The sequence below is a fragment of the Flavobacterium soyae genome, assembly GCF_021245985.1.
Taxonomy (GTDB): Bacteria; Bacteroidota; Bacteroidia; order Flavobacteriales; family Flavobacteriaceae; genus Flavobacterium; species Flavobacterium soyae.
Genome location: NZ_JAJQXA010000004.1, coordinates 1 through 57,671, shown reverse-complemented (window position 1 = coordinate 57,671; position 57,671 = coordinate 1). Strand labels below are relative to the sequence as shown.

The window sequence follows — 57,671 nt, the reverse complement described above, 5'->3', positions numbered from 1 at the left end:
CAACTAAATTAGAAACAGGATTGGTTCTTAAACGAACGAAAGTTCCCTGCGATTTTTCTTTTACAATATTAATCGATAACGGAATTACGATAAAAAATATCGCAAAAAGTGTCCACGCCGGAACGTTATGCTGAACCGAATTTGGACGTACTTCTTTATTATTAATCTTCGGAATTATTTCTTTGAAAGAAATGAAGCTTTTCTGCTCAAAATCGGTAGTTCCTTCTCCTAACTGATTTTGAAAAGTAGTGTAAATCGATTTGGTTTCAATCTGCGAAATCATTTTGTCGATCGAACTCATGACCGCATTTTTAAAACTCATTTGAACCGCGGGATCAAAATACAGTCTTACTTCTTTTTCTTTTATTATTCGCTGTGGTTGGCTGGCTGCCGTACTATCAGTCATGCCTAAACTGCTGACAATTTTTTCGACATTTTGATCGACTTTGGCTTGTAAATCAGAGCTTAAATTTTTTGGGATTACAATGGCCAATTGAAATTTTCCTTTGTAAACATTTTCTCTGGCAACATCTTCAGTAATTGTTTTATTGTCGATTTGCGTTACAACGCTAAACAGATTGCTTTTTTCTAAATTATCAAAAACGGTTTTGGAAACAGAACCTTTGTCGTTATCCACCAATAAAACGGGAATTTTAGAATCGCTGACGGTTTTAAAAGTGCTGTCCTGAATTAACGTAACGGTAATGACCAAAACCAATGGCATTATAAACAGAATAATCAATCCGCCTAAATCGCGTTTAAGCAGTAAAAATTCTTTTACGATCGACATCCAAATTTTATATAGCATCTCTCAAGTCTTTACCGGTTAATGAAATAAAAACGTCTTCGAGATTTCGGGCATCTTCAACAGAATTGATTAAAGTTGAAGGCGTTCCTTTTGCGTAAATTCGGCCTCGGTCTAAAATGGCAATATTGGTGCAGAAATCTTCGGCTTCAGCCAAATGATGTGAAGTATAAATAATGGATGTTCCGTTTTGGTTCAACACTTTTAGATAATCTATAATGGCATTTTTAGACTGTACGTCGACACCAACGGTTGGTTCATCTAAAAATAAAACTTTTGGTTTATGCAGAATTCCGGCAATTAAATTCACGCGGCGTTTCATTCCGCCCGAAAAAGTTTCAACAGGTTTATCGGCAAATTTTAAAAGGCCTAAAAGATCTAAAGTTTCGATTACTTTATCTTTTAAATCAGAGCCTTTTAAACCGTACATACTTCCAAAATAATGCAGGTTTTCTCTTGCTGTAAGAGTAGGGTATAAGGCATATTCCTGAGGAACAACGCCTATGATTTTTTTAATTTTTGAAGAATGATGCTGATAATCTAAATCATCAATTGTAAAATGTCCTGATGTTGGTTTTACCAATCCGCAGAGCATTGAAATTAAGGTTGTTTTTCCGGCACCGTTTGGGCCAAGTAAACCAAAAATTTCTCCTTCATTTATATCGAGCGAAACATCGTTCAAAGAAAACTGATCGGCATCTTTGTACTTTTTCGAAAGGGATTCTATTTTAATTATGGATTGCAAAATATCTTAGCTGATGGCTTTTTTTAGTTTTTTGAAAAAGATTTCTTCTCTGTTGGCAATGTCCAAAAGTTCATTGGCAATCGTGTTGTAAGCATCTTCTTTGGCACTTCTGTTTTTATAAATTCTTGAAGCTTCAACAGCAAAATCACGCCATGAATCGCCAATTTTTGTCATTTCTTTAGAAAGTTCTTTCAGTTCTTCATTACCTAAAATAACCGAAGCTTCCTGTAAAAAGGCCGCATAAATAAATCGGAAACCACCGCCTCCGGTTCCAATTTCTTCCTGCATACGAACCATTTGCGCCAAATAATGATTGGCTTTTTTGGTTCCGTGTTTTATAGGCCATTTTCTAATTTGCTTAGAAACAAATTTGATGCCGCGAACGCCTACAATTGGCATTGGCGCTAACATATCTCGGCACGTATTTTTAATTCCTTTAATGATCGCGCTTTTTAAATCAACGTCTTTCGGAATTTGAATTGGATAATACATTTGACCGCGCGGTGCAAAAGCTCCTTTGGCAAAACGAACTTTGTCTAATTCCTCGTGTGTTAAAGTGGTTACGGTTTCCATTACAGGATCGCTGATTAAATAATCTTTATCGGTTTTTCCGTAAACGACTAAATTGTGTGCGTTGAAGTGGAAACGATATTCGTCTGGGAAATAACTTAAATTGTAAACGCCGACTTGCAATCCGGTTGGGATATTGTTTTTTAAATTTTCATCCAGAGCTTTGTTTGCATTTACTACAGATGAAAATTTTTGTCTTTTTATTTTTAGGTTTAAACGGGCTGCAACTTTATTGAAAATTTGTCCCGGCAAAGTTCTGTAGCTGATCGCTGGCGCGTAATTAACTTTTATAAAAGGCAAATACACAAAGAAAAGTCCGGAACCGATACCAAAAACCATTGGTTCGCTAATGTTGAGTCCGTTGTTTTTTAACAGATTCGATGCTACTCCATTTTCACAATGAGCAGATTGGTGATGTGTAAAAGTAACTTGCATTAATCTGTTTTAAAGTTTTTTAATTCGGATATTGAGATGTTGAAAGCATCAGCATATTTTTTCAAAATAGAATCGCTTAATTTAGCAAAAATGGCAGGTTTAAAATGTCTTTTTACACGCCATTTCCACATTCCCACGTAGCTTGACAAAATCGTAAGATCCATTTTATTGACTTCCATGTAATATGAAATTGGACTTACTTCGCCATTTAAAACTTGTTGTTTTGCTTCGGCAATACGCTCGTTTATTTCATCGATAGAATTAGAAAGTGCGATTGTTTTTGGTTCCCAGCCAGTGCTTAAGGTTGTGGTATAATTGCCATTTTCATCCGTTGCGTACAAAAGCTCTTTTACGTTGTTTTTTGTTAAATTGCTTGTGTCTTGCGGTACTTTGTCTTTTTCCATATTGCTAATTAATTTATTAGAAACATACAGGCTAATGCTATACATAAACTAATTATTAAAAATCCCAGATTTGCAAAAGCTAAAATTCTGTTTTTCTTTACAAATAAATAAATCATTTCTATTAGTAATCCCAAATAAAACATTTGTGTTATCATAAATAGAATAACAAACATTCCTAAACCGCCATCGACATGTTTATGTCCGCTTTCGTCACAATATTTATGAGGGTCATAAGTAAAATGCCAAAATAAGAAAACGAAACCAAGTAAAACGACCAAAATTCCGATTCGGATTACGAGATGTAAAATGATTTTTTTTAAATTATTCAACCGAAACTGTTTTTTGAATAAACAAGTTAATTTCGCATTCTAAGAGTATTTGGTCTTCGACAGAACTTTGACAGCTCATCGTGCATAAAGTGTAATCGTCGCCAGCGAATTTTGAAACTAAATTTGCTTTGGTAATTATAGTATCACCAACTTTTGGCAGCGAATGAATTTTTACATTTTTTAAGGCACTGATAAATCCAATTACATTTACGTTTTCATTTTCTGTTCCGTCTTCGTCAAAAAAGTATTTTTTCCCAACAATAGACGAACAAGTCTGCGCTGTATTTTCAATTAAACCTGCTTCGATAAAAACATTATTCTGAATGAAAATATTGTCTTCTTTTATCAAAAAAGTGGTTTCTACGAAGTTGGCATCAATATCCAAAATTAAATCAACCATAAGCATTGGCGCCCGGTGCGGTAAATAATTTTGTATGTCGACTCCGGTATTCAAAATATCTATATTATTTGGCTAAAACGGTTTTCATTTGTCCGTTTGCGATTTCTTCATTATTTAATGTTGTCACAATATTCACTAAAGTGATTCCTGCAAATTCCTGCAAAATGGTAACGGCTGACTGAATTGTGTCATTAATTTTTGGCAGTTTTTTAATTTCAATTTCTTTAATAGAACCAATGTAACCCGTTGGTGCCGTTTCGTTTCTTAAAAAAAACTGATATCCCGTATGTAATGCCACTGATTGTGCCATGTGCTCAATTAAACCAGCTTCTAAAAAAGTATTATTGTCAAAAAAAATATTGTTGCTTTTAATATTAAATCCGGAAACCAATGATGTTTCACTATAAGAAAGCATACTGTCTACCATTACAAAAGGAAATTTTTGCGGTAATAAATTTTCGACAGCTTCTTTTTCTAAAAGTATAGCTTCCATTAGCAGACAGTTAAATACGCATATGCGAAAGAGAATCTTCCGCTTTCCGGAACTGATAAAAGAATTTTATCTCCTTTTTTCAAATTCCCTGAATTCATTAATTCTTCAAGAGCTAAATAAATAGAGGCAGAACCAACATTTCCAACTCTGGAAAGATTCATAAACCATTTATCATCACTCATTCCGATTCCTTTTTCTGTTAATCCTTTTTTTAATCCTTCGACAAAAAAGTTAGAAGAAACGTGAGGAATAAAATAATTGACATCTTCAGATTTGATGTTGTTTTTATCCATTGCGTCTTTCATGCTTTCGGCGCCTTTTGTCAGTATAAATTCATCTAATAATTTTACGTCTTGTTTGATAGAAAATACAGATTCGTTCAGCCATTGTTCTGGTGCGTAATCGCTCCATGATTTTATTTCTCCGTTTTCAAGTTTATCACCTCCGGCATACATGCAGGTTTCTAATTCGTATGCATACGAAAAAGCTTCCATCCATTCTATTTTTAGAGAAATTGGCCCTTTTGGTTTATTCTCTAATAAAAAAGCGCCAGCGCCATCAGACAGCATCCAGCGTAAAAAATCTTTTTTGAAAGCAATGATGGGCTGTTCTTCCAGACTTTTTAAATTGTCAGCTTCGTGATTGTATTTTTGGGCGTTTAGCCAGGTAGAAACTTTTTCTGATCCTGTGCAGATTGCATTGTTTGAATTTCCAGAACGTACGGAAAGAAAACCAAATTTAAGAGAGTTCATTCCGGCACAGCAGACTCCTGTTGAAGAGTTTAGTTCTACCGATTTATTTTTCAGCAGACCATGTACCATTGCAGCGTGCGAAGGCAGAAAAATGTCCGGAGTTGAGGTTCCGCATGAAAGTACTTCTAAATCCTGAGGCGTAAAATTTTCATCAAATAACGGCAAAATGGCATTTATGGTTAATTCGGCATTGCTGTGTGTGCTTTTTCCTGTTTTGTCAACAGCGTAATAACGGCTTGTAATTTTATTATTGCGCAAAATAATACGTCTTGCTTTTGAGGCAGTATCGTTGATAAGACCTAAGTAGGCTTCCATTTCATCATTTGAAACAGCTTCGTTAGGCAAATATTTTGCAGCTTTTGTTATATATACTTCAAACATAATCTAAAATTCGCTTCTAAACTCCTTGATAATACTGAGTTTGTCTTTTTATGGTTTTTAACTTAAAAGGGTAGGAAATAAAGTGCAATATATACACTATTGGTGAGATTAACCAAATTGCCAAGAATAAATAAACATTAAATACTTTTAGAAGCTTTTTTCGGTTTTTTTGATTTTTAAAAATCAGGTTTGACCATTTATTGAAAATTTTATTGGCCGTTTTGTCTACTGTAACTAAGTACGGACTAATTTTTACGGCACCAATTTCTACCAATTTTGGCTGTAAATGCTCTAAATTATTCTCGTTAAAGGATGAAAGCATTACTTCACCAAATTTTGGAGATTCGTTTATGTCTTTTTCTGAAACTCCCGGTAGTGGAAAAATACCTAAATATTTTTTCTTAACGCCAGAGAACATCCACTCTACAATTGTAATTACGCTTATTAAATTTCCAACACGATCTACCAGAGCTACATTACCCACTAATTGTGCATTAGCCTCTTTTAGTAAAGCTTTGATTTTTTCCTGCGCCATAATCCACATGTTTCTTGATCCGCTGATGGTTATAACTGGCGTGTTGTTCAGGATTTTTTTGGCGTCATCGCTTTTTAAAAACGAGTTTATTGGAATTGAAGGCGACAAATACCAAACCTGGTAATGGAAAAGTACCAAATCAAATTTTGTATTTAAAACTTCTTCGGGAATGGGTTTTAATGCAGTCGGAATTTGTAAAAACGATTCTGGAAAGGCATCAAAAAAAGCATCTTTACTCCAAGGAAACGGGAAAGGCTTTTCTAATTGTATTTCGTGAAAAGTTACATTTATATTCTCTGAATTCAGAAATGGTTTTGCGATGTTTTGCGCAATGGTTTCTAACTGCCCGGATTGAGAATAATAAATAACAAGAACATTTTTCATTGAGGTTTGTTTGCTTTGGTTGCGAACAAAAATAAGTAAATTTATTTAAACAGATTTTTCCTTGTTGTTGTGAGGTTTTTGGCCCGCGGATTTTACGGATGAAACGGGTTTACACAGGTTTTTTATAATCAGATAAATAAAAAAGGAATCTGCGTAAATTCGTTTCATCTGTAAAATCAGTGCGCTATTTCTTCAAATCATTCCAAAAATCGAAGTAATTAAACCATTGCAAAGGATATTTTTTCAGGATGTTTTCTACGCTTGTTACGTATTCTTTCAGCAATGCTTTTTCGTCACGGTGCTTCACTGCGGCTTCTCTTGCGTATAAATGATAATGTAAATTTGGCTCTTTCATAACATAAACAAACACAACGGGAACTTTTAATCTTGATGCAATTAAAAATGGACCGGCAGGGAAGTTTGCTTCTTTGCCTAAAATGTTTTCAGAAAGTGATTTTGTGCCTTCAAAATAACGGTCGCCTGTAAAACAAACCAATTCGTTATTGGCCAAAGCAGCATTGATCTCAAATATATGAGACAAATCTTCTTTGATAATAATGAATTTTACAGTTGGTTTTTGGGCGATGCTTTCCAAATAATTTTTAATCGCAGAATGTTCTAAATCTGTAGTGACTAAGTTGATTTGAAAATCAAGATCAATGTCGCCTAAGAAATGTTCCGCAATTTCAAAATTTCCAACATGCGCGCTGATTAAAACACCGCCTTTTTTTTCGGCCAGCAGATTTTTTAAAATCTCAATTCCGTCAAATTCGTAAGTGAATTTGTTTCGCATTCCTGCCGAAATAGAAACCTTGTCAATAATAGTCTGTCCAAAAGTGTAATAACTTTTGAAAACCATTTTTTTTGATTTAAAATAGGAATACTGAAGCCTTTCTTTAAAATAATAAAAGATAGCGCGATTGCTTTTCCTTAAAAATAAAAAGTAATAAGAAGCAACAAAATAGAGTAAAACATAAGCAGATTTGACACCCGCTTTTTGAATCAAAAAAACGAATATTCTATAGCCTAAAACAGTTCCTTTTGATTTGCCATCCCATTGACTCATTAAGCTGTTTTGGCTTTTAATTTGGTTTCAATAAGGTCGTAGAAGCTTTGAAAATCAGCAATTCCAACAAAATCAGCCTCGACTAGTTTTACGCCAAAGTTAGCCTCTATTGAAACTACCAAATCAACATAATCCAAACTATCTAAGCCAAGTGTATTTTTTAAATTAGCAGTTGGTTCAATGTCGTCATTGTCTACTTCAAATTCATCAACCAAAAAACCATTAATTCGTGCTATAATCTCTTCTTTATTCATCGTTCAATTTAAACTTTTTAACCACCAACGCCGAGTTGGTTCCTCCGAAACCGAAAGAATTGGACAAAAATATGTCAAATTTTTTGTTTAACGTAGTTTTAACTAAATTTAATTTTGAAGCATCTTCATCTGGGTTGTCTAAATTGATGTTTGGCGCAATGAAATCGTTCAGCATCATTATGATAGAGTAGATAATTTCACTTGCCCCCGCCATCCAGCATTCGTGGCCTGTCATTGATTTTGTAGAACTTATATAAGGATTTTTCTCACCAAAAACTTCAAAAATAGCTTTGGCTTCGTTTGCATCGCCAACGGGAGTTGAGGTAGCATGTGCATTTATGTACTCAATATCTGACGCTTTTAGTTTAGCATCGTCAAGTGCTCGCTGCATTGCTGTAGCCGGACCTTCGACGTTTGGAGTCGAAATATGTCCGCCGTTTGATGAAAATCCGTAACCTGAAACTTCGGCAATAATTGTTGCGCCTCTTGCTATTGCAGATTCGTAACTTTCAAGGATTAGAGTTGCACCGCCGCCACTCGGAATTAATCCGTCACGGCCTGCATCAAAAGGCCTAGAAGCTTTTTCGGGATTACTTTCGCGATTAGAAAAAACGCCTAAACCATCAAAACTGCTCATCGCATATTTGTTGATTTCCTGCGCTCCTCCGGTAATAATAATATCCTGAAAACCACTTTTTATTAAAAAATAAGCTAATCCAATAGAATGTGAACCGCTTGCACAGGCAGCACTTACTGTTAAATTGATGCCGCGAAGTTTAAAAATCGTGGAAAGATTCATCGTAACGGTAGAATTCATCGATTTAAAAATCGCTCCTGAACCAATTAAGGCAGTATCTTTTTTCTCGCGCACAATATCTGTAGCGTCAATAATTGCTTTAGAAACGCTGTCGTTTCCGTACATAATCCCAACTTCGCGAGTGTCAAAAAAAGCATCGTCGATATTCGCATTTTTCAGTGCTTCGATAGTGGCCATATAAGCATATTCGGTTTCTTCACCAATGCTCATACGTTGTCTACGGGTCAATAAATTTTTTAAATCAGCTTTAGGAACCATTCCGGTTAAGGCTGATTGAAAACCAAATTCTTTTCGTTCAGAATCAAACTGAATACCCGATTTTCCGTTATACAATGATTCCTTTACTTCATCTAAAGAAGTTCCGATACAAGAATAAATTCCCATTCCAGTAATTACAACTCTCTTATTCATCGTCTTTCAAAGTAATTTTTTATCCGTTACGTGTAATTTTTTAAACACATAGTCCCGAAACTTCGGGATAGCTTTTGTAAACTCAAAAAAGGCGTTTCACTTATTTTAAATTAACATAGCTTTCTATGTGAAAGAAATGTATTTCTTTTTTGCATTCTTTATTACGCAGAAAATCTATGTTTCTATGTGTTAGAATTTAAGAATATATTCCTCCGTTTATATTAATAATTTCTCCGGTAATATAGCTCGATTTTTTTGAAATCAAAAAGCTTACCAAATCTGCAACTTCTTCGGCTTCACCAAAACGATTTACCGGAATCAGTTTTAATAACTCTTTTTCGTCAAGCGCACTTGTCATGTCTGTTCTAATAAAACCCGGTGCAACTGCGTTTACAGTTATATTACGTTTTGCAACTTCTTGTGCCAATGCTTTTGTCGCAGCAACAATTGCACCTTTTGCAGCCGAATAATTGGTTTGTCCTGCTGTTCCCTTTACGCCAGAAACAGAAACCATATTTACAATTCGGCCGTATTTATTGCGAAGCATTTTTTGAATAAAAAACTGCGTCACATTAAAAAACCCGTTTAAACTTGTGTTTACAACACCGTTCCAGTCTTCGGGAGTCATCCACATAAAAAGACCATCTTTTGTAATTCCGGCATTGTTTACAATAGCTTCAACAATAGCTTCAGGGTTTGATTCCTGCCATTGTGTTAAAACAGTTTGTACTTGTTCAAAATTGGCAACATCAAAACCTAAAATTTCTCCGGTTGCTCCTAATTTTTGTATTTCCTGAAGTGTTTCTTGGGCAGCAGTTTTGTTTGAATGATAATTGATCAAAATATGATAATTAGATTCAACGGCTAATTTTTTACAAACAGCACTTCCAATTCCTCTTGAACCGCCTGTTACTAATACACATTTCATTATATAAATTTTATTTTTTTAGTGGAAATAAATGTTATTTCTTTTTCTTAGTTACTGGTTTGCTCGCTGGTTTTACTGCTGTTTTTGTTTCAGCTTTTGGACTCTCAGCAGCTACACTTATTTCTTTTTTTTCTCTTTCTGCTGTTTGTGAAAATAGTTCAGCGTTTTCAAACCACTGGTTTCCTAATACAGTTCCGTCTGGTTTAAGAAAACCCCATTTTCCTTCGTTTTTTACTCTTGCAACGCCATCAATAAAACCCTTATCCTGCTGTACAAACAGCGCAATAACGAATCCGTTTGAAGTAATTCCGTATTGTGTTGGAATTACCAGTTTTCCAGTTTCATTGATAAATCCCCAATTGTTTTCTTTTACAGGAGCCAAACCGTTTGAACTAAAAACTTCTGCATCGCTGTAAGTAGGTTCAATTACAAATTCTCCTTTTAAATTGATATATCCCCATTTTTTTCCAACTAAAACAGGAGCTAAGTTTTTGGAGAATGCTTTTCCTTTATCATATATAGGCAGAATTACCCAATTTCCTTTTAGATCTATAAAACCAATTTTTCCGTTCTTTTTGGCATAGGTCAAATCCTGTGTTTCAAAATCCCATATTTTTTCGGCACCATCGACCGGAATAAATTTTCCGCCGTTTACAAGTCCAAAAGTTTTATCTTTTCTTGCCCAGGTTGTGCCTTTAAAATAGTTTCCAATTTCTGCGTAAGCGGGTTCAACTAATTCTTTTCCGTCGGTATTTATAATTCCCCAGTTTTTGTTTAACTCAACTCGTGCAAAACCATTTTCAAAAGGTTTGATCTGATCGTATTTTGGTTCTAAAACTACGGTTAGTTTTGAATTGATTAATCCAACTTTATTTCCTTGTCTTATAAAAGCAACGCCGTTAGTAAAATCGAATATTTTTTCGGTAGCAGGCGCTTTTAAAATTTCACCTTTTGTATTAATATAAACCCAGTCCTTATCTTTTTGTACAACTGCGATTCCGCTGTTAAAATCTTTAGCATTATTAAAAGATGCCGGAATTAACCAGCTTCCTTTAGTGTCAATAAATCCCCATTTTCCGTTGTCTTCTACAGCTGCTAAACCTTCAGAAAAACTTTTGGCAGATTTATATTGAGGTTCGATTTTGAAAGATCCGTCTTTGGAAATGTACCCAATTTTTGAATTCTTTTTAACTAATGCTAGTTCTTGACTATTAACAAATTGAATGAAACCTAGCAACAAAAAAATAAATGTTTTTTTCATGATTTTAAGATTCAATATTAATAATATAAAAAATGCTTTTTTATTCCTGGAAGAGTTCAGCATTTTGAAACCATTCGATCAAAATGTCTCCATTTGGTTTCAGAAACCCCCATTTACCGTTACGTTTTACTCTTGCTAATCCGCCAATGAATCCTTTTTCTTCACGCATATAGCTTCCAAAGGCTGCTGAAATTTCATAATCTGCCGGAATAACTACTATTCCGCTTTCATTAATAAATCCCCAGCCATATCCTTTGTTTACAGCAGCAAGTCCGTCGCTAAAAGGCTCTGCATCATAAAACATAGGCTGTACCACACATATTCCTTCTAAATTGGTATAACCCCATTTTTCTCGAATGCGAACAGGTGCTAAATTATTAGAGAATGGTTTTGTTTTGTCAAACAGTGGTTTAAGAACCCATTGTCCTTCAAAATTTATAAATCCCCATTTTACGCCTTTTTTCGCAGCAATTAAATCTTGCGTTCCAAAAGCACCAAATTCAGTAACCCCTTCTATTGCAATAAATTGTCCGTTATGAACCAGTCCATAATCTTTTCCTTTTTTTGCCCAGGTTGTATTGTTGTAATAATCTCCAACTTCGTCATAAATGGCTTCAACAACCTCTTTTCCTTCTGCATCAACAATTCCCCATTTTCCATTTACAGCTGCTCTTCCATAACCTTTATAAAAAGCCCTGATAACATCGTATTTTGGAGCCAGAACAATTTCCAATTTATTATTGATAAGCCCCACTTTATTGGCTTGTCTAAAAAAAGCTATTCCGTAATGAAAATCAAATAATTTATCTGATTCCGGATTACCTTTTAATATTTCACCTTGTTTGTTGATGTAATACCAAACAGATTTTTTTTCTATCGCAGCAATTCCGCTATTGAAATCCCTTGCATTATCAAAAGCTGCAGGAATTACAAAAGTTCCTTTGCTGTCGACATATCCCCATTTTCCATTTTGTTTAACGGCTGCCAATCCATCTGAAAAATCTCGTGCGCTGTCAAATTTTGGTTCAACGGCAAAAGTTCCCTCTTTTGTAATAAGACCAAATTTACCGTCTTTTTTTACTAATGCAAGTTCTTGAGCATTAATTAATTGTATGGAAAATAGAAATAAAAAAAATATTTTTTTCATGTTTTTTAATGTACGATTACAATTTTAGATTAACTATTTATCAAATAATCTTTTACCTTTTGAACAAAAGGATACATTACCTGGTCTTCCTTAAATGTTGGAATTATATTGCGAACATCGTCATACCATTTTTTGGTTACAGACGAAATTTTATCTTTTTGTCCTAAATAATCAATTGCCTGAACAATAGTAATCATTTCGATTGCCAATACTTCAAAAGCATTTTCGATTACTTTTGAGGTAATAACGGCAGCGTTTGTTCCCATACTTACAATGTCCTGATTGTCATTGTTGTTCGGGATACTGTGTACATACATTGGGTTTGAAAGCATTTGGCTTTCGGCAGTTGTTGATGTTGCTGTAAACTGAACTCCCTGCATTCCGAAATTGAAACCTAAAGTTCCTAAATTTACAAACGGAGGCAGTAATTCGTTGATTTTTGAATTCAATAAATAATTCAACTGACGTTCAGCAAGCATCGTTAATTTTGTAATAACAATTTTCAGTTTATCCATTTCCAGGGAAATATAATCTCCGTGGAAATTTCCTCCGTGATAAACATGCTGATTTTTTACGTCGATGATTGGGTTGTCGTTTGCCGAGTTAAATTCGTCTTCTAAAATAGAAGCAACATTATTTATGGTTTCTAAAACCGGCCCCAAAATTTGAGGAACGCATCTTAATGAATAATATTCCTGAACTTTTTCTTTGAAGATTTCTTCGGTATTTTCTCCAGAATATAAATGGTCTTCTCTTTTACGGATTAAAGTACTATCTGAAAGATTCTGACGCATTTTTGCCGCAATTTCCTGCTGCCCTTTATGCCGTTTTGTTTGGTTTAATTCTGCAGAGAAATGATCGTCATAAGCCTGAACCAATTCATTTATGGCGCAAGAAGATTTTAATGACCAGTCTAATAATTTTTTAGCATGATACACATTTACAACGCCAATTCCTGTCATTACAGAAGTTCCGTTGATTAATGCCAGACCTTCTCTAATTTCTACCTGAATTGGTTTTAAACCTTCAATTTCAAAAACTTCAGGAGTTGGTCTTCTTTCTCCTTTATAAAAAACTTCGCCTTCACCAATTAAAACTAAAGCTAAATGTGATAGCTGTACTAAGTCGCCGCTGGCACCAACACCACCGTGTTCAAATATTAAAGGTGTAATATCTCGATTGATAAGTTCAGACATTAAGTTGATTACTGACGGATGTACACCCGAATTTCCTAATGAAAGTGTATTTAATCGAGCCAATATTGCTGCTTTTGCACAAGCTGCATTTAATGGTTTTCCGGTTCCTGAAGAGTGGCTGCGGATTAAATTATATTGAAGCTGAATTTGATCAGACTCTTTAATTCTGTATTGCGCCATTGGGCCAAAGCCTGTGTTTACGCCGTAAATAACTTTATTTCCAGAGAATTCTTTTAAGAAATTAAAGCTTTCGTTTACTCGGTTTAGAACTACATCACTAATTGTAACTTTTTGATTTCCAAAGATTATGGATTCAAACTCTCCTAAACTTAAATATTCATTAATTGTATTCATTAAATCGTTTTTGGTTGTGCTAATTTAATTTTATTTATCAAAATAAATGTAGTTATTTTGATGATGGCAAATGTAGGTTAATAATTGATAATATTTTTATTATGACAAAGGAGTTTGTAGATGTTTTAGTAATAGGCGCCGGACCATCCGGATGTGTATCGGCATCGTATCTTCATAAAAACAATGTTAAGGTGAAAGTTGTTGAAAAACAGAAGTTTCCGAGACTTGTTGTGGGCGAAAGCTTAATTCCGAGAGTAATGGATCATTTTGCTGAGGCAGAATTGTTTGATGCTCTTAATTCGATGAACTTTGAAAAGAAACTTGGAGCCCGTTTTATTAGAGGTGAAGAGATCTGTGTTTTTGATTTCAGTAAAAAATTTGGAGAAGGCTGGGATTGGACCTGGCAGATTCCAAGAGCTGATTTTGATAATACAATGGCTCAGGAAGTGGTTCGCAAAGGCGTTGATCTGGAGTTTGAAACAGAAGTTTTAGAAGTTTCTTTTGAAGGAAAAAATTCAAAAACAATTGTAAAAGATAAAGATGGAAATTTAAAAGAAATCCATGCCAAATTTATTGTCGATTCCAGCGGATACGGTCGTGTTTTGCCAAGACTTTTAGATTTAGATACGCCTTCAAAATTAGACCCGCATTCTTCGATTTTTACACACGTAAAAGATATTAACAGACCAGAAGGTGAGGAAGGAACGCAGATTTCATTTGATATTTTAGAAACTGAAGTCTGGCTTTGGGTAATTCCGTTTTCTAACGGAAATACGAGTTTAGGTGTTGTTGGTCCAACAGACTTTATTAATTCGCTTTCTGAAAATAAAGATAATGCAGAAGCTTTGAAGAACGCTATTCAGCTATCAGATTATTATATTCAGAGATTTAAAGGAACTGAATTTTTATTTGAACCTGTAAAACTAGAGAATTATTCGAGAGCGGTAAAAAGAATGTACGGCGATGGTTTTGCTTTAACAGGAAACAGCTCTGAATTTCTTGATCCTGTTTTTTCGTCTGGAGTAGCTTTTGCAACTGAATCCGGAATGCTGGCAGCAAAATTATACTTAAAAGAATCGCAGGGAATTCCTGTTGACTGGGAAGTTGAATTTACGCAATATATGAAACGCGGTATTTCTGTTTTTACAACTTATGTGCAGGAATGGTATACCGGAAATCTGCAGACTTTGTTTTTCCATCAGCCGGAAAATCCAGAGGTAAAAGAAAAAATATGTGCTGTTTTAGCTGGATATGTCTGGAACGAAGAAAATTCTTTTGTTAAGAAACATGACCATGTAATTAAGAATATGGCGTATTTACTAAACATGCAAAAAGAACAAAGCCCTGAATAATCAGGGCTTTTTTTATTCGAAAAAGCAAGGAATGCCTGCTTGGTAGAATTAAATTCGAATTACGATTATACGTTCTGTAGGAACGTTTGATTAATGTAGTGTGTTGTTTTTGTAAAAACAGGTGTCCCTACAGGACACAATGCAAAACAATAATCTTTTTTCTGCTACCCATGAGATATTCCTACGCAATATTAAATATTTTTATTTGAATGCTTTTTTTACTAAAAGTTTAGATAATGATTTTGCTGTTTTTGCATAACCTTCACCAATTCTAGATTCATTACTGTAATTGTTTCCCCATTGATCTCCAGGAGCTTCTTCACTTGTAATTTCTAATAAAACATTTGATTTATTTGCTGTTTCAACAAATTTTAAATTTGTAGTAACTTTTGCAGGCTGTTTCATAATTCCTGCGTCCCAGCCCGGATAAATCCATACTGTTTGAACGATTAAAGTATAAGGCGTGTTTAATCCTTCCTGAAAACTTACATCTTTATGTTCTTTGGTTAATACCGTATTGGCAATTTCTAAAAACTTAGGCGTCCAGATTTGGTCCTTTGCAGCGATCCATTTCTTTTGCCAGATGTTTCCGTTTCCTTTTGTTTTTTGGTTTAAATCAGCAGTTCTTTCTTCAATATATTGCGCTTCTGATTTTTTTTCTTTCATCATAGTAAAATTACTATAATCAAAGACAGTATTTATTTCTTTTTGATCTTTTAAAAAATCAAAATTTCCCTTTACTACTTCCATGTCCTGAGCAAAAGCAGTTCCTGAAATAATAAATAATGCAAAAATTAGTTTTTTCATTTTTTATGTTATTGGTTAATTACGAGGTTAAAAATAGCTAAAATGATTGTATAAATATTTTTTCTTGTTAAAATAAATTATCAATAAATTGACTTTTGTTTATAACAGAAAGATTTTAATTAAAATCAAAGTAATTGAAACAGAGAATAATAACAATGCTTCAAATTTAATAATTTGTTTTAAAGATAGTCCTGAACGCATGTTTTTACCAAGAATTAGGCTTATCAAAATAGCGGTACTTAAAAACAGAAATATAACTATCGAGTTAAGAATAAACCGGTTAAGGAATAGTAGAAATAATGAATCATTTTTTAATTGATTGTATTTTTCCTCACTTCCTATCCATAAATAAGTACTAAAGAATATTGCAAGTATTCCTAAAATTAGCAGAATTGTGTGGATAATTTTAAAAAAAATATTCTTCATGTTTTCTCCGATATAAAATAGCTTTATAACTATTTCTATTTTTTATTAATATTTGATTTTCGTGCTTTCAAATTTTGATAATATACATTATAATCAAATACTTGTTTTAGCTGATTATTTTTATACAAATAAATATTAGGCTGACCTTTAACTTTTACTATTGAATCTCCAACTTCTACTTCGTCCCAAAAACTATTTATTACAGCATTACTTGAATTACTTGTAAACTTAATCATTGGTGTACAATGTTGCGATGAGTCAATATATTTTTCAATCACAATGCCTGAATATGATTCTTCTTTACTATTCTCAAGTGCTCTTTTATAAAAAGCTTCATTTCCTGAAAGATAATTTGCCCAAAAAGCCATCGCAGTTAGTAAAATCACGAAAAGTAGAAGTTTAAGTACATTTCTTTTTTTTATCATAGAGAGCAAATTTTTCTTTTTTGTAATAGTTGTTCTTATTTAACTTAATCCAAAAACAAATTTTAAAAAACAAATTACGGAACAAAAGGCAGAAACTAAAATAATTCCCCAATGTTTAATTTTATCTAAACGATGCCCTTCTTTTACATAGAATTCATTTAAGCCAATACTTGTGAAATTTATAAAAGCCAAATGCAAGCAAAGCAAAGAACACACAATAAAATAAATTAGATTCCATAAAATTTTAATTTAATCAAAAACAAAAATAAAAAAGGGATCCCAATCAGGATCCCTTTTCACTTCAAAATTACTTATTAAATAAATTACCAGAATTTAACGTACAATGCTACGATAATCAGTAATGTAATTACAATTAAAACGGTAGTTTGTGGTTTTACTTTAAACATTTCAGAGTCTATTTCAAACGCTTTTGGATTTACTTTTGGCCCGGCAAAACTGATTCCGATCATAGCTAACATCGTAAAGAAGAACGATAATCCCATACAAATATGGAAAGGAATTTCGAATGCTCCTTTTCCGTTAGGATAAGCAGTATATAATAATGTCTCGTTTCCAAATAACATTGGAGCATATTCGTTGAATAAAACAGACAAAACAAATCCTAAAATTACTCCAACGATAGCTGCAGTTCCAGTAGTTCTTCTCCAGAACATACCAAGGAAGAACATTGCAAAAACTCCAGGGCTGATGAATCCGGTATATTTTTGAATGTAAGTGAAACCACCAACACCGCCAATTCCAAGAATATCATTCCATGTAAACAATACAGCTAAAAGCATTGCAGCAAAAACGGCAATCCTGCCAATATTTACCTGCTGTCTTTCGCCAGCTTCTTTTTGGATGTATTTTTTATGAATATCTAAAGTATAAATAGTCGAAATACTGTTTACTTTTCCTGCTAATGATGCTACGATTGCAGCAGTTAAAGCAGCAACAGAAAGTCCTTTTAAACCTGTAGGTAAGAAAGTCAATACAGCAGAATAAGCGCCATCTTTTCCTCCAACTAATTGAGGTAAATGTCCGTCTTTATATAAAACGAAAGCAGCAATACCAGGAAGCATTACGATTAACGGCATTAATAATTTTAGCATACCAGCAAATAAAATTCCTGTACGTGCTGTTTGTAAATCTGCACCAAGTGCTCTTTGTGTAATGTATTGATTACATCCCCAATAGTTTAAGTTGATGATCCAGATACCAGCAAGGTAAGACATCAAACCAGGGAAAGTTAAATATTTATCAATTTCAAGCTGAGTTGAAGTCGCTGTAGGTTTCGGGATAATCATTTTAAAGTGCTCCGGAGCTTCTCTCATTAAAACTTTAAAACCTGCAATTGCATTTTCGCCTACGCCAAAATACTGCCCAACAGTTGTAAGTGCAATATAAGAAGTTACCAATCCGCCAATGATTAAAACGGCAACCTGAATAACATCTGTATACGCTACAACTTTCATTCCTCCAAGAGAAATAAACAAGGCAAAAACAGCTAAACCAACCATAATTACGTGAAGATATTCTCCTCCCGCAAGACCGTTAATAGCAACTGCACCTAAATATAGAATAGAAGTTAAGTTTACAAAAACATATAAAAACAACCAGAAAACAGCCATAATCAATGCAGTCGATTCGTTGTAACGTGTTTTTAAGAATTGAGGCATAGTATATATCTTATTTTTAAGATATACAGGAATGAACCAAACAGCTACAATAATTAAGGCAACAGCAGCAAGCCATTCATAAGCAGCAACGGCGATTCCTAAAAAGAAACCTTCACCACTCATTCCGATGAATTGTTCTGCTGAAATGTTTGATGCAATTAATGAAGCTCCAATTGCCCACCAGGTTAAATTTCCTTCTGCAAGAAAATACGCTTTAGCATCGTGTTCGTCTTGTTTACGTTTGCGATAAATGGTGTAACCGTAGACAGATACTACGATAAAATAGATAATAAAAACCGCATAATCTGCGAGAGTGAGGTTCTGGTTCATTGTTAATAGTATTTTAGATAATTGTTTAAGTTAAAATTTGAAATTAATATTTATGTGGTTTAATGTGTTTAAAAATGAAATATGTGTTTTTATTCTGTTATTTTTTTATTAAAAAAGCGAAAGCCAAATTTAAAATAAAAACTTAAAAAACAATCATTTTAAATGTATTATTTACATTTATAAACAGAGAATTCTGTTAAATTTTAAACTACAGAATATTGGAGAGAAATTTTAACCAATTTTTACTGCATTTTTATAATGCACTTCTGCCTGCTGTCTTAAAATTTCGGCACTTTTTTCAGGAGTAATGTCTCTTTGCGATTCTCCCATCATTTCGTAACCCACCATGAATTTTTTTACAGTTGCTGAACGAAGCAATGGCGGATAAAAATGCATATGGAAATGCCACTCCGGGTGATCGAAACCGTCTGTTGGCGCCTGATGAATTCCTGACGAATACGGAAATGAAGTGTTGAATAAATTATCGTATTTGATTGTTAACTGCTTTAAAATTTTGGCGTAAGCCGAAACTTCCTCAGCACTAAAATCAGTGATTTTACTAATCGCTCTTTTGCTTACAATCATTGTTTCGTAAGGCCAGATTGCCCAAAACGGAACTAATGCAACAAAATGTTCATTTTCGATAACTATTCGGCTTCCAACTTTTAATTCGGCCTGAACGTAATCTTCAAGAAGTGTTCTTTTGTTTTTATCGTAATACGATTTTAAGCTGTTATGCGTTTTTTCAACCTGAGTCGGCAATGAAGACTGTGCCCAGATCTGCCCGTGCGGATGCGGGTTGCTGCAGCCCATAACACTTCCTTTATTTTCAAAAATCTGAACGTGGTTGATATATTTAATATTCCCTAAATCAGTATATTCTTTCTGCCATGTTTTTACAATGCTTTCAATATCCGAAACTTCCATTTCCGGCAGCGTAAGATCATGTCTTGGAGAAAAACAAACCACTCTCGAAATTCCCTGTTCTGGTTTTGCTTTAAAAAATGTATGTTTAATATCTTCTTCAAAAATGATTTCGTCCTGTTTTAAAGCAGCAAAATCATTGTCGAAAACAAAGCTGCTTTTGTAGGCAGGATTATTTACTCCGTTTGCACGAACATTTCCCGGACATAAATAACATTCGGGATCGTGTTTTGGGAGTGATTCTGTAGAAATGGATTCATTTTGCCCTTGCCACGGACGTTTTGCACGATGAGGTGAAACCAAAACCCATTCATTAATTAAGGGATTAAAACGTCTGTGAGGATCTTCGTTAATGTCAAAATTTTTCATTGCGTTGTGTTTGGTATTAAAGTAATGTCGTTCCGTTTGAGATTTTTACATCATAAAATTTTAATTCAATCCCAAATGTATCTAAATAAAGATTTGAAAACTTACTTTTTACCTGATTTTCATGTCCTTTTTTAATTAAATTTATAGTACAGCCTCCAAAACCGCCTCCCATAACGCGAGAACCAATGATGGCATCATCTGCTTTTGCAGTATCTACAAGCATATCTAACTCGGCACAGCTTACTTCATATTCCTGCGATAAACCATAATGCGTTTCAAAAAGCAATTGTCCTAAAAGTTCTATATCTCCTTTGTCCAGCGCTTCGCAGGCTTTTATAACTCGGTTGATTTCTTTTACAACAAAATGAACTCTTTTAAAAACCGTTTCGCTCATTTTATCCTGAATGCTTAAAAGCTGTTCTTCAGAACAATCTCTGAAACTTTTTACTTCAGGAAAATTATTTTTAATAATAGCTAAACCTTGCTCACACTCAATTCTGCGCGTATTATACTCCGATGTAAAAAGAGAATGTTTTACATTACTATCCATTAAAATCAATGAATAATCTTTAAAATCGGCATTATGATATTCAAAATCAAGCGTATTGCAATCCAATTTTATTACTTTATTTTCAAGACCGTGAACACTCGAAAACTGATCCATAATTCCGCAGTTAATACCAACCCAGTGCTCTGCTTTTTGTCCTAATAATGCTATGTCGACTTTCTCGATTTTTAGATCAAAAAGCTGTTTAATTCCGAAAATCATTCCGCATTCTAAAGCGGCAGAAGAAGATAATCCCGAACCTACCGGAATATTACTGCTAAAAACACAGTTGAAACCGTCAAACGAAAATCCGTTATCCTGCAATTGCTTGATAACGCCGCGAATGTAATTGGTCCAGACAACATCGCTCAGTTTTATTTCCTGAGTTAAATCAATTTCAAATTCTTCATTTAAATCTATTGCAATTACTTTTGATTTTTTTGAATTGTTTTTTTCAAATGCAAAACAAATCACTTTATCAATTGCAGCCGGCAGAACATAACCGTCATTATAATCAATATGTTCTCCGATAATATTAATCCTTCCCGGAGAAAGCACCACTTTTTCTGGCTTAGAGCCAAATGATTTCTCAAAAAAAGAAGTAGTATTTTGTATTAAAATGTCATTCATTATATTGGTAATAGGTAGTTAGTTTATATTTTCAAATTTGTAAATAGTTTTCTGAATATACTCTTCGTTTTTTTTCAAAACAGAATTTGGAAAATGTGCCTGATTTGGAGCATCTGGAAAATTTTGAGTCTCAAAGCAAATACCGCTTGTTTTATGGTAAACAACATCGTTTTTTCCTTTTAAAATATCAAAACAGTTTCCGCCTACATATATATGTACACTTGGCTGATTGGTATAAACACTCATTTTTAAATTGTTTTTTGAGCTGAATAAAGCTGCAACAGCATTGTTTGACTGCTCAATCACAAAAGAATTATCTATTGAGGCCGGACAACTTTTAGCGGATCTAAAATCAAATTCATGATTTGTAAGATCGATAAATTTACCGGTTGGAATATTCTCGTGGTTTGTCTCTACTATTTTTTCGGCATCAATAAAAATCTTCTGATTTAAAACACTTCCATCGTGTCCGTCCAGATTAAAATAACTGTGATGCGTTAAATTTATAATAGTATCTTCTGTCGAAACCGCTTTATAATCTAATTTCAGTTCATTGTCTTCTGTCAAAGTATACGTTAAATCAACGTGTAATTCTCCCGGATAATTTTCATCTAAATCTTTACTTATAAGGCTAAAAGTTATCGAAGGATTTTCTCCCAAAGTTTGATTGGTAACATTCCATACTTTTTTTCCAAATCCGGTATTTCCGCCATGAAGGGAATTTCCGTTATTATTTTTGGTCAATTCATAGGTTTTTCCATTTAATGAAAAAGTTCCTTTATTAATTCTTCCCGCATAACGTCCAACGGTTGTTCCAAAATAAGGAGCACTTGGCAGCAAATAAGATTCTAAATAAGAAGAAACAGAATCAAAACCTAAAACAACATCAATAAGATTTCCGTTAGAAACAGGAACTTGTAAAGACGTTACGGTCGCTCCATAATTTGTAATCTGAATTTTCATGCCTTTTTTATTCGATAATTCAAAAGAAAGAATTTCGCTGTGATCTGGCATCAAACCAAAAGATTTAGAATTATAAGTTTCCTTTAAATGCGATTTATGTTTTATTTCCATGTAAATTTTGCCAAAAGTGAAATTCAAAAATAAAAGATTTCTTTGTTTTTACATACCAGTACCTACCAGTTTTTGTATATTGCACAAAATTTATCTTTTCCTATGAATATAATTTCGATTCAAAACAACATTGGTCTTCCAAAATATAAGCAGATAATTCTTTCAATAGAAAAAGCAATTGAAGAAGAAAAATTAGTAAAAGGCGACAGGCTGCCATCAGTAAACAAAGTCTGTCTGGCGTTTTCATTATCGCGCGACACAGTTTTACTGGGTTATGATGAACTCAAAAAAAGAGGGATTATTTATGCCATTCCCGGAAAAGGATATTACGTTAAAAGCGTTGAAATCACTATAAAACAAAAGATTTTTTTGCTTTTTGATGAACTTAATATTTTTAAAGAAGATATTTATAACTCCTTTTTAAACAGCATTGGAAAAAATGTTCAGGTCGATATTTTCTTTCACCATTTTAATAGTCAGGTTTTTCAAAAGCTGATAAATGACAGCAACGGCAATTATACCAAATACATTTTGATGCCTACAAATTTAAAAGATATTGTTGCTTCGATAAAAACCCTACCAGTAGGTGACGTAATTATACTGGATCAGACTAATCCAGATTTGAAAATATATCCGGCAATTTATCAAAATCACCAAAAAGATATTTTTGAAGGACTGCAAAGGGGAAAAGAGCGATTGCGCAAATACAAAAAACTGATTTTGATTTTTCCGGGTTTTCGCGAACCGCTGGGAATGAAATTGGGTTTTGAAGATTTTTGTGCTGAATATAATTTTGAATCTGAAGTTATTGCCGAATTTACTAACAGAGAAATTACTGCGGGAGATTTATATATAATTCCGAATGATCGGGATTTAGTTCGCGTAATCGAAAACGCCAGGGATAAAAACTTAAAACTCGGATCTGATTTTGGAATTATATCCTATAATGAAACACCGCTGAAAAAAATTGCCGCCAGCGGAATTACAACTATTTCTACACATTTTGAAGCAATGGGAAAAATCCTGGCCGAAATGGTTCTTAAAGGAAAAAAAGAACAAATCGAAAATAAATCATCTTTGATTATGCGTAATTCTTTGTAATGAGCCGGCAAAGAATTTTAGCAAAGAGATTGTTTATATTACAATAAAACGGCTTTTGGTTTAAAAAATCTATTGGTAAATTAATAAAAAAAATAAAAAATAATTTCTTGTTTTTGGAAACATATTTTGTTTACATTTGCAAATGTATATTTCACACTTATTAATTTGTTTTAACGATTAATGTTCATAATGATTGCTTAAAAGAAAGGTTAAAAAGATAATAAATAATTTTGTTTATTTTTTTTAATAGTAGTTTTATTGAAGAAAAAAACCTGAAAATTGTGGATTTCAGGGTTTTGTTTTTTATAGATATTGCCACAGATTAAAAGGATTCACACAGATTTAAAAAAAACATTTTAATCCTTTTAATCTGTGGCTAAACTTAAAATCTACAATCTGCGTGAGACTTTTATAAATTCAATACAAAATCGTTTAAAAGTTTCTCTTCATACTTTTCTTTATTAAAAGTATATAAATAAGATCCTTTTCTGGACGACTGCATGTCTTTTTCATCCAGTTTATTCAGAATTTCAAGAGAGTTTATTTTACTGATAAAGTTTCTCTTATCTAATTCTTTGCTTAAAATTGCTTCGTATAGTTCTAATAGCTGGCGCATAGTAAATTTTTCCGGAAGCAGTTCAAACCCAATAGGTTTTATCGAAGTTTTGTAACGAAGTCTTTTTATGGCATTTTCAACCATTTCGTTGTGGTCAAAAATTAAGTGCGGCGCATCGTTTATAGGGAACCATTCTGCATGATAATTTTGAATTAGTTCTGCATTGTGGTTTTCGATATTAATCAAAGCAAAATACGAAACCGAAATTGTTCTTTCGACGGGGTCACGATCAATTTCACTGTAAGCATATAACTGCTCCATATAGATATCATTCAAACCTGTATATGTATTTAAAATTCGGATAGCAGCATCATCTAAAACCTCATCACGTTTTAAAAAGCCTCCAATTAAAGACCATTTTCCTTTTTCAGGTTCAAAGTCTCTTTGAATTAAAAGTATTTTTAAACCGTCATTGTCGAATCCAAAAATAATGCAATCTACCGCTAGTAAAACCTTATCGACAGAGCTATAACTGTTTAACATATTCAATATTTTATTGGTAAAGATATAAACTTCCTCAAATGTTTCATAATTTATTAATGTAGATTTTACACTTACACAAATAACATTTCAAAAATAGAGTTAAAAAAATCACTTTTTGCACAAAAATAACATTCATTTTTCTTTTTTAAGATTTTTTTAGGTCAAAAACAGGATGATACAGGATAGTTTTTTAAAGAAAAGCCAAAAACAAGAAACTTTTAAATAGGTATTTATTTACAAAAACAAAGGCTTAATAGAATTTAAGTGATTAAAAAACAACTCATTTATACCTTCTTTCATGCTGTTGTTTTTTTGATTAAAAATGGGCTTTTTGATTAAAAGTGTATTTTTTACACAAATAACTTGTAAAAATTACCTTTTTTTTGAAAAAAACCTCAATTTTTTAAATGTTAATAATACACTTAATTTGTGATATGTGTTTTTTTTTAGTTATTTTTTTATCATATTAATTTGTTTTTCAGTCTTTTTTTTATTTAAATTTACAAATGTAATATTAACACTTATTTACTAACCACAAAACCAACCTTAAACAAACAGTATGATAACAAACCAACAATTAATTTTTTACAGCAATTTTTTATTGCCAAAAAAAGACTGGATTTTAGCAATCTGCATGCTAATATTTTCTGTTAATCAAATGTCGGCTCAAGGCAAAACGATTAGCGGAGTTGTTACTTCGGCACAAGACAATCTGCCTTTGCCGGGTGTAAACATCTTGATAAAAGGAACCAAAACAGTTGCCACAACTGGATTTGACGGAGAGTATTCGATTAAAGCTTCTTCGACAGATGTTTTAGTTTTTTCATTTATAGGATTTCAAAATCGTGAAATCTCAGTAGGAAATCAATTAAAAATAAACGTAGCATTAGGCGAGGACACAAACAAATTAAATGAAGTAGTTGTTATTGGTTACGGAACTCAAAAGAAATCTGATTTAACAGGATCTGTGAGTGTCGTAAATATGGAATCGGCTAAAAAAACGGTTACATATGATGCCGCCAAAATGCTTCAAGGGCAGGTTCCGGGTGTAACAGTACAATCATCAGGAGAACCCGGAGGATTTGTAAATATCAAGATTAGAGGTATAACTTCATTCACTAATAACAATCCTCTTTTTGTAATTGACGGTATTATGGTCGATGCTCCTTTCGATTTTGCACCGGGAGAAATTGAATCGATGCAGGTTTTAAAAGATGCTTCTTCGGCTGCTATTTATGGTGTTCGCGGTGCCAATGGAGTTGTAATTATTACAACAAAAAAAGGTAAAGCAGGCCGAATGGATGTTAAATTCAAATCAATCGTGGGACTTCAGAATGTAGCTAAAAAATGGGATGTTACAGATCGTGCGGGCTATCAAAAAATTACCAGCGAGGCCGAAAGAAACAGGGACATCAGAGCTGGTGTTCCGGTAAGTATTGCACCGGGAAATGATCCTAACAGCCCTTCATATATTACAAATGTAAACACAGACTGGCAGAAAGAAGCGTTACAAACAGGAGTTGTACAAAATCAGGCTCTTACACTTAACGGAGGTGCAGAAAACATAGCATACAGTTTTAATATAGATTATTTTAAAAACACCAGTTATGTTAAAACACCTCAGGATTATGAGAGACTGTCAACTAATTTGAATTTGAATGGTAAAAAAGGAAAATTTAAATATGGTATAAAAATGGCCTATACACAATCTGATAAAGAAATTTTTAATGAATACAATGCGGGACAAACCGTTATCAGCGACATTTTAGGCGCGGTTCCAACAATGCCTGTTTATGATTCTAACAGATTGGGCGGATACGGCGGTACAGATAACTTAACGCAAAGAGCAATCTCAATGAACCCGATTGGTTATAATAATTTGATTACCAACAACGGAAAAAGAAACCGTTTTATTGGAGATGTTTGGGGAGAACTTGAGATTGTTAAAGGTCTTAAATATAAACTGGATGTAAGTTACGACAGAACAGACTGGGAAAACAGAAAATTTATTCCGCCAAGTGATTTAGGCTGGTACTATATTACTACAAATGACGAAGCTTCTTTAGATGTAGAAACAGGTAATGAGTTAAGAACTTTTGTGAATAACTTATTGACTTATGAAGTTTCGCTTGGAAAACATAAAATTGACGCTCTTGTAGGTTGGATTCAGGAAAAAAGAGACTATCACAGATATAATTCAAGAGGTGTAGGTTATACGCCAGGAGAAATTCCGATGCTTCAATATGCTGATGCCAGAAATGCAAGTGAGTATAAATTTACAATTGCAGGAATCTCATACATCAGCAGATTAAACTATAATTATGATGACAGGTATTTATTGCAGGCAAATTTTAGACAAGACAGAACTTCTCTTTTTAGTGAAATAAATAATTCTGCAAACTTCTATTCATTTTCAGGAGGTTGGAAAATTAGTAACGAGAAATTTTTACAATTGCCAAAATGGGTAAGCAACATTAAACTTCGTGGAGGTTATGGTACAATTGGAAATAATACAATTCCTCAGTACTTTTTTGCTTCGACAGTAAACAGTTTTGCCGGTTATGATTTTAATAACTCGCTTGCTCCGGGAACAACTGTGGTTGCTGCACTTGATCCGAATGTACACTGGGAAAAAACAACTAGTAAAAATATCGCATTAGAATTAGGATTTTTAGACAATGACTTACAGTTTACAGCTGAGTATTTTAATAAAAAAGTTACTGATATGTTGGTTGGAGTGCCATTGCCATTTTCTACAGGGGCTTTTCCTGCAAATATTACAACGAACGCAGGTGATATGAAGAATTCTGGTTTTGAATTTACAGCATCATATAGTAATCATCATAATAAATTTAAATATGATATCTCAGGAAATTTTGGAACGTTGAAAAATGAAGTTACTAAAATTGGAGTGAATTCAAACCCACTTTATGGAGCAGTTTCAAAAACAGAAGTAGGAAGATCTGTTGGTGAACTTTTTGCATGGGAAGCTATTGGTATTTTCCAGAATGCAGCAGAAGTTGCAGCTTCTCCAACACAAACAGGCGCAGCTCCCGGCGATATTAAATTTAAAGATGTAAACGGTGATGGGGCAATTACAGATGCCGACAGAACTTTTCAAGGGGTATCAATTCCTAAATACGGTTTCGGAATGAATTTTAGCGCTTCTTATGCCAATTTTGATTTCTCAATGTTCTGGCAGGGCAGCGGCGGAAATAAAATTTTCAATGCCATGTACCGTAATTTGATGATTGGGCAATATACAAACCACCACACAGACGAATTGAATTACTGGACACCTACAAATACAAATACTAACGTTCCGGCCCCGGTTATTGGTGATCCTAATGGAAATTCAAGAGACTCAAACCGATTTATTGAAAGTGGTGATTATGTAAGATTACAAACCATGGAATTGGGATATAATATTCCTCTAAAAGACAAATTTATTGACAAGGCAAGAGTATATCTTAATGGACAGAATTTATTGACGATCACAAAATACAAAGGCTACGATCCTGATTTTAACAGTGACGGACTACTTTCAAGAGGATATGATGCAGGATCTTTTCCAAATCCAAGAACAATTTCTTTGGGTGTTGAAGTAAATTTTTAACTAGCCTAACCAACTAAAAACGTATTAAAATGAAATATAAAATATTTAACTATATAGCAATTTTCTTTTCATTGGCTGTTGTAACAACCAGCTGTGTTGATAATGAAGATTTGACCCAGATAGACCCAAATAATGACGCAGTCGATTCGTTCTGGAAAACAGATCAGGACGCTCTTGAAGGTGTAAATGCTGCTTATGGAAGTTTATTAACAGATGGTACTTACATGAGAAGTACACCATTATTACTAGACACAAGAGCAGACGACGCACGTACAAATAGCCCATGGGGTTCGATGTATAATGTTGGGCATTTTAACTCAAATGTAGCCGATGCTGCTATTTACGGATGGGCTTTTGAAACCTATTATCAGGGTATTTATCGTGCCAATCAGGTTTTAACAAATGTCCCTGATATTGAATTTGAAGATGCAGCACTTAAAAACAGAATTTTAGGCCAAGCCTATTTTTTAAGAGGACTGTATTTATTTCATGCGGTAAATATGTTTAAAAATGTACCAGTTCCTGTAGATGTTGGAGTATATCATCCACAAAAAACAAATGAAGAAGGCTGGGCTCAGGTTATTGCTGATTTTAAAACCGCAGCTGAATTACTGCCTAATTCTTACGTTGGCATTACAGGTCTGGATGCAGGCCAAAAAGGACGTGCCACAAAAGGTGCCGCTTTAGGATATCTGGGAAAAGCATATTTATTTACTAAAGATTTTACAAATGCCAGAACTGCTTTTAAACAAGTAATTGATTTAGGAGTTTATTCTTTGGTTTCAAACTACCGAGACAATTTTACAACAGCAAACGAAAACAATTCAGAATCTCTTTTTGAAGTACAATTCAGCAGAGATGCCGGCGGTGTCGATTTAGGCTGGGGAGGTGCTCCCGCATCTGGCTGGGGGAAAACTTCTGCCCGTGCGATTACTTATGCACCAAGGGCTTTTGGATGGACAGATGTGCAGCCAACATGGGCATTATTTAACGAATTTCAGGAAGAAAAAACAAAAACAGGAGAAGTTGATCCCCGTTTAGATGCCACAATATTTTACAATAAACCGGGAACAAAATTATACGGAAGAGATTTTGCTGCTTTTTATGCCTCAAGCCCAGGAGATTTAAATGATTTGTTCTGCAGAAAATACCAAAATTCTGACGGTGAATTTGCAGACGAATACGACTGGCGTTCGGGAATTAACGAACGATTGTTAAGATATGCCGATATACTTTTAATGTATGCCGAAACTTTAAATGAAACAGGAGATACACCTGGAGCATACGCATACATTCAAATGGTTAGAAACAGAGTTAATCTGCCGGATTTATCAGTTACAAAACCGGGAATGAGCCAGGACCAGATGAGAGAACAAATTGGACACGAAAGATTTTTAGAATTTCCTCTGGAAGGCCACCGTTTTGATGACATACACCGTTGGGGATGGCTGCAAAACCCTGCAAAATTAGCATGGCTGAAAGCAAGAGATGCCGAGTTTAATTCGTATACAGCAGGACGTGAATATTTTCCAATTCCGCAGTTAGAAATGGACAATAATCCGGGAACAAAACAGAATGACAGTTATTGAGTTTTCAGTCTCAGTCCCAGTCTCATTGTAAATTGTGATTGTAAACTGAGATTAAGAATATATTTGAGTTAGTTAGAATACTTAATATCATATGGCAGATGAATAATCTGTCATGTGGTATTATAAAAAGAAATGAGATTACAAGATTAATTATTGAAACAGTAACTAAAAATTATAAAAAATGAAAACAATTGCAAGTTTGGTTTTATTCGCAATATTATTAGGAAGTTGTCAAAATGAAGATGTTATAATCCCTTCGAATGAGAGTGCGGCAGCTGCTGCAGAATCTCAAAATTCTCAGGTAAAAAATCTAACAGCTAAAACAGTAAGCGGAAATGTTCCGTCTCACGATCCTAGCACAATTATAAAAAGCGGAGTTAATTATTATGTTTTTACAACAGGAGATAATATCCCTATGACCTATTCAACAAATTTAACAAACTGGACTTGGGGAACCTCGGTTTTTACGTCAACCCCAAGCTGGATTACAGGATATGTGCCTGGTTTTACCAAAAACTTTTGGGCCCCTGATCTGGCATGGTTCAACAATCGCTGGAATATGTATTATTCCTGTTCTACTTTTGGATCTGCCACTTCTGCAATTGGTTTGGTTACCGCGCCTGCTATTTCTCAAAGTGCCGGAACAACCTGGACAGACCGCGGAGTAGTAGTTTCTTCGTCTTCATCTTCAGATGTAAATGCTATCGATCCTTCTATTTTGGTTGACGGAAGCAATGTATATATGGCTTACGGTTCCTGGCATGCCGGAATTGGAGTTATTCAAATTAACCCGTCAACAGGAAAAACTACCGGAAGCAAAACCATCGTTGCCGGAGGAAACAGCGCCTCATGGGAAGCGCCTTGTCTAATAAAAGAAGGAAGCTACTATTATATGTTTGTAAACAGGGGAACCTGCTGTAATGGTGTAAACAGCACCTATTATATTGTAGTAGGCCGTTCGACAAGTCCGTTTGGACCTTTTGTTGATAAAAACGGAGTTTCTTTAAAAAGCGGCGGCGGAACTACAGTTCTGGCTGCACAAGGAAATTACATTGGCCCGGGTCATTTGTCAAGAATCACTGGAACTCAAAAGGGATCTGTTCATTATTATGATGGAGCCGATAATGGAAATCCAAAACTCGAAATCGTATACTTTACATGGTCATCAGGATGGCCGACACTTTCTTATTAAAAATACTATTCAGAGGAAAGTTTCCTAAAAACTTTCCTCTGTTTAACTTATAAATACATTATGAAAAAAGCACTTTTAATCTCCTTTCTTATTGCAGTTTGTAATCAGGCAGCTTTCTCCCAAAACGCGACGGTTGTCACTATAAAAAATAATACAGATGCCCCAACAATCAACAAAAATATCTACGGACATTTTGCAGAACATTTGGGACGTTGTATTTACGGCGGTTTTTTTGTGGGAGATACATCAAAAATACCAAACACAAAAGGAGTTAGAAATGATATTATTACAGCTTTAAAAGATTTAAAAATCCCAAATTTAAGATGGCCCGGAGGCTGTTTTGCCGATACCTACCATTGGAAAGACGGAATTGGCCCAAAAGAACAAAGACCTACAATTGTAAACCAATGGTGGGGAGGTGTAACAGAAGATAACAGTTTTGGAACACACGACTTTTTAAACCTTTGTGAAGTATTGGGAGCCGAACCGTATTTGTCTGGAAATGTAGGAAGCGGAACTGTTCAGGAATTATCAGACTGGGTTCAGTATACCAATTTTGGAGGTAAAAGCCCAATGAGTGATTTACGTAAAAAGAACGGAAGAACAGAACCTTGGAAAGTAAAATTCTGGGGAATTGGTAATGAAGCCTGGGGCTGCGGCGGAAACATGACAGCAGATTATTATGCAGGCGAATACCGCAAGTTTACAACATTTATGTCTGACTGGAATAATACCGGCAGTATTACTCGTATTGCGTCAGGAGCAAATAGTGCCGATTATAACTGGACTGAAGTTTTAATGAAAAACATTCCGCTAAATATGCTTGGCGGAGTTGGGGTTCATCATTATGCTGTAATTGACTGGGGTAAAAAAGGAGACGGAGTTAATTTTTCTGAAGAAGAATATTTTAAAACCATGCAGTCTGCCTTAAAAATGGAAGAACTGGTTACAAAACATGCTGTCATAATGGACAAATACGATCCTGAGAAAAAAGTGGCTATGGTTGTAGACGAATGGGGAGGCTGGTATGAAGTAGAAAAAGGAACAAACCCAGGATTTCTATATCAGCAAAATACCATGCGTGATGCTGTTTTAGCCGGAGCAACTTTAAATATTTTCAATAATCACGCAGACAGAGTTCGTATGGCAAACCTGGCGCAATGTGTTAACGTTCTGCAAGCTGTAATTCTTACCGATAAAGCTAAAATGATTGTAACACCAACGTATCATGTAATGAAAATGTACAGTGTTCACCAGGATGCAAAATTATTGCCAATCAGTTTTCAATCACCGTTGTATACTGTTAAAGGAGAGACTCTTCCTGCAGTATCCGTTTCAGCATCAAAAGATAAAAACGGAACCGTTCATATATCAGTAGTAAATGTCGATGCCAAAAACAAAAACAAAATAGAAATTGACACAAACGATCTTGGAGTTAAAAACTTTACAGCAGCAGTTTTAACATCGGCAAAACTGCAGGATTATAATTCATTTGATACACCAAATAAAATTGTACCAACAGTTTTTAAAGGTTTCGAAAACAAAAAAGGAAAACTTGAAATCACCATTCCTCCTTTCTCAGTAATTGTTTTAGAAGGAAAATAAAAAGATAAAAAGATGAAAAAATCAAATTCTATTTTAAAAATTGTTCCTTTCATCGGATTTTTGGCGATGGCTGTTTTATCAAGCTGTTCCAAAGATGATCCGGCGTTAGAAACACCAGATCCTGATCCGGTTACGCCGCCTGTGGTAACACCACCGGCTTTTCCCGGACCAACTTATGCAGATAATTATACGGCAATAGCAAGCTGGGGAAATAGAACACAATGGAATTTAGCCAATGTACACGATCCGTCAGTAGAAAAATCCGGAGATTATTATTATATGTACCAAACAGATGCTTCTTATGGAAATGCGCATGAGGGTAACGGACATTTTTTCTACAGAAGATCAAAAGATTTAATCAATTGGGAGTTCATGGGGCCTTCTATGACTCAGGCTCCGGCTTGGGTAAAAGATTCCTTAAATAATAAAAGAGCGAGAATGTCTCCGGCACTTCCACCAATAGAAAATCCAAATTATGGATATTGGGCACCTTGTGTACGCAAAGTTGGAAACATCTACAGAATGTATTATAGTATTGTAGTGACCAATCCAATTGTGGGAACAGATACGAATACTTCTTGGACTGAACGTGCTTTTATTGGCTTGGCCGAAACAAATGATTTAGCTTCAAACAATTGGACAGATAAAGGAATGGTTGTCTGCTCAGAACCAGACGGTGTAAAAAGTTATGTTCGAAACGGAGGAAACGATTGGGATGCGTATTTTAAATTCAATGCAATTGATCCGAGTTTTATCGAAACTCCGGCTGGAGAGCAATATTTAATTTACGGTTCCTGGCATTCCGGAATTGCTGCTTTAAAACTGAATCCAACAACAGGAAAACCAGATAAACTAAAAACGATCGACGATTACGGAGTAAGAATCGCCGGACGCGGAAATGTAAATACAAACCGCTGGCAGGCACTCGAAGGCCCAGAAATTATGTACAATCCAGATACGCAATATTATTATTTATTTCTGGCTTATGATGAATTATCAGTGGCATACAATACCCGTGTAGCACGTTCAAAAAACATTTTAGGGCCGTATGTTACTAATACCGGAATCAGTATTACAAACGGTGCAGAATGTTACCCAATGTTAACGCATCCGTATCAGTTTAAAAACCATACAGGCTGGGTTGGATTTTCACATTGTGCCGTTTTTCAAAATCCAACAACCAAACAATGGTTTTATGCTTCGCAGGCTCGTTTGCCGGAAGGCGTAGCCGGAATCAACGTTTCAAATGCAGTAATGATGGGACATGTTCATGGTATTCAGTGGACAGAAGACGGATGGCCGGTTGTAGAGCCGGAACGCTATGCAGGAGTTCCTACAACTACAATTGCTGACGCAAGTTTAGTGGGAACCTGGGAACAGATTACGATGAATTATCAATACAAAACCATGCAGAAATCAGTTACGATTTATTTAACTGCCGATAAAAAAGTAAGCGGTGATATAACGGGAACCTGGTCGTATGATGCTGCTAAAAAAATTGCAACCATAAACGGAGTTAAATGTAACGTAGTTGATGCCTGGGATTGGGAATCAGCAACAAGAAAAGTGACTTTAAGTTATAGCGGAATAAATAGTGCAGGATTAGCCGTTTGGGGAAAGAAAATAAATTAAAAGATAATGCCACAGATTTCACAGATTAAAAGGATTAAAAAATCTGCGTGAGAAAAATAAGCCACGAATTTCACGAATCTCCACAAATTAAATTCGAGAAAATTAGTGCAATTCGTGGCAAAAAAAACAAAGCCAAAGATTAAAAACAAATCATTTTAATCCATTTAATCTGTGGCAAAAAAATATCAATAAAAAATGAAAAACCTATTTACAAGCCTTTTCGTTTTGCTTTTATCGATTGCAGGAACTGCCCAGTCGATAAAGACAAATAATCCCATTATTAAAGATAAATACACCGGAGATCCCGCAGCATTGGTTTACAAAGACAAAGTCTATTTATACGCAGGTCATGACGAAGCACCAAATGATTTTCATTTCTATAAAATGAACGAATGGCTGGTATATTCTTCATCTGATATGAAAAAATGGGAATCGCATCCCGTACCCTTAAAAGTAACCGATTTTAAATGGGCAAAAGGCGATGCCTGGGCTTCACAGGTAATTGAAAGAAATGGAAAATTTTATTGGTACGTAACAGTTGAACATGGTTCTGTACCCGGAAAATCAATAGGAGTAGCCGTTTCAGACAGCCCAACAGGACCCTTTAGAGATGCATTGGGAAAAGCCTTAATTACAAATGATATGACCAAATTTTCTAATATAAGCTGGGACGATATCGACCCAACAGTTTATATCGATACTAATGGACAAGCTTATTTGTTTTGGGGAAATACGGCTTGTCATTATGCCAAATTAAAAGAAAACATGATCGAACTTGACGGTGAAATTCAGCATATAGAATTACCCCATTTTACCGAAGCACCGTGGATTCACAAACATAAAAAATGGTATTATTTGTCTTATGCCTATGAATTTCCTGAGAAAATTGCCTACGCTATGAGTAAATCGATTAACGGACCATGGGAATTTAAAGGAATTTTAAACGAAATAGCAGGAAACAGCAACACCAATCATCAATCGATAATAGATTTTAAAGGACAATCGTATTTCATTTATCACAACGGAGCATCGATTCCCGACGGAGGAAGCTTTAGAAGATCAGTCTGTGTCGATAAATTATATTATAACAAAGATGGAACTATGAAACGTGTCGTAATGACATCAGAGGGAATTCAATGATTAGTGTTCAGTATTCAGATTTTTAGTGTTCAGTCGCAGTTTTCAGGTTTTAGAGGAAGTATTTAGTCTCAGCTTATATGATCTAAAAGTTTTCAGATAAAATCAAACTTAAATTTCTTATATAACTTATATGGTTTACAAAAACATAAAATATGTACTTTCTGTTCTAATCTTCTGGGTTGGTTTAGTTTCGTATGCGCAGGAAATTGTAGTACACGATCCCGTTGTCATCAAACAAAAAGATACTTATTATTTGTATTGCACCGGAAACGGAATCAGTGTTTTTAGTTCAAAGGATTTAAAAAACTGGAATCCCGAACCACAAGTTTTCAAAGACAAACCAGTTTGGGCAGATGGCGTTGCAGCCGATTTTAAAAACCATATCTGGGCACCGGATATTTCATTCCATAATAATACGTATTATCTGTATTATTCAGTTTCGGCTTTTGCTAAAAATACTTCAGCGATTGGTGTTGCGACGAATACAACATTAGATCCAAAAGATAAAAATTACAAATGGATCGATCAGGGAATTGTCATCCAATCACAGCCCAATCGTGATATGTGGAACGCTATTGATCCCAATTTAATCTTTGATGAAAACAATACACCCTGGCTGGCTTTTGGTTCTTTTTGGGAAGGATTAAAAATGGTAAAACTAAATCCCGATTTAAAGTCGATAGCACACCCTCAGGAATGGCATACAATTTCAAAACGTAAAAGAACTTTTGAATTGGCCGATTCTGATCCAGGAGACGGCGCGCTCGAAGCTCCTTTTATCTTTAAGAAAAACGGATATTATTATCAATTTCTTTCCTGGGATTTATGCTGTCGCGGAGAAAAAAGCACTTATAAAGTTGTAGTGGGAAGAGCTAAAAATGTAACCGGACCTTATCTCGATAAAGACGGAAAACCACTAAACGAAGGCGGAGGAAGTTTAGTCGTTCAGGGCGATGAAAATTACTTTGGCGCAGGCCATAACAGCGCTTATACATTTGATGGGAAAGATTATATTTTTTACCATGCCTACGAAAAGAAAACCAACGGAACGCCAAGATTAGTAGTAAAAGAAATGCAATGGGACGCAGATTTTTGGCCGATTTTAAAATAGAATATCCAAAATAATGAAAAAATATAATTTACCAATAGTAACGATTTTCATGTCACTTTTGATTTTGATTTCCTGCAAAGAAACCAAAAACGATGTGGTGCAGTCTACTAAAACTTCGGCCTTAAAAGCAGGTTATGAAATAGAACCTGTTAATATTCAAAATGTAAAATTGACAGATTCATTCTGGCTGCCCATTATAAAAAGAGTGCAGGAAGTTACGATTGCTTACGCGATTCAGAAATGTAATGAAGAAGGACGTTTCGAAAATTTCTTAATTGCCGGAAAGCAAAAAACAGGAGAAGTTCGCGGGCAAATGCCTTTTGACGATACGGATGTTTATAAAATTATCGAAGGCGCATCAAACACTTTAATTTCAGCTCCAAATCCGAAGCTTGAAAAAGTGCTGGATTCCCTAATTGCCATTGTAAAAATTGGTCAGGAAAAAGACGGTTATTTAACCACATGGAGAACCATAAATCCGGCAAAACCGCCAGCACCTTGGGTTCCCGTTATTGAAGGAAAACGTTGGGAATCATTGCAAATTAGCCACGAATGCTACAATGCAGGACATTTAATTGAAGCAGCTGTTGTGCATTATGAAGCAACCGGAAAAAGAAATTTTCTTGATATTGCTATCAAAAATGCCGATTTATTAGTGAAAACTTTTGGCGATAAACCAGGTCAGGTAAAAGGAGTTCCGGGACATCAAATTGTAGAAACGGGTTTGATAAAGCTGTATCAAATTACCGGAAAAGAAGATTATTTAAAGTTAGCAAAATACTATTTAGACAATCGCGGAAATCCAAACAATCATAAATTATATGGCGAATATGCACAAGATCATATTCCGGTAATTCAGCAAAATGAAGTAGTTGGCCATGCCGTACGCGCCGTTTATATGTACGCAGGAATGACAGATATCGCTGCAATGACAAAAGATAAAGGTTATACCAATGCCGTAAATAATTTATGGGATAATATGGTAAACAAAAAAATGTACATCACAGGTGGAATTGGTTCAAGACACGATGGAGAAGCTTTTGGAGCTAATTATGAATTGCCAAACTTAACCGCATACAACGAAACCTGCGCAGCAATTGGCGATGTATACTGGAACCACAGATTGCATAATTTATACGGAAAATCACAATATTTTGATGTGATCGAAAGAACAATGTACAATGGTTTAATTTCTGGAATTTCATTAGATGGAAAAAAGTTTTTCTATCCGAATGCTTTAGAAGCTGATGGTGTTTTTAAATCAAACAGAGGTTCCTGCACACGTCAGGCTTGGTTTGACTGTTCTTGCTGCCCAACTAATTTAATTCGTTTTATTCCGTCGATTCCGGGACTTATTTATTCAAAATCAAAAGATGTTTTATATGTGAATTTATATGCTTCAAACAACGCATCTTTTACTTTAGGAAAAACTGATTTACAAATTTCACAGCAAACATCATATCCTTGGAACGGAAAAATAGCAATCTCAGTAAATCCAAAAAAAGAAAGTCAATTCACAATCAAACTAAGAGTTCCGGGCTGGGCAAGAAATGAAGTTTTGCCGGGAGATTTATATTCTTATAAAAAAGCTTCTACTCAAAAAACAACCATTAGTTTGAATGGAGAAACATTAACAATTCAGCCACAAGATGGTTATTTCGTAATCTCAAGAAATTGGAAAAAAGGAGATAAAATCAATCTTAATTTTCCAATGGAAGTTCAGGAAGTAGAAACGAATGCTAAAGTAGAAACCAATAAAAATAAAGTCTCTTTAGAATATGGCCCAATCGTTTATGCTGTAGAAGAAATTGACAACAAAACCAATTTCGATAAAATAAATGTAGCATCTGGAGATACTTTCAAAGTAAAAAAGGAAGCAAATTTATTACAGGGCGTAAATGTTATCGAAAATTCAAAATTCAAGGCAATTCCATATTATTCTTGGTCAAATCGCGGAGTTGGGAAAATGAAAGTTTGGTTGGACTATAAGAACTAAGATTCTATTCCCGCAAGGTTTCCAAAACCTTGTAGGTTTAATTTTTAAACTTAAGGAACTTAATAATACCTACAAGGTTTTGGAAACCTTGCAGGAGAACAAAAAATTAAAAATCCGTTTTTATCCGCGTCATCTGCGTGCCGTAAAAACACATTAAATACAAAAAAATGAAGTCCAAATTAATTACCAAAATGACCCTTTGCGGAGTATTGCTGAGCAGTTTTTTCGTATCGGCACAAAAAAACAATCTTCAGGTTGATGCATCCAAAACCATCACCAAAATTCAACCGACGATGTACGGAGTGTTTTTTGAAGACATCAATTTTGCTGCCGATGGAGGTTTATACGCCGAAATGATTAAAAACAGATCGTTCGAATTTCTGTTTCCGATGATGGGGTGGAACGAGCCAAACAGCGACCGCCATAAGCTAAACCAACAATCTGGAATTGCAGCTGTAATTCAATATTCTAAAAAAGGAACCAATCACAATTATTGCAGAGTTACGGTTAATGATGCAAGTGGTTATCAATTGGTAAATGAAGGTTTCAGAGGAATGGGAATTAAAAAAGACCTGAAATACAATCTGTCTTTAAAAGCATCAAAAGTATCTGGAAACATTTCGAAAATTAAATTTCAGTTTATAGACAAAGACAACAAAGTTTTGGGAGAAACTTCGGTTGTTCCAACATCAGCAGACTGGTCAAATTATACCGCACAATTAATATCAAATGCAACAGAAGCAAAAGCCAAACTGAAAATCACTTTTGAAGGAAACGGAGTAATCGATCTGGATAATATTTCATTGTTTCCCGAAGATACCTGGGCGGGCAGAAAAAATGGACTTCGTAAAGATTTAGTACAATTATTATACGATTTAAAACCGGGATTTTTGCGTTTTCCAGGCGGTTGTATAGTTGAAGGAAGAACATTGGCAGAACGTTATCAATGGAAAAAATCAGTAGGAAAAGTAGAAGAAAGAGAAACGGCAGTAAACCGTTGGAATATGGAATTTGCGCACAGACCTGCACCGGATTATTTCCAGAGTTTTGGTTTAGGATTCTTTGAATATTTCCAGCTTTCAGAAGATATTGGTGCTTCTCCGCTTCCAATTTTAAGCTGCGGAATGGCTTGTCAGTTTAACACAGGACAATTAGTTCCAATGGATCAGCTAGATCCGTATGTGCAGGACGCTTTAGATTTAATTGAATTTGCAAATGGTGATGCGACGACAGCTTGGGGAAAAGTTAGGGCAGATATGGGGCATCCAAAACCATTCAACTTAAAATTCATTGGAGTTGGAAATGAACAATGGGGACCAGATTATATCGAGCGTTTCAAAGTTTTTCAAAAAGCTATTAAAGCGAAATATCCAAACATTACAATTGTTTCAGGAACAGGGCCATTTCCTGACGGAGATTTTTATGATTATGGTATGAAAGAATTGAAGCAGTTAAATGCAGAAATTGTTGACGAACATTATTATAAAGACCCGGCCTGGTTTCGTAAAAATGTAACACGTTACGATAGTTATGACCGAAAAGGTCCAAAGATTTTTGCCGGAGAATACGCAGCGCAAAGTGTAGCAATTGCAAGTCCGGATAATAAAAACAACTGGGAATGTGCTTTCTCTGAAGCTGCTTTTATGACCGGAATGGAACGTAATGCTGAGGTTGTTCAATTGACATCGTATGCGCCTTTATTAGCTCACGTAGAAGGATGGCAGTGGACGCCGGACATGATTTGGTTTAACAATTTACAATCGTACGGAACCCCAAATTATTATGTTCAAAAATTATTCTCAAATAACAAAGGAACAGATTTAATCAACATTACAAAAGACGGAAAGGCGGTTATTGGGCAAAATGATTTGTTTGCTTCTGCGGTAAAAGATGTAAATTCTAAAGAAGTAATTCTGAAAATCGTAAACACATCGGCAGCATCTCAAAATGTTTCAATTGATGTAAAAGGAGCAAAATTAGACTCAAAAGGAACAGCAGTAATTTTAAAGGGAGAAGGAATAAATGATGAGAATTCATTTGAAAATCCGACTAAAATCAGCCCAAAAGAAAGTGAATTTAAGGTGTCTGGGAATAAAGTTCAATATGATTTTCCGGCCTATTCAGTTACAGTTTTGAAAATTAAGATGAAATAATCTCAATACAATAAATGTAATGTTAACATTTATTTTTTGTTTTGATCTTAAACTATTGTTTTGATGCATTATTTGTAAAAATTCAAGAGCTATATTTTATTAAGTGTTTTTTGTACACTTATAAGTTATTTATAATTATATTTGTCATTATTTAAAATTAATTTCGAATGAAAAATTACGTAATAGGATTAGACTACGGAACAGATTCTGTTCGTGCGGTGCTTATCGATACTGAGAATGGACAGGAATTAGCATCTAATGTTTCTCATTACAAAAGATGGAAAAACAAACAATATTGTGACGCATCTATAAATCAATTTCGTCAGCATCCTTTGGATCATATCGAAGGTTTAGAAATCACAATTCAAACCGTTATAAAAGAAAGTAAAGTTGATCCAAAATTGGTACGAGGAATTTGTATCGATACAACTGGATCTTCTCCTGTTCCCGTTACAAAAGATGGAACGCCATTAGCATTGACAAAAGGATTTGAAGAAAACCCAAATGCGATGATGGTTTTATGGAAAGATCATACTTCTATAAATGAAGCAAACGAAATCAATGAACTTGCTATAAGCTGGGGCGGAGAAGACGTTACAAAATACGTTGGAGGAATTTATTCATCAGAATGGTTTTGGGCAAAAATCCTTCACATTGCAAGACAAGACGAAGCGGTTAGAAATGCAGCCCACACTTGGATGGAGCACTGCGATTTAATGACGTATTTATTAATTGAAGATAAGGATTTAAAAACCTTCAAAAGAAGTCGTTGCGCTGCAGGTCATAAAGCAATGTGGCACACAGACTGGAACGGATTGCCACCAGTCGAATTCTTAGAAAAATTACATCCGTATTTAGCACAGCTTCGCGGAAACTTATATGATGAAACGTATACATCAGATTTAGTTGCTGGAAATTTAAGCAAAGAATGGGCAGATCGTTTAGGACTTTCGACAGAAACAGTTGTAGCCGTTGGAACTTTCGATGCGCATTCTGGAGCAGTTGGTGCTAAAATTGAAGAGAATACTTTAGTTCGTGTTATGGGAACTTCAACTTGTGATATTCTAGTTGGTTCTTATGATGAGGTGGGAACAAAAACTGTTCGCGGAATCTGCGGACAAGTTGATGGTTCGGTTATTCCAGGCTTTATCGGATTAGAAGCAGGACAATCTGCTTTTGGTGATTTATTGGCTTGGTACAAAGAACTATTAATGTGGCCGACAGAACATTTATTAGGAACATCTTCTGTTTTAAATGATGCTCAAAAAGAACAACTAAGAGAAGAATTTAGCGATAAATTAATTGTTGAATTAACGAAAGAAGCAGAGAAAATTCCAGTTTCAGAAAGTCTTCCAATCGCTTTGGACTGGATCAACGGAAGAAGAACGCCAGATGCCAATCAGGAAGTAAAAAGTGCAATTTCAAACCTTTCTTTAGGAACAAAAGCGCCGCATATTTTTAAAGCTTTAGTAAACGCAATCTGTTTTGGAGCGAAGAAAATTGTAGATCGTTTTGAAGAAGAAGGAGTAAAAATCGACAGCGTTATAGGAATTGGAGGTGTTGCCCGTAAATCTCCTTTCATTATGCAGACTTTGGCTAACGTTTTAAACAAACCAATTAAAATTGCAGCTTCAGACCAAACTCCGGCTTTGGGAGCAGCAATTTATGCAGCAGTTGCCGCCGGAATTTATCCGAACGTGATCGAAGCAAGTCAAAAAATAGGAAGTGATTTCGACGGAGAATATTTCCCTCAATTAGATAAAGTAGCGGCGTATAATAAATTGCTGATTGCTTACGAACAATTAAGTGCTTTTGCAGATCCAAACCTTAAAATATCGCAACATGAGCTCTCTTTATAAAGATTTAAAACAAGAATGTTATGAAGCCAATATGCAGTTAAATGCATTGAATTTGGTAGTGTACACTTTTGGAAATGTAAGTGCCGTGGACAGAAAAAATGGTGTTTTTGCCATTAAACCAAGCGGTGTTCCGTATGAAGATTTAAAGCCGGAAGATATTGTAATTGTCGATTTTGACAACAATATTATTGAAGGAACCATGCGTCCATCATCAGATACCAAAACGCATGCTTATTTATACAAAAACTGGCCAAATATTGGCGGCGTTGCACATACACATGCAACCTACTCTGTTGCTTGGGCACAGGCTCAGCAAGATATTCCAATTTTCGGAACTACGCATGCAGATCATTTAACAGCCGATATTCCGTGTGCGCCACCGATGGCGGATTCTCTTATTGAAGGGAACTATGAGCACAATACAGGAATTCAGATTTTGGACTGTTTCAAAGAAAAAAATCTTTCTTATGAAGAAGTCGAAATGATTTTGATAGGAAATCACGGCCCATTTGCGTGGGGAAAAAATGCGGCAAAAGCAGTTTATAACAGTAAAGTTCTGGAAGTTGTGGCAGAAATGGCATATCTGACTTTGCAAATAAATCCAAAAGCACCAAGATTAAAAGACTCATTAATTAAAAAACATTACAACCGCAAACACGGAAAAGATTCGTATTACGGACAGTAGCGATTTTAGATTGCAGATTATTGATTTAAGATTTAAGATCAAGTAGAAAAACGATTAAAAAGTTCAACAAAATAACGATTAAACAATGATAGATATATCTCAAAAAGAAGTATGGTTTGTAGTAGGAAGCCAGGAATTATACGGTGAAGAAACACTAAGAAAAGTAGCAGAACATTCGCAGATAATTGCAAAAGGATTAGATGCTTCATCTAGTATTCCAGTAAAAGTGGTTTATAAAGATGTAGTAAAATCTCCATCACAGATTTTAGATGTTTGTTTAGCAGCGAATTCGGCTAAAAACTGTATCGGAATTATTGCGTGGATGCATACTTTTTCGCCGGCAAAAATGTGGATTGGCGGATTAAATATCCTTAAAAAACCATTATGCCATTTGCATACACAATATAATGCTGAAATTCCGTGGGGATCTATCGACATGGATTTCATGAACTTAAACCAATCTGCTCACGGAGATCGTGAATTTGGTTTCATTATGTCAAGATTACGTAAAAAACGTAAAGTAGTAGTTGGTCATTGGGAAGATGAAAGAGTTCAGAAAAAATTAGGAATCTGGTCAAGAGTTGTTTTAGGATGGGATGAACTTCAAAATCTAAAAGTTGCTCGTATTGGAGACAATATGCGTGAAGTTGCCGTTACAGAAGGTGATAAAGTAGAGGCTCAAATTCGTTTTGGTGTTTCTGTAAACGGATACGATTCTTCAGATGTTACGAAACATATTGAAAAAGTAACAGACAAAGAGCTAAACGATTTATTAGCTGTTTACGAACAATCATACACTTTAACTGATTCTTTAAAAGAAGGCGGAGCACAAAGAAGTTCTTTGGTTGAAGCAGCAAAAATTGAATTAGGATTAAGGGCTTTCCTTGAAGAAGGAGGTTTCGGAGCTTTTACAGATACATTTGAAAACCTTGGAGTTTGGAAACAATTACCAGGAATCGCGACACAAAGATTAATGGCTGATGGTTATGGCTTTGGAGGAGAAGGAGACTGGAAAACCGCTGCAATGGTAAGAGCTTTAAAAGTTATGAATATCGGACTTGAAGGAGGAACATCTTTCATGGAAGATTACACATACCATTTTACGCCTCAAAAATCATATGTTTTAGGATCGCACATGTTAGAAATCTGTCCTTCTATTGCTGATGGAAAACCTTCTTGCGAAGTACATCCTTTAGGAATTGGAGGTAAAGAAGATCCTGCTCGTTTGGTATTTAATTCACCTGCTGGAGATGCAATCAATGTTTCTTTAGTAGATATGGGAACTCGTTTCCGTTTAATTGTAAACGAAGTTGAAGCCGTTAAACCAATGGCCGAATTGCCAAAATTACCAGTTGCGAGAGTTTTATGGGATTGTAAACCAAACCTTGATATCGCTGCAACAGCTTGGATTTTAGCCGGAGGAGCACATCATACCGTTTACAGCCAGTCATTAACAACAGAATATATGGAAGATTTCGCAGATATTGCCGGAATCGAATTATTGGTTATCGACGAAAAAACAACGGTAAGAGAGTTTAAAGATAAGATCAATGCTAATGAAGCTTACTTTCATTTGTTTCAGCATGGACTATAAATTAGTCAAAAGTCTAATGTCATAAAGTCCTAAAGATTTAGTTACTTTGAAGCAATTGACTTTAAGACTTTCGACTTTAAGACTTTACTAACTTAAAAAATTATCATTTATGAATGTATTAAAACGTTGTATTTTTGGAATTGGCTTGTTAAGTCTGGCTATAATTTCAGTTCAATGCAAAAGCGATAAAAAAATGGATTCAACAGTTTCAGATGAAAAAACAGCAGTAACGATTGAAAAATCTTCTTACGGAACAACTGCAAAAGGAGAAAAAATAGACAGTTATAAGCTGAAAAACCAAAACGGAATGGAAGTAGATATCATCACTTTTGGTGGTATCATCACTGATTTAAAAGTCCCAAATAAAGAAGGGGTTTCTGAAAACGTAGTGACCGGATTTAATTCTTTGGCACAGTATGAGAAGCCAAATCCATTTTTTGGGGCTCTTATCGGAAGATATGGAAACCGAATTGCTAAAGGGAAATTTTCTTTGGATGGGAAAGATTATCAGTTAGCAATAAATAATGAGACAAATGCTTTGCATGGAGGACCAAATGGTTTCTTTAAAGTAGTTTGGAAAGCTGATGAGGTAAAATCTGGTGAAACAGCTTCTTTAAAATTATCTTATCTAAGTAAAGATATGGAAGAAGGATACCCGGGAAACCTAAAAGTTTTTGTAACGTATACATTGACAAATAATAATGAATTAGAAGTTTTGTATGAAGCTGAAACTGATAAAAAGACGGTTATTAATTTAACGCAGCATACTTATTTCAATTTATCGGGAGATTTTTCTAAAACAATCTTAGATCACGAATTGACTTTAAACGCAGATAAAATTGTTCCGGTTGATGCGACTTTAATCCCAACAGGAAAATTAGAAGATGTTGCCAATACACCTTTTGATTTTAGAACGCCAAAATTAATTGGAAAAGATATCGAAGTTAAAAACGAACAATTAATAAGAGGGAAAGGTTACGATCACTGCTGGGTATTGAACAATCCTGAAAAAGGAAAAACAATCATCGCAAAAGTATACCACGCACCAAGCGGAAGAGTTTTAGAAATGACGACAGACGAACCTGGAATTCAGTTTTATTCTGGAAATTTCCTTGACGGAACTCTGCCAACTCGCGACGGAAAAACATACGCACACAGAACCGGACTTTGTTTAGAAACAGAACATTATCCAGATTCTCCAAACCAGAAAAATTTCCCAACAACGGTTTTAAACCCGGGAGAAAAGTACAAAACTAAAACTACCTTTAAATTCTCAGTAAAGAAATAGTTTTAGAATTTGTTTATTAGTTTAATTCTCTAAGAAACCTCGAAAGTTATGCTTTCGAGGTTTTTTTATTTGTAAATATTAATGCATATTACGACTTATAAAGATTTTGTTAATTTATTCAATTGTTTCTTACATTTGTGTAATAACGATAATAAAAATTCTTTATTTATGAAAAACCCAATTAAATTATTACTTCTGTTATTAACCTATTCCATATGTACAATAGGAAGTGCTCAGGTTCATATGAATTTTAAATTTGACACGCCTTATGGTAAAAATACCGCTGTTGGAAAATTTGCTGAAATCAATGGAGCTAAAATCTATTATGAAGAATATGGAAAAGGAGAACCTTTGTTATTGATTCACGGAAATGGAGGAAATATTGAATCAATGGGAAATCAAATCGATTATTTTAAGAGTAAATACAGAGTTATTGTTGCTGATAATAGAGGGCAGGGTAAATCGGAGTTGAAAACGGATTCTTTGACATACGTTCAGATTACAAAAGATATAGAGGGATTAGTTAATCAGTTAAAACTAGATTCGATAAGTATTATTGGATGGAGTGATGGTGGAATTGTTGGTTTACAAATGGGTATTTCAGGTAAGTCAAAAATAAAGAAAATTGTAGCGATGGGGGCAAATTTAAGACCTGATTCTACAGCTGTTAATTCGTGGGCTACAAAAGATGTTGAGAACATGAAAAAAAGGATTGTGTCGAAAATTAAAGAGAAAGACACTAGTGAGAATTGGAATCTACAAAAACAACTTGCTGGACTTTTGGTAGATCAACCTAATATTGTAACTAAAGATTTATCAAAAATTAAAGCAAAAGTGCTTATAATAGCAGGAGATAAAGACATTATTAAAAATGAACATTCGGTAGAAATTTTTGAAAACATACCTAAGGCACAGTTATGTATTATGCCTGGAGAAACCCATTTTGCGCCGGCTTCAAATCCTGAAGTATTTAATGCATTAGTAAATAAGTTTTTATCAGAACCGTTTAAAAGACCAGATTCGGATTGGACTAAATGGGGTAAATAAAAGCAGACTCAAAGTTTTATTTTCTTGGCAGCTTCGTGTCTTTGCGAGATTAATTCCTTACAACTTATAAAATGTTAATTTAGCGAAATGAAACATCTATTCAAAGCGGCATTAAATTGGACTTCAAATAAAAATCAAGAAGAAACAACGTCAAAACTTTATAATAAAAACCATCAAATTAAAATTGAAGGAAAATCAGTTTTAGATGTTTCGGCAGCAAAAGCTTTTAAAGGTGATCCGTCATTATACAATCCCGAAGATTTATTGTTAAGTAGTTTGGTTTCCTGCCACATGATGTCATACTTATATGTATGCTCTCAAAACGAAATAGAAGTTCTTGAGTATTCAGACAATGCCGAAGCCACACTCGAAGTTTCTCCAGACGGGAGCGGACGTTTTGTTGAGGTTAGATTATATCCGAAGGTGAAAATTTCAAATCCAAACCAAATTGAATTAGCTTTAGATCTACATTTTAAAGCTAATCAATTGTGCTTTATTGCAAATTCGTGCAATTTTCCTGTTTTGCATGAGGCGAGTTGTGAGGTTTAAACCATATAAGTAAATATAAATGTGAGTTATAATACGACAGCTATTAAATGAACTTATATAACTTATATGGTGGAAATAAACTTCCTAAAACTAAAAAACCTCTTCCGTTAAGAAGAGGTTTTTTGTACCCGGAGCCGGAGTCGAACCGGCACGGTTTCCCACAGGTGTTTGAGACCAGCGCGTCTACCAATTCCGCCATCCGGGCTTAGCAGACGAAAAAATAACGATAAATCAGTTATTTTAACGCAATAGAATGAGATCAAAAATGTGCCCATTCCTTTAACACGGTGCAAATGTAAAAAATAAAATTAAATGTTCTACTAAAAATACTTAAATATTTCCTTTCAGTCTCCAATAAATTTTATAAATTTGCACCTCGTTAAAACGACGCACACACAACTAACTACACCCGAGGCAAATACATCATCTGGCTAGGACAAACGAAATAGCCGAATTGATGGAGCGCAGCGGAATAAAACAACAAATTATAATGTCGCACCTAGAACCAGAAGCTAAAATTTTTGCTTGTTCACAAAGTGTTTATCTTGCAGAAAAAATTGCAGAACAATACGGAATTCCGTTAGGAAAAGTAACGATGTCAACGTATAGTGATGGAGAATTTCAGCCATCTTACGAAGAGTCAATCAGAGGATTACGTGTTTTTATTGTGTGTTCAACTTTTCCGTCGGCAGATAATTTGATGGAATTGTTATTAATGATTGATGCTGCAAAACGCGCATCAGCAAGACATATTACAGCTGTTATGCCTTATTTTGGCTGGGCAAGACAGGATAGAAAAGATAAGCCAAGAGTTCCGATTGGAGCAAAGTTAGTAGCAAACCTATTAACAGCTGCAGGAGCAACAAGAATCATGACAATGGATTTGCACGCAGATCAAATTCAGGGATTCTTTGAAAAACCCGTAGATCATTTATTTGCATCTACAATCTTTTTGCCTTACGTGCAAAGTTTAAATTTAGAAAATTTGACTATTGCATCTCCAGACATGGGAGGTTCAAAAAGAGCTTATGCTTACTCTAAGTTTTTAGAATCAGATGTAGTAATCTGTTATAAACAAAGAAAAGCAGCCAACGTTATTGACACTATGGAATTGATTGGTGAGGTAAAAGGCCGTAACGTAATTTTAGTAGACGACATGATCGATACAGGAGGAACTTTAGCAAAAGCAGCCGACTTAATGATCGAAAAAGGAGCACTAAGCGTAAGAGCAATTTGTACACATGCTATTTTATCTGGCGGTGCGTATGAGAAAATTGAAAATTCTAAATTAACAGAATTAATCGTAACAGATTCAATTCCGTTAAAGAAAGAATCAAACAAAATTAGAGTAGTGAGTTGTGCACCTCTTTTTGCAGAAGTTATGCACATGGTGCACCACAACAATTCCATTAGTGGAAAATTCATAATGTAGCAAGCAATAAGCTGTAGGCCTTAGGCTGTAAGCTTTATTACATAGTGAAGAAAAAGCTTAAAGCCTATTGCTTAAAGCTTACAACAAACAAGAATATTTATTAATAACTATATTTTTTTACAATGAAATCGATTACAATTAAAGGATCAGAAAGAGAAAGCGTGGGCAAAGTGTCAACTAAAGCCTTACGTAATGCTGGAGCGGTTCCTTGCGTGTTATACGGAGGAAATCAGGCAGTACATTTCTCAGCAGACGCTGCGGCATTCAAAAACTTGGTTTACACTCCAAACGCTCACACAGTTGTGATCGAACTTGGAAAAGGAAAATCATTCAATGCAATTTTGCAAGACATTCAGGTTCACCCTGTATCTGACAAAATTTTACACATTGACTTCTTCCAATTATTTGATGACAAAGAAATCACAATGGAAGTTCCTGTGAAAATTGTTGGTACATCTAAAGGTGTTCTTGCTGGAGGTGTTTTACGTTTAAACACTCGTAAATTAAAAGTAAAAGCTTTACCTAAAAATCTTCCTGATTTTGTTGAAGCTGATATTACTCCACTTGAAATGGGTAACAAATTATATGTTACTAAAGTTGGTGCTCCAGAATACAAAATTATGCACCCAGACAACACAGTTGTTGCTCAGGTAAGAATTTCTCGTGCTGCTATGAAAGCTGCTCAAGAAGCTGCAAAAGCTGCAAAAGCTCCTGCAAAAGGAAAGAAAAAATAATTTTTTTCAACTCAATACAAAAAGCATCAATCGAAAGATTGGTGCTTTTTTTTTGAAATGTTCTGAGATGCTGAGTTGCTAAGGTTCTAAGTTTTCTAGGATGAAACCCACATGTTGTCAGGCTGAGCGAAGTCGAAGCCCCGCACAAAGTATTGTAATTTAGATTGTCGAGCTTCTGGTGGTCCTTCGACTTCGCTCAGGATGACAATATGTTGTACATAGAAATAAAACCAGTATAAACCTGTTTCACCCGCGTCACCCGTGTGCCATCCTTAAACAATCTTAGTGGTTAAAAATAATTATCTAATTCAAGTTGCTAGTTAATAAAGTGTAGTCCCTGCGGGCAATGTCATTAAGTTAAGCTTTTAGAAAATAAAATTATTGCAAATCAAATCCGTGTTTATCAGCGTTTTTACGAAGTAAATCTGTTTTGTCCGCGTCACAATTAGACGCTGATTTTACTGATTCGCTAAAGCGAAAACGCTGATAAAAACTGATTTTTCTAATTACTTTCTTAATTAAACGGTTAAGTAATTTTATAGATTTCCTCTTAACTTAATGACATTGCCCTACGGGACAAAAATTGACATGAATAAACTGAGTTCTACCAATATGTAATCTCTCCGGGATATTTTTTTGTTACTCCGTTAGGAGTTAAATATTGGCAGCAGAATAATAAAATCTGCCAGAAAAAATATCCCGCAGGGATTAAACTTTTTTAGAGCCGATTTATTTATTGAATTATTAAACTAGCAACTTGAATTATCTAATTAACCAATTGGCACATTCTCTAATTAATCTTACTTTTGCAGGCATGATAAAATGGATAACAAAACTGTTTTCATCAACACAAAAAGAAGAGAACATAGATAATATGAAGAAATATTTAATCGTTGGTTTAGGAAATATCGGAGCCGAATATGTAAACACAAGACATAATATCGGATTTAAAGTATTAGACTTTTTAGCCAGAAAAGAAAGCCTTTCATTTGAAACTGTAAAATTAGGATCCTTAGCCGAATATAAGTTTAAAGGGAGAACATTCTTTCTGCTTAAACCAAACACTTATATGAACCTTAGCGGAAAAGCAGTAAAATACTGGATGGATAAAGAAAATATCCCGCTGGAAAATATTCTTGTAATTACAGATGATTTAAATCTGTCTTTCGGAACTATTAGAATCAAACCAAAAGGCAGCGATGGCGGACATAATGGACTGAAAAATATTAATCTGGTTTTGAATACACAAAACTATACCCGTTTTAGATTTGGAATCAGCGATCAATTTAAAAAAGGCCAGCAGATAGATTATGTTTTAGGAGAATGGAATGACGACGAAAATTCGAAATTACCGGAACGTTTAGAGACCTCAATAGAAATTATAAAATCTTTTGGAACGGCCGGATTAGAAAATACCATGACAACCTTTAATGGAAAATAAAGATTTACAAGGTTTTAACTTTCAGAAAATCAATTTATCAATTAATTAAATTGAATTATAACGAAATAGTATTTTCAATTCCAAAGTTAAATGTCTAAATTTGGGATAAATTATTATAAACCATAAAAATCCTTATATCATGGCTTTTGAATTACCACAATTACCATATGCATATGATGCATTAGAACCACATATTGATGCGCGTACAATGGAAATCCACCATACAAAGCACCACAATGCATACACAACAAATCTTAACGCTGCTATCGCAGGAACAGATTTAGAGGGAAAAACAATCGAAAATATCTTAATCAACTTAGATAAATCTAACGCTGCAGTTCGTAACAATGGCGGAGGTTTTTACAACCACAATTTATTCTGGACAGTAATGGCTCCAAACGGTGGCGGATTACCAACTGGAGATTTATTAGCAGCTATTGAATCTTCTTTTGGAACTTTCGAAGAGTTTAAAGCAAAATTTGCTAAAGCCGGAGCAACTCAATTTGGTTCAGGATGGGCTTGGTTGTGCGTACACAAAGGTGGAAAACTAGATGTTTGCGGAACTCCAAATCAAGACAACCCATTAATGCCGGAAGTTGGCTGTGGTGGAACTCCAATTTTAGGAATGGACGTTTGGGAACATGCTTACTACTTAAACTATCAAAACAGAAGACCAGATTATATTGAGGCTTTCTTTAATGTAATTAACTGGACAGAAGTTGCCAGAAGATATGCTTTAGACAAATAGTCGAAAATAGAGTAAAGAATAAAGAGAAAAGACGAGTGCCGAAAGGTACTCGTCTTTTTGTATATCTATAAGTCTCGTCTTTATTCTATAATCTTTATTCTATAATCTTCTCTAAAAAAAGAAAATAAAAAAGGCGGAATTTCTTCCACCTTTTTTGCCCCAAATCTACCATAAACTTAACCTACTAATGTTATGGTTTTATAAATGTATGACACTTATTTTTATTAAGAAAATTTTTCGGATGAAAGGTAAATATATCCGATGAAATGAATATAATGACTTAAAAGCGAAATAGTTGAGTTTATTCCAATAAAAAAGGTGGAATTCCTTCCACCCTTTTTGCCCCAAATCTACCATAAACTTAACCTACTAATGTTATGGTATTTCAAAAGTATTGTAGCTTTTCATTTTTACCAAACAAACAGGATGAACGGCAAAAAAAACCGATGAAATGCACAAATTAACCTTTTATTAATACTTTTTTAATAAGCTCTTGCGTCTTTTCCCTCGTAGAAATTCATAAATGCACGGTTTACAACACGGTTTCCTCCTGGGGTAGGATAATCACCTGTAAAGTACCAGTCGCCTAGGTTTTTAGGACAGGCAATATGTAAATCTTCTACTTTTTGGAAAATAATTTTTACTTCGGCATTAATTTCCGGAGAACTTAACATCTCGGCAATTTTATCTGAAATTTCTTCTGGTGTAAATTGATCGTAAATTGCTGTTACGTAATTCACAACATCTTTGTCTGCAAAATTTTCCTGTGCTTTACATTTCGCATAAACTTCGTCAACAATATGATATAAGTTTCTTTCTTTCAATAACGTCAAAGCTGCTCTAAAAGCAACAAGTCCTTCAAGTTTTGCCATATCAATTCCATAACAGTCAGGATAACGAATTTGCGGCGCCGATGAAACAATAACAATACGTTTAGGTTTCAAACGATCCATCATTTTAATGATACTCATTTTTAATGTAGTACCACGAACGATACTATCATCAATAATAACAAGATTGTCTTCTGGTTTAATTACACCATATGTAACATCATAAACGTGAGCTACTAAATCATCACGACTGCTGTCCTCAGTAATAAAGGTTCTAAGTTTAGCATCTTTAATAGCCACTTTTTCTGTACGTATTTTTACAGCTAGAAGTTCCTGAAGTGTTTCTGCAGTGAGTGTATTTCTGTTTTCCAGAATATAATTGTTTTTTCTCTGATTTAAGAAATCCTGAGCAGCTTCGACTAAACCATAAAATGAAGTTTCGGCTGTATTAGGAATGTATGAGAAAACAGTATTATCTGTATCACTGTCAATTGCATTAAGAACGGCTGGTAAAATTAATTTCCCTAAATTTTTACGTTCCTGATAAATTTCTGCGTCACTTCCTCTTGAGAAATAAATTCTTTCAAATGAACATGCTTTTTTAACAGTCGGCTCTAAGATTTGATTCATAGAAACTTTTCCGTTTTTCTTTATGATTAAAGCATTTCCCGGATCGATTTCCTGTACACTTTCAAAAGGAACATTAAATACTGTTTGAATAACAGGTCTTTCAGAAGCTACTACAACAACTTCATCATCCTGGTAAAAGTAGGCTGGACGAATTCCTGCCGGATCTCTAAAAACGAATGCATCACCGTGACCTAATAAACCGGCCATTGCATAACCTCCGTCTAAGTTTTTAGCAGAACGGGCTAATATTTTTGCAATATCCAAACGTTCAGCAATTACTGGCGAAGCTTCTCTTTTTGAATACCCTTCAGCTTTACAGTCTTGGTACAATTGCATAACTTCTTTATCTAAGAAGTGACCAATTTTTTCCATTACAGTAACCGTATCAGCCATTTCTTTTGGGTGCTGTCCTAATTCAACTAAGTTTTCGAAAAGTTCCTTAACATTAGTCATGTTAAAGTTTCCGGCCAAAATTAAGTTACGGTGCATCCAGTTACTTTGACGTAAAAATGGATGTACGCTTTCGATGCTGTTTTTTCCGAAAGTTCCGTAACGAACGTGTCCTAAAAACAATTCGCCAACATACGGAATTTCCGATTTTATCTTATTGATGTCGTCACCAATTTCAGGCTGTGCTTTTAATTCTTCACTGATTCTCTCATTGATTTGTTTAAAAACATCTTGTATTGGCTGTGCATGATTTGAACGAACTCTGCTTATGTAGCGTTGTCCAGGCTCAACATCTAGTTTTATGCTGGCAAATCCGGCACCGTCCTGACCACGGTTGTGCTGCTTTTCCATCATTAAATACATTTTTTGTATTCCGTAAAAAGCAGTTCCGTATTTCTCTTTATAATATTCAAGCGGTTTAAGAAGTCTAACTAAGGCTATACCACATTCGTGTTTTAAAGCGTCGCTCATTGTTTTTTGTATTTTGTGTTGTTGTAAGTTGTGTGTATTAACGTAATAAAAAAAGCCCCGTGTTATCGAGGCTTTTGGGCATTATATTTCTATGTCAAACTGAGTTAACGACTTAAATTGCTGTAATCGAATCGCTACTTCTGCTTTGCTTAATGTTTCCATCCTTTCGGTTCCAAATTTTTCTACGCAGAACGAAGCTAAATTTGAACCGTAAATAATTGCATTTTTTAAATTGTTAAACGAGATGTTTTCGCTTTGTGCAATGAATCCTGAAAATCCACCGGCAAAAGTGTCTCCGGCTCCGGTTGGATCAAAAACATCTTCAAGCGGTAAAGCTGGTGCAAAAAATACTTCTCTATTGTGGAATAAAAGTGCACCGTGTTCTCCTTTTTTGATCACCACATATTTTGGTCCCATATCCTGGATTTTAGCCGCCGCTTTTACTAATGAATATTCACCAGAAAGTTGTCTTGCTTCTTCGTCATTGATTGTAATAACATCTACACGTTTAATAACGTCTAATAATTCGGGAAGAGCGCAGTCCATCCAAAAGTTCATTGTATCTAAAACAACTAATTTTGGTTTTTTCTCTAATTGATCTAAAACGCTGCTTTGTACTAACGGATGTAAGTTTCCTAACATCACAACATCAGCATCTTTATAATTTTGAGGAACTTTTGGCTGAAAATCAGCTAAAACGTTTAACTCAGTTACCAATGTGTCCCTTGAATTTAAATCGTTGTGGTATAAACCGCTCCAAAAAAAGGTTTTCCCTCCTTTTACAATTTCGATACCTGAGATATCAATATTTTTTGAAGTTAATAAATCTAAATGTTCTTGAGGAAAATCGTCGCCAACTACAGAAACTATGGCCGATTGCAAGTTAAAAAATGATGCCGATAAACCAATGTACGTTGCAGCACCACCTAATATTTTATCTGTTTTTCCGAAAGGAGTTTCAATCGCGTCGAAAGCAACCGTTCCAACAATCAATAATTTATTCATTTTATGAATTTCGAATTAGGGTGCAAAGATACTCTATAAGTTACAATCTTGCAACGGTTTAGGTTCTCAAAATTTTCTTAAAAAAAAGATATCGATTTCGGGTCTAATTCTATTGTAAATGAATGAATTATATTTGGTTTTCTGGAGTGCTTAAAATATGTTTTTCGGATTTAAATCGCAAGTTTTATTTTGAAAAAAATCAAGACGTTTTTTGTTTAGATTTTATCGGAGTTTTTTAAATGAAGAAACTTTTCTTTTTCCACTTAAGATACCAAGAATTGTAATGTGGTTGTTTTTTATTTTGAATATAATCAGCCAAGTTTTATATGTGGTTTCTCTGTAAATTTTGGTTTTAGTTGGTAAGTTTTCACATTGAGAATAAATCAAAGGATTCTGAAATTATTTTATTCATCGCTATTATTTATTCCATTAAATCTTTTTTAGATAAATTGCTTTCAATTTGATCACTTTCATTTTCAAAATCAATAGATACTTTTAATGCTTTTCCAACATAATTCTTTGGAATCTCAAAAGAAAGATTCACAATTTTATCTTTAGGAGTAATGGTTTTCTGTATCATTTTCATGAATTTAATGAACTTTACAAAGTTATGATAAATAAATTCATCATTGTTGATATATTTTTTTTAACAGTTATAACTGATACTTCTTATCAAAATAATTTTTTAAAAGTCCAACTTGCACTAAAATCATAAAAGGAACAATCAAAAAGGCGTACAAAATGTTTTTCGAAAAATGAATTCCTGAAAACACTGTTGAAATTTTATCAGAATATAATTTTCCAATTTCGTCGATTTTCAAATTGTTTTCTGAAACAGAAAAAAGAGAAATATAAATCACTAACGCCGCTACAGCCAATCCGATAGAAATCCAAACCGGTTTAGAAATTAAAGGTTTATATACTTTGATTTTTTTCTCTTCTAATGACTCAACTTTTGCCATTATTTTTGATGTGAAATCTATTGATGGCGACTGCAGTTTTTCTTCGGCCATCATTTTTTCAATAAGCTGTTCTATATTTTTATCGCTCTCTTTCATAACATTCTATTATTTCTGGTTCTAACTGCTGTCTCAAAATTACGGCTAATTTTTGTCGGCTTCTAAATAATTTTACTTTAGCATTGTTTGCTGATATATTCATTATTTTTCCGATTTCTTCTAAATTTTGGTCATCAAAATAAAATAAAGTTAAAAGGAAATTTTCATCACTTGGTAATAAATTTAAACATTTCTGAATAGTGTGCTTTCGTTCTTTTTCTTCTAAAACGCTTAAGGCATTGTCCATCGTTTTTATTAAATGGGATGAAAAATCATCTATCGAAATATTTAATTCCTCTTTTTTACTTTTCTTTAATCTGTCCAGACAAGTATTATAAGCAATTTTATAAATCCAGGTCGAAAATTTAGATTCACCTTTAAATTTATTCAATGAACTGTAAATCTTAATAAACGTGTCTTGTGAAACTTCTTCGGCTTCTTCTCGATTTTTAATCATTTTGAGTGCCAAAGTAAAGATCATATCTTTATAACGATCAACAAGAATGGCAAACGCATTTGTTTCGCCCTGCAGAACTTTATCGATATAATGTTGATCACTTATTGTACTCATATTTATATAGGACGACAGTTTGTTTATTTAGGTTACAACGAAATGAAATAAAACTCCAAATTTTTTAAAATCCCAAATTCCAATTTTAGAACAAATTCCAAGAAAATAAATTCCTTCCTGAAACCTCAGGACCAATCTCTACATGTATAATGATAAATTAGAATTGAACTTTGTCAAAGTTTTTGGTATTAAAATTAATTGATAATCAGTAACTTTTGGAATTTTGAATTTAAAATTTAAATTTTTTTTACAAATGTTGTAACCTCAATTTAAAAAGCCTCGTCATATGGAGTATCAATCAATTAAAAAAACATAAAATTATGGGACCAGAAATTTTAGTACCACTTAGCTTTTTTGCAATGATCTTCGGGATCGTTTATTTAGTTTATTCAACAAGAAACAGAGAGCGTTTAGCACTTATAGAAAAAGGTGTTGATGCAAGTATCTTTTTACAAGGAAAAACAAATGGGGTTTCAGCATGGAAAATTCTTGTAGTAAATCTGGCATTTTTATTAATAGGTAGTGGTGTTGGAATTTTCCTTGCTTTGGTAATTACAACTTACACGTCTCTTAACGATGGTGCGGTTTATCCTTCAATTATTTTTATAATGGCAGGAATTGGACTTTTGACTGGATTTAAAACAGCAAAAGATTTAGATAAAGAGTAAGTAAGAAATTGAGTTAGTACAAAAAAGAGGCTGTCTCAAAAGTGAGGCAGCTTTTTTTGTGGCATAAAAAAAGGAAAGCTTTCGCTTTCCTAATTCTTGCAATTTGATTAAATTGCGGTGTGTGTATAGCTTCAAAAGTAGTCTTTA

At 34.4% G+C, this 57,671-nt stretch carries 50 protein-coding genes and 1 tRNA gene (1 of these 51 running past the window's edge); 22 read left to right on the top strand and 29 right to left on the bottom strand.

From position 1 onward, the window contains the following. The 16 genes from LUU93_RS06720 to flxA form a co-directional block, all read right to left on the bottom strand. Positions 1-808 carry the 5' portion of an ABC transporter permease gene (locus LUU93_RS06720; RefSeq protein ID WP_232679597.1) on the bottom strand. The gene continues 476 nt to the left of window position 1, outside the view, so 808 of the gene's 1,284 nt are visible here — the first part of the coding sequence; it begins with the start codon at positions 806-808; the stop codon falls past the left edge of the window. Next, the gene (locus tag LUU93_RS06715; RefSeq protein ID WP_232679594.1) at positions 798-1,550 is read right to left on the bottom strand and encodes an ABC transporter ATP-binding protein; all 753 of its coding nucleotides are present in this window, start codon (positions 1,548-1,550) and stop codon (positions 798-800) included. Before LUU93_RS06715 ends, LUU93_RS06720 begins: the two co-directional genes overlap by 11 nt. Before the next feature lie 6 nt (positions 1,551-1,556). Beyond that, positions 1,557-2,555, bottom strand: a complete 999-nt coding sequence (gene darH, locus LUU93_RS06710; RefSeq protein ID WP_232679592.1) for a BtrH-related acyltransferase DarH — start codon at positions 2,553-2,555, stop codon at positions 1,557-1,559. Then, entirely contained in the window at positions 2,555-2,959 is a 405-nt protein-coding gene (gene DarG / locus LUU93_RS06705) for a flexirubin biosynthesis protein DarG (RefSeq protein WP_232679591.1), read from the bottom strand. Before DarG ends, darH begins: the two co-directional genes overlap by 1 nt. 8 nt (positions 2,960-2,967) lie before the next feature. After that, on the bottom strand, positions 2,968-3,288 hold the full coding sequence (locus tag LUU93_RS06700; protein ID WP_232679589.1) for a hypothetical protein: 321 nt from the start codon (positions 3,286-3,288) through the stop codon (positions 2,968-2,970). Then, on the bottom strand, positions 3,281-3,742 hold the full coding sequence (locus LUU93_RS06695; protein WP_498072025.1) for a hotdog family protein: 462 nt from the start codon (positions 3,740-3,742) through the stop codon (positions 3,281-3,283). The genes LUU93_RS06700 and LUU93_RS06695 overlap by 8 nt, the downstream gene beginning before the upstream one ends. 10 nt (positions 3,743-3,752) lie before the next feature. Beyond that, a complete protein-coding gene (locus LUU93_RS06690) occupies positions 3,753-4,181 on the bottom strand; it encodes a hotdog family protein (RefSeq protein WP_232679587.1) in 429 nt (142 codons plus the stop codon). Then, positions 4,181-5,314 (bottom strand): dialkylresorcinol biosynthesis protein DarB, encoded by a 1,134-nt coding sequence (gene darB / locus LUU93_RS06685; protein ID WP_232679585.1) that lies wholly within the window; start codon positions 5,312-5,314, stop codon positions 4,181-4,183. The genes LUU93_RS06690 and darB overlap by 1 nt, the downstream gene beginning before the upstream one ends. Positions 5,315-5,330: 16 nt before the next feature. After that, entirely contained in the window at positions 5,331-6,233 is a 903-nt protein-coding gene (locus LUU93_RS06680) for a dialkylrecorsinol condensing enzyme DarA (protein ID WP_232679583.1), read from the bottom strand. Between the two features lie 184 nt (positions 6,234-6,417). Beyond that, positions 6,418-7,299, bottom strand: a complete 882-nt coding sequence (locus LUU93_RS06675) for a lysophospholipid acyltransferase family protein (protein ID WP_232679581.1) — start codon at positions 7,297-7,299, stop codon at positions 6,418-6,420. Next, on the bottom strand, positions 7,299-7,553 hold the full coding sequence (locus LUU93_RS06670) for an acyl carrier protein (RefSeq protein WP_232679579.1): 255 nt from the start codon (positions 7,551-7,553) through the stop codon (positions 7,299-7,301). The genes LUU93_RS06675 and LUU93_RS06670 overlap by 1 nt, the downstream gene beginning before the upstream one ends. After that, complete coding sequence (locus LUU93_RS06665; RefSeq protein ID WP_232679577.1) at positions 7,546-8,781, bottom strand: beta-ketoacyl-[acyl-carrier-protein] synthase family protein; 1,236 nt, start codon at positions 8,779-8,781, stop codon at positions 7,546-7,548. The genes LUU93_RS06670 and LUU93_RS06665 overlap by 8 nt, the downstream gene beginning before the upstream one ends. Before the next feature lie 196 nt (positions 8,782-8,977). Next, positions 8,978-9,709: a flexirubin biosynthesis SDR family reductase FlxB gene (gene flxB / locus LUU93_RS06660; protein WP_232679575.1), complete on the bottom strand. Its 732-nt coding sequence runs from the start codon at positions 9,707-9,709 to the stop codon at positions 8,978-8,980. A 34-nt stretch (positions 9,710-9,743) separates the two neighbouring features. Further along, positions 9,744-10,970, bottom strand: a complete 1,227-nt coding sequence (locus LUU93_RS06655; protein ID WP_232679573.1) for a WG repeat-containing protein — start codon at positions 10,968-10,970, stop codon at positions 9,744-9,746. Positions 10,971-11,010: 40 nt separating this feature from the next. Beyond that, positions 11,011-12,117 (bottom strand): WG repeat-containing protein, encoded by a 1,107-nt coding sequence (locus tag LUU93_RS06650; RefSeq protein ID WP_232679570.1) that lies wholly within the window; start codon positions 12,115-12,117, stop codon positions 11,011-11,013. Positions 12,118-12,146: 29 nt separating this feature from the next. Beyond that, a complete protein-coding gene (gene flxA / locus LUU93_RS06645) occupies positions 12,147-13,667 on the bottom strand; it encodes a flexirubin biosynthesis tyrosine ammonia-lyase FlxA (RefSeq protein WP_232679568.1) in 1,521 nt (506 codons plus the stop codon). 101 nt (positions 13,668-13,768) lie between these two features. Here flxA and LUU93_RS06640 point away from each other — a divergent pair, with 101 nt between their 5' ends. Next, positions 13,769-15,019 carry an NAD(P)/FAD-dependent oxidoreductase gene (locus LUU93_RS06640; RefSeq protein WP_232679566.1) on the top strand — a complete coding sequence of 417 codons (1,251 nt, stop codon included), beginning with the start codon at positions 13,769-13,771 and terminating at the stop codon, positions 15,017-15,019. Between the two features lie 201 nt (positions 15,020-15,220). On the opposite strand, the gene LUU93_RS06635 is transcribed toward LUU93_RS06640, so the two are convergent. The 6 genes from LUU93_RS06635 to LUU93_RS06610 all read right to left on the bottom strand — a co-directional run bounded on the left by LUU93_RS06635 (position 15,221) and on the right by LUU93_RS06610 (position 22,230). Then, the gene (locus tag LUU93_RS06635; RefSeq protein WP_232679564.1) at positions 15,221-15,826 is read right to left on the bottom strand and encodes a hypothetical protein; all 606 of its coding nucleotides are present in this window, start codon (positions 15,824-15,826) and stop codon (positions 15,221-15,223) included. 461 nt (positions 15,827-16,287) lie between these two features. Next, on the bottom strand, positions 16,288-16,677 hold the full coding sequence (locus LUU93_RS06630) for a hypothetical protein (protein WP_232679562.1): 390 nt from the start codon (positions 16,675-16,677) through the stop codon (positions 16,288-16,290). Between the two features lie 323 nt (positions 16,678-17,000). Next, entirely contained in the window at positions 17,001-18,686 is a 1,686-nt protein-coding gene (locus LUU93_RS06625; protein ID WP_232679560.1) for a sodium/sugar symporter, read from the bottom strand. A gap of 231 nt (positions 18,687-18,917) precedes the next feature. Continuing rightward, positions 18,918-19,979, bottom strand: coding sequence for a UDP-glucose--hexose-1-phosphate uridylyltransferase (locus tag LUU93_RS06620; RefSeq protein WP_232679558.1), 1,062 nt, complete (start codon positions 19,977-19,979; stop codon positions 18,918-18,920). Positions 19,980-19,995: 16 nt separating this feature from the next. Next, a complete protein-coding gene (galK, locus tag LUU93_RS06615) occupies positions 19,996-21,156 on the bottom strand; it encodes a galactokinase (RefSeq protein ID WP_232679556.1) in 1,161 nt (386 codons plus the stop codon). Positions 21,157-21,174: 18 nt separating this feature from the next. Then, positions 21,175-22,230 carry an aldose epimerase family protein gene (locus LUU93_RS06610; protein ID WP_232679554.1) on the bottom strand — a complete coding sequence of 352 codons (1,056 nt, stop codon included), beginning with the start codon at positions 22,228-22,230 and terminating at the stop codon, positions 21,175-21,177. 102 nt (positions 22,231-22,332) lie between these two features. Here LUU93_RS06610 and LUU93_RS06605 point away from each other — a divergent pair, with 102 nt between their 5' ends. Then, the gene (locus tag LUU93_RS06605) at positions 22,333-23,331 is read left to right on the top strand and encodes a GntR family transcriptional regulator (protein WP_232679552.1); all 999 of its coding nucleotides are present in this window, start codon (positions 22,333-22,335) and stop codon (positions 23,329-23,331) included. A gap of 409 nt (positions 23,332-23,740) precedes the next feature. Here the strand turns inward: LUU93_RS06605 and LUU93_RS06600 are convergent, their stop codons facing one another. Continuing rightward, positions 23,741-24,430: an NUDIX hydrolase gene (locus LUU93_RS06600; protein WP_232679550.1), complete on the bottom strand. Its 690-nt coding sequence runs from the start codon at positions 24,428-24,430 to the stop codon at positions 23,741-23,743. A 559-nt stretch (positions 24,431-24,989) separates the two neighbouring features. Between LUU93_RS06600 and LUU93_RS06595 the strand changes: the two genes are divergently transcribed. From LUU93_RS06595 to LUU93_RS06525, 15 genes are all read left to right on the top strand, one after another. Further along, positions 24,990-28,046 carry a SusC/RagA family TonB-linked outer membrane protein gene (locus tag LUU93_RS06595; RefSeq protein ID WP_232679548.1) on the top strand — a complete coding sequence of 1,019 codons (3,057 nt, stop codon included), beginning with the start codon at positions 24,990-24,992 and terminating at the stop codon, positions 28,044-28,046. 29 nt (positions 28,047-28,075) lie between these two features. Then, a complete protein-coding gene (locus LUU93_RS06590) occupies positions 28,076-29,635 on the top strand; it encodes a RagB/SusD family nutrient uptake outer membrane protein (RefSeq protein ID WP_232679546.1) in 1,560 nt (519 codons plus the stop codon). Positions 29,636-29,816: 181 nt separating this feature from the next. Next, positions 29,817-30,827: an arabinan endo-1,5-alpha-L-arabinosidase gene (locus LUU93_RS06585; RefSeq protein ID WP_083598001.1), complete on the top strand. Its 1,011-nt coding sequence runs from the start codon at positions 29,817-29,819 to the stop codon at positions 30,825-30,827. A 60-nt stretch (positions 30,828-30,887) separates the two neighbouring features. Beyond that, the gene (locus LUU93_RS06580; protein WP_232679544.1) at positions 30,888-32,432 is read left to right on the top strand and encodes an alpha-N-arabinofuranosidase; all 1,545 of its coding nucleotides are present in this window, start codon (positions 30,888-30,890) and stop codon (positions 32,430-32,432) included. 12 nt (positions 32,433-32,444) lie between these two features. Next, positions 32,445-34,064, top strand: a complete 1,620-nt coding sequence (locus LUU93_RS06575; RefSeq protein ID WP_232679542.1) for an arabinan endo-1,5-alpha-L-arabinosidase — start codon at positions 32,445-32,447, stop codon at positions 34,062-34,064. A 195-nt stretch (positions 34,065-34,259) separates the two neighbouring features. Further along, positions 34,260-35,204 (top strand): glycoside hydrolase family 43 protein, encoded by a 945-nt coding sequence (locus LUU93_RS06570; protein WP_232679540.1) that lies wholly within the window; start codon positions 34,260-34,262, stop codon positions 35,202-35,204. Between the two features lie 130 nt (positions 35,205-35,334). Further along, positions 35,335-36,315 carry an arabinan endo-1,5-alpha-L-arabinosidase gene (locus tag LUU93_RS06565; RefSeq protein WP_232679538.1) on the top strand — a complete coding sequence of 327 codons (981 nt, stop codon included), beginning with the start codon at positions 35,335-35,337 and terminating at the stop codon, positions 36,313-36,315. Positions 36,316-36,328: 13 nt separating this feature from the next. Then, positions 36,329-38,311 carry a glycoside hydrolase family 127 protein gene (locus tag LUU93_RS06560; RefSeq protein WP_232679536.1) on the top strand — a complete coding sequence of 661 codons (1,983 nt, stop codon included), beginning with the start codon at positions 36,329-36,331 and terminating at the stop codon, positions 38,309-38,311. A 167-nt stretch (positions 38,312-38,478) separates the two neighbouring features. Then, the gene (locus LUU93_RS06555; protein WP_232679534.1) at positions 38,479-40,464 is read left to right on the top strand and encodes an alpha-L-arabinofuranosidase family protein; all 1,986 of its coding nucleotides are present in this window, start codon (positions 38,479-38,481) and stop codon (positions 40,462-40,464) included. 167 nt (positions 40,465-40,631) lie between these two features. Further along, positions 40,632-42,323, top strand: coding sequence for a ribulokinase (locus LUU93_RS06550; protein ID WP_232679532.1), 1,692 nt, complete (start codon positions 40,632-40,634; stop codon positions 42,321-42,323). Beyond that, on the top strand, positions 42,307-43,008 hold the full coding sequence (locus LUU93_RS06545) for an L-ribulose-5-phosphate 4-epimerase (RefSeq protein ID WP_232679530.1): 702 nt from the start codon (positions 42,307-42,309) through the stop codon (positions 43,006-43,008). The genes LUU93_RS06550 and LUU93_RS06545 overlap by 17 nt, the downstream gene beginning before the upstream one ends. Before the next feature lie 85 nt (positions 43,009-43,093). Further along, positions 43,094-44,602, top strand: coding sequence for an L-arabinose isomerase (gene araA / locus LUU93_RS06540; RefSeq protein ID WP_232679528.1), 1,509 nt, complete (start codon positions 43,094-43,096; stop codon positions 44,600-44,602). Between the two features lie 109 nt (positions 44,603-44,711). Beyond that, a complete protein-coding gene (locus LUU93_RS06535) occupies positions 44,712-45,890 on the top strand; it encodes an aldose epimerase family protein (RefSeq protein WP_232679525.1) in 1,179 nt (392 codons plus the stop codon). 168 nt (positions 45,891-46,058) lie between these two features. Further along, positions 46,059-46,937, top strand: a complete 879-nt coding sequence (locus LUU93_RS06530) for an alpha/beta fold hydrolase (RefSeq protein WP_232679523.1) — start codon at positions 46,059-46,061, stop codon at positions 46,935-46,937. 87 nt (positions 46,938-47,024) lie between these two features. Further along, positions 47,025-47,486, top strand: a complete 462-nt coding sequence (locus tag LUU93_RS06525; RefSeq protein ID WP_232679521.1) for an OsmC family protein — start codon at positions 47,025-47,027, stop codon at positions 47,484-47,486. 125 nt (positions 47,487-47,611) lie between these two features. Here LUU93_RS06525 and LUU93_RS06520 read toward each other — a convergent pair. Beyond that, positions 47,612-47,691: transfer RNA gene (locus LUU93_RS06520), tRNA-Leu, on the bottom strand. A 285-nt stretch (positions 47,692-47,976) separates the two neighbouring features. On the opposite strand from LUU93_RS06520, the gene LUU93_RS06515 reads away from it, so the two are divergent. The 4 genes from LUU93_RS06515 to LUU93_RS06500 all read left to right on the top strand — a co-directional run bounded on the left by LUU93_RS06515 (position 47,977) and on the right by LUU93_RS06500 (position 51,841). After that, positions 47,977-48,918, top strand: a complete 942-nt coding sequence (locus LUU93_RS06515) for a ribose-phosphate pyrophosphokinase (RefSeq protein ID WP_053472911.1) — start codon at positions 47,977-47,979, stop codon at positions 48,916-48,918. Between the two features lie 122 nt (positions 48,919-49,040). Then, a complete protein-coding gene (locus LUU93_RS06510) occupies positions 49,041-49,652 on the top strand; it encodes a 50S ribosomal protein L25/general stress protein Ctc (RefSeq protein ID WP_053472910.1) in 612 nt (203 codons plus the stop codon). Between the two features lie 814 nt (positions 49,653-50,466). After that, entirely contained in the window at positions 50,467-51,093 is a 627-nt protein-coding gene (gene pth, locus LUU93_RS06505; protein WP_232679518.1) for an aminoacyl-tRNA hydrolase, read from the top strand. Positions 51,094-51,232: 139 nt separating this feature from the next. After that, a complete protein-coding gene (locus LUU93_RS06500) occupies positions 51,233-51,841 on the top strand; it encodes a superoxide dismutase (RefSeq protein WP_232679516.1) in 609 nt (202 codons plus the stop codon). A gap of 482 nt (positions 51,842-52,323) precedes the next feature. On the opposite strand, the gene LUU93_RS06495 is transcribed toward LUU93_RS06500, so the two are convergent. The 5 genes from LUU93_RS06495 to LUU93_RS06475 form a co-directional block, all read right to left on the bottom strand. Beyond that, a complete protein-coding gene (locus tag LUU93_RS06495) occupies positions 52,324-54,222 on the bottom strand; it encodes an amidophosphoribosyltransferase (protein ID WP_232679514.1) in 1,899 nt (632 codons plus the stop codon). A gap of 81 nt (positions 54,223-54,303) precedes the next feature. Then, positions 54,304-55,227 carry a PfkB family carbohydrate kinase gene (locus LUU93_RS06490; protein WP_053472906.1) on the bottom strand — a complete coding sequence of 308 codons (924 nt, stop codon included), beginning with the start codon at positions 55,225-55,227 and terminating at the stop codon, positions 54,304-54,306. 421 nt (positions 55,228-55,648) lie between these two features. Further along, the gene (locus LUU93_RS06485) at positions 55,649-55,807 is read right to left on the bottom strand and encodes a hypothetical protein (protein ID WP_232679512.1); all 159 of its coding nucleotides are present in this window, start codon (positions 55,805-55,807) and stop codon (positions 55,649-55,651) included. A 73-nt stretch (positions 55,808-55,880) separates the two neighbouring features. After that, positions 55,881-56,285 carry a hypothetical protein gene (locus LUU93_RS06480; RefSeq protein WP_232679510.1) on the bottom strand — a complete coding sequence of 135 codons (405 nt, stop codon included), beginning with the start codon at positions 56,283-56,285 and terminating at the stop codon, positions 55,881-55,883. After that, positions 56,269-56,856 (bottom strand): RNA polymerase sigma factor, encoded by a 588-nt coding sequence (locus LUU93_RS06475; RefSeq protein WP_232679508.1) that lies wholly within the window; start codon positions 56,854-56,856, stop codon positions 56,269-56,271. The genes LUU93_RS06480 and LUU93_RS06475 overlap by 17 nt, the downstream gene beginning before the upstream one ends. Positions 56,857-57,176: 320 nt before the next feature. Here LUU93_RS06475 and LUU93_RS06470 point away from each other — a divergent pair, with 320 nt between their 5' ends. Beyond that, complete coding sequence (locus LUU93_RS06470) at positions 57,177-57,524, top strand: DUF6249 domain-containing protein (RefSeq protein WP_053473030.1); 348 nt, start codon at positions 57,177-57,179, stop codon at positions 57,522-57,524. Positions 57,525-57,671 lie beyond the last annotated feature (147 nt).

Excerpts from the sequence above, each read along its gene's own strand:
- darH (WP_232679592.1), bottom strand. The coding sequence starts at position 2,555 with ATGCAAGTTACTTTTACACATCACCAATCTGCTCATTGTGAAAATGGA.
- DarG (WP_232679591.1), bottom strand. The coding sequence starts at position 2,959 with ATGGAAAAAGACAAAGTACCGCAAGACACAAGCAATTTAACAAAAAAC.
- LUU93_RS06690 (WP_232679587.1), bottom strand. The coding sequence starts at position 4,181 with ATGGAAGCTATACTTTTAGAAAAAGAAGCTGTCGAAAATTTATTACCG.
- darB (WP_232679585.1), bottom strand. The coding sequence starts at position 5,314 with ATGTTTGAAGTATATATAACAAAAGCTGCAAAATATTTGCCTAACGAA.
- LUU93_RS06680 (WP_232679583.1), bottom strand. The coding sequence starts at position 6,233 with ATGAAAAATGTTCTTGTTATTTATTATTCTCAATCCGGGCAGTTAGAA.
- LUU93_RS06675 (WP_232679581.1), bottom strand. The coding sequence starts at position 7,299 with ATGAGTCAATGGGATGGCAAATCAAAAGGAACTGTTTTAGGCTATAGA.
- LUU93_RS06670 (WP_232679579.1), bottom strand. The coding sequence starts at position 7,553 with ATGAATAAAGAAGAGATTATAGCACGAATTAATGGTTTTTTGGTTGAT.
- LUU93_RS06665 (WP_232679577.1), bottom strand. The coding sequence starts at position 8,781 with ATGAATAAGAGAGTTGTAATTACTGGAATGGGAATTTATTCTTGTATC.
- flxB (WP_232679575.1), bottom strand. The coding sequence starts at position 9,709 with ATGAAATGTGTATTAGTAACAGGCGGTTCAAGAGGAATTGGAAGTGCT.
- LUU93_RS06655 (WP_232679573.1), bottom strand. The coding sequence starts at position 10,970 with ATGAAAAAAACATTTATTTTTTTGTTGCTAGGTTTCATTCAATTTGTT.
- LUU93_RS06650 (WP_232679570.1), bottom strand. The coding sequence starts at position 12,117 with ATGAAAAAAATATTTTTTTTATTTCTATTTTCCATACAATTAATTAAT.
- flxA (WP_232679568.1), bottom strand. The coding sequence starts at position 13,667 with ATGAATACAATTAATGAATATTTAAGTTTAGGAGAGTTTGAATCCATA.
- LUU93_RS06640 (WP_232679566.1), top strand. The coding sequence starts at position 13,769 with ATGACAAAGGAGTTTGTAGATGTTTTAGTAATAGGCGCCGGACCATCC.
- LUU93_RS06635 (WP_232679564.1), bottom strand. The coding sequence starts at position 15,826 with ATGAAAAAACTAATTTTTGCATTATTTATTATTTCAGGAACTGCTTTT.
- LUU93_RS06630 (WP_232679562.1), bottom strand. The coding sequence starts at position 16,677 with ATGATAAAAAAAAGAAATGTACTTAAACTTCTACTTTTCGTGATTTTA.
- LUU93_RS06625 (WP_232679560.1), bottom strand. The coding sequence starts at position 18,686 with ATGAACCAGAACCTCACTCTCGCAGATTATGCGGTTTTTATTATCTAT.
- LUU93_RS06620 (WP_232679558.1), bottom strand. The coding sequence starts at position 19,979 with ATGAAAAATTTTGACATTAACGAAGATCCTCACAGACGTTTTAATCCC.
- galK (WP_232679556.1), bottom strand. The coding sequence starts at position 21,156 with ATGAATGACATTTTAATACAAAATACTACTTCTTTTTTTGAGAAATCA.
- LUU93_RS06610 (WP_232679554.1), bottom strand. The coding sequence starts at position 22,230 with ATGGAAATAAAACATAAATCGCATTTAAAGGAAACTTATAATTCTAAA.
- LUU93_RS06605 (WP_232679552.1), top strand. The coding sequence starts at position 22,333 with ATGAATATAATTTCGATTCAAAACAACATTGGTCTTCCAAAATATAAG.
- LUU93_RS06600 (WP_232679550.1), bottom strand. The coding sequence starts at position 24,430 with ATGTTAAACAGTTATAGCTCTGTCGATAAGGTTTTACTAGCGGTAGAT.
- LUU93_RS06595 (WP_232679548.1), top strand. The coding sequence starts at position 24,990 with ATGATAACAAACCAACAATTAATTTTTTACAGCAATTTTTTATTGCCA.
- LUU93_RS06590 (WP_232679546.1), top strand. The coding sequence starts at position 28,076 with ATGAAATATAAAATATTTAACTATATAGCAATTTTCTTTTCATTGGCT.
- LUU93_RS06585 (WP_083598001.1), top strand. The coding sequence starts at position 29,817 with ATGAAAACAATTGCAAGTTTGGTTTTATTCGCAATATTATTAGGAAGT.
- LUU93_RS06580 (WP_232679544.1), top strand. The coding sequence starts at position 30,888 with ATGAAAAAAGCACTTTTAATCTCCTTTCTTATTGCAGTTTGTAATCAG.
- LUU93_RS06575 (WP_232679542.1), top strand. The coding sequence starts at position 32,445 with ATGAAAAAATCAAATTCTATTTTAAAAATTGTTCCTTTCATCGGATTT.
- LUU93_RS06570 (WP_232679540.1), top strand. The coding sequence starts at position 34,260 with ATGAAAAACCTATTTACAAGCCTTTTCGTTTTGCTTTTATCGATTGCA.
- LUU93_RS06565 (WP_232679538.1), top strand. The coding sequence starts at position 35,335 with ATGGTTTACAAAAACATAAAATATGTACTTTCTGTTCTAATCTTCTGG.
- LUU93_RS06560 (WP_232679536.1), top strand. The coding sequence starts at position 36,329 with ATGAAAAAATATAATTTACCAATAGTAACGATTTTCATGTCACTTTTG.
- LUU93_RS06555 (WP_232679534.1), top strand. The coding sequence starts at position 38,479 with ATGAAGTCCAAATTAATTACCAAAATGACCCTTTGCGGAGTATTGCTG.
- LUU93_RS06550 (WP_232679532.1), top strand. The coding sequence starts at position 40,632 with ATGAAAAATTACGTAATAGGATTAGACTACGGAACAGATTCTGTTCGT.
- LUU93_RS06545 (WP_232679530.1), top strand. The coding sequence starts at position 42,307 with ATGAGCTCTCTTTATAAAGATTTAAAACAAGAATGTTATGAAGCCAAT.
- araA (WP_232679528.1), top strand. The coding sequence starts at position 43,094 with ATGATAGATATATCTCAAAAAGAAGTATGGTTTGTAGTAGGAAGCCAG.
- LUU93_RS06535 (WP_232679525.1), top strand. The coding sequence starts at position 44,712 with ATGAATGTATTAAAACGTTGTATTTTTGGAATTGGCTTGTTAAGTCTG.
- LUU93_RS06530 (WP_232679523.1), top strand. The coding sequence starts at position 46,059 with ATGAAAAACCCAATTAAATTATTACTTCTGTTATTAACCTATTCCATA.
- LUU93_RS06525 (WP_232679521.1), top strand. The coding sequence starts at position 47,025 with ATGAAACATCTATTCAAAGCGGCATTAAATTGGACTTCAAATAAAAAT.
- LUU93_RS06515 (WP_053472911.1), top strand. The coding sequence starts at position 47,977 with ATGTCGCACCTAGAACCAGAAGCTAAAATTTTTGCTTGTTCACAAAGT.
- LUU93_RS06510 (WP_053472910.1), top strand. The coding sequence starts at position 49,041 with ATGAAATCGATTACAATTAAAGGATCAGAAAGAGAAAGCGTGGGCAAA.
- pth (WP_232679518.1), top strand. The coding sequence starts at position 50,467 with ATGATAAAATGGATAACAAAACTGTTTTCATCAACACAAAAAGAAGAG.
- LUU93_RS06500 (WP_232679516.1), top strand. The coding sequence starts at position 51,233 with ATGGCTTTTGAATTACCACAATTACCATATGCATATGATGCATTAGAA.
- LUU93_RS06495 (WP_232679514.1), bottom strand. The coding sequence starts at position 54,222 with ATGAGCGACGCTTTAAAACACGAATGTGGTATAGCCTTAGTTAGACTT.
- LUU93_RS06490 (WP_053472906.1), bottom strand. The coding sequence starts at position 55,227 with ATGAATAAATTATTGATTGTTGGAACGGTTGCTTTCGACGCGATTGAA.
- LUU93_RS06485 (WP_232679512.1), bottom strand. The coding sequence starts at position 55,807 with ATGATACAGAAAACCATTACTCCTAAAGATAAAATTGTGAATCTTTCT.
- LUU93_RS06480 (WP_232679510.1), bottom strand. The coding sequence starts at position 56,285 with ATGAAAGAGAGCGATAAAAATATAGAACAGCTTATTGAAAAAATGATG.
- LUU93_RS06475 (WP_232679508.1), bottom strand. The coding sequence starts at position 56,856 with ATGAGTACAATAAGTGATCAACATTATATCGATAAAGTTCTGCAGGGC.
- LUU93_RS06470 (WP_053473030.1), top strand. The coding sequence starts at position 57,177 with ATGGGACCAGAAATTTTAGTACCACTTAGCTTTTTTGCAATGATCTTC.